Source organism: Arthrobacter sp. P4_F11 (assembly GCF_056401395.1).
Window position 1 is genome coordinate 1 of sequence record NZ_JBFUJK010000021.1, and the last position, 57074, is coordinate 57074.

Annotated in this window: 52 protein-coding genes, 1 tRNA gene and 2 riboswitches (1 of these 55 running past the window's edge); of the genes, 16 read left to right on the plus strand and 37 right to left on the minus strand. The window is 66.9% G+C overall.

The annotated features are described in order from the left end of the window. The 3 genes from AC1DRO_RS19095 to AC1DRO_RS19105 all read right to left on the minus strand — a co-directional run. Positions 1-874: ATP-binding cassette domain-containing protein (locus tag AC1DRO_RS19095; RefSeq protein ID WP_476952028.1), on the minus strand; the 874-nt coding region annotated here is incomplete at its 3' end. Positions 875-892: 18 nt separating this feature from the next. Further along, positions 893-1942 carry an ABC transporter permease gene (locus AC1DRO_RS19100; protein ID WP_028275613.1) on the minus strand — a complete coding sequence of 350 codons (1050 nt, stop codon included), beginning with the start codon at positions 1940-1942 and terminating at the stop codon, positions 893-895. A 52-nt stretch (positions 1943-1994) separates the two neighbouring features. Continuing rightward, the gene (locus AC1DRO_RS19105; RefSeq protein WP_028275612.1) at positions 1995-2990 is read right to left on the minus strand and encodes a substrate-binding domain-containing protein; all 996 of its coding nucleotides are present in this window, start codon (positions 2988-2990) and stop codon (positions 1995-1997) included. Between the two features lie 348 nt (positions 2991-3338). On the opposite strand from AC1DRO_RS19105, the gene AC1DRO_RS19110 reads away from it, so the two are divergent. Together AC1DRO_RS19110 and iolB are read left to right on the plus strand one after the other, a co-directional pair. Continuing rightward, entirely contained in the window at positions 3339-4079 is a 741-nt protein-coding gene (locus AC1DRO_RS19110) for a GntR family transcriptional regulator (RefSeq protein WP_243181584.1), read from the plus strand. Positions 4080-4216: 137 nt separating this feature from the next. After that, on the plus strand, positions 4217-5113 hold the full coding sequence (iolB, locus tag AC1DRO_RS19115) for a 5-deoxy-glucuronate isomerase (RefSeq protein WP_476952029.1): 897 nt from the start codon (positions 4217-4219) through the stop codon (positions 5111-5113). 57 nt (positions 5114-5170) lie between these two features. Here iolB and AC1DRO_RS19120 read toward each other — a convergent pair whose 3' ends face one another. Both AC1DRO_RS19120 and AC1DRO_RS19125 read right to left on the minus strand, forming a co-directional pair. Then, positions 5171-5998 carry an aldo/keto reductase gene (locus AC1DRO_RS19120; protein ID WP_476952030.1) on the minus strand — a complete coding sequence of 276 codons (828 nt, stop codon included), beginning with the start codon at positions 5996-5998 and terminating at the stop codon, positions 5171-5173. A gap of 34 nt (positions 5999-6032) precedes the next feature. Beyond that, positions 6033-7301 carry an MFS transporter gene (locus AC1DRO_RS19125; protein WP_476952031.1) on the minus strand — a complete coding sequence of 423 codons (1269 nt, stop codon included), beginning with the start codon at positions 7299-7301 and terminating at the stop codon, positions 6033-6035. Between the two features lie 164 nt (positions 7302-7465). Between AC1DRO_RS19125 and AC1DRO_RS19130 the strand changes: the two genes are divergently transcribed. Continuing rightward, entirely contained in the window at positions 7466-7915 is a 450-nt protein-coding gene (locus AC1DRO_RS19130; protein WP_223915289.1) for a MarR family winged helix-turn-helix transcriptional regulator, read from the plus strand. A 102-nt stretch (positions 7916-8017) separates the two neighbouring features. Here AC1DRO_RS19130 and AC1DRO_RS19135 read toward each other — a convergent pair whose 3' ends face one another. The 9 genes from AC1DRO_RS19135 to AC1DRO_RS19175 form a co-directional block, all read right to left on the minus strand. Then, positions 8018-9433, minus strand: coding sequence for a sugar porter family MFS transporter (locus AC1DRO_RS19135; protein WP_476952032.1), 1416 nt, complete (start codon positions 9431-9433; stop codon positions 8018-8020). Further along, positions 9430-10305 (minus strand): sugar phosphate isomerase/epimerase family protein, encoded by an 876-nt coding sequence (locus AC1DRO_RS19140; protein ID WP_476952033.1) that lies wholly within the window; start codon positions 10303-10305, stop codon positions 9430-9432. Before AC1DRO_RS19140 ends, AC1DRO_RS19135 begins: the two co-directional genes overlap by 4 nt. 82 nt (positions 10306-10387) lie before the next feature. Next, a complete protein-coding gene (locus AC1DRO_RS19145) occupies positions 10388-11401 on the minus strand; it encodes a Gfo/Idh/MocA family protein (RefSeq protein ID WP_476952034.1) in 1014 nt (337 codons plus the stop codon). 16 nt (positions 11402-11417) lie between these two features. Then, entirely contained in the window at positions 11418-12329 is a 912-nt protein-coding gene (locus AC1DRO_RS19150) for a sugar phosphate isomerase/epimerase family protein (RefSeq protein WP_476952035.1), read from the minus strand. A gap of 91 nt (positions 12330-12420) precedes the next feature. Then, entirely contained in the window at positions 12421-13929 is a 1509-nt protein-coding gene (locus AC1DRO_RS19155; RefSeq protein WP_476952036.1) for a CoA-acylating methylmalonate-semialdehyde dehydrogenase, read from the minus strand. Positions 13930-13977: 48 nt separating this feature from the next. Beyond that, on the minus strand, positions 13978-15906 hold the full coding sequence (iolD, locus tag AC1DRO_RS19160; protein WP_476952037.1) for a 3D-(3,5/4)-trihydroxycyclohexane-1,2-dione acylhydrolase (decyclizing): 1929 nt from the start codon (positions 15904-15906) through the stop codon (positions 13978-13980). Between the two features lie 39 nt (positions 15907-15945). Further along, positions 15946-16896, minus strand: a complete 951-nt coding sequence (locus AC1DRO_RS19165) for a Cgl0159 family (beta/alpha)8-fold protein (protein WP_028275600.1) — start codon at positions 16894-16896, stop codon at positions 15946-15948. Further along, a complete protein-coding gene (gene iolC / locus AC1DRO_RS19170; protein WP_476952038.1) occupies positions 16893-17894 on the minus strand; it encodes a 5-dehydro-2-deoxygluconokinase in 1002 nt (333 codons plus the stop codon). The genes AC1DRO_RS19165 and iolC overlap by 4 nt, the downstream gene beginning before the upstream one ends. A 244-nt stretch (positions 17895-18138) precedes the next feature. After that, a complete protein-coding gene (locus AC1DRO_RS19175; RefSeq protein ID WP_476952039.1) occupies positions 18139-18543 on the minus strand; it encodes a tautomerase family protein in 405 nt (134 codons plus the stop codon). A 252-nt stretch (positions 18544-18795) separates the two neighbouring features. On the opposite strand from AC1DRO_RS19175, the gene AC1DRO_RS19180 reads away from it, so the two are divergent. Together AC1DRO_RS19180 and AC1DRO_RS19185 are read left to right on the plus strand one after the other, a co-directional pair. Further along, positions 18796-19158, plus strand: coding sequence for an ArsR/SmtB family transcription factor (locus tag AC1DRO_RS19180; RefSeq protein WP_476952040.1), 363 nt, complete (start codon positions 18796-18798; stop codon positions 19156-19158). Further along, the gene (locus AC1DRO_RS19185) at positions 19155-19637 is read left to right on the plus strand and encodes an SRPBCC family protein (RefSeq protein WP_476952041.1); all 483 of its coding nucleotides are present in this window, start codon (positions 19155-19157) and stop codon (positions 19635-19637) included. Before AC1DRO_RS19180 ends, AC1DRO_RS19185 begins: the two co-directional genes overlap by 4 nt. 173 nt (positions 19638-19810) lie before the next feature. Here the strand turns inward: AC1DRO_RS19185 and sucD are convergent, their stop codons facing one another. From sucD to AC1DRO_RS19205, 4 genes are all read right to left on the minus strand, one after another. Continuing rightward, a complete protein-coding gene (gene sucD, locus AC1DRO_RS19190; protein ID WP_028275595.1) occupies positions 19811-20713 on the minus strand; it encodes a succinate--CoA ligase subunit alpha in 903 nt (300 codons plus the stop codon). A gap of 12 nt (positions 20714-20725) precedes the next feature. Then, positions 20726-21895: an ADP-forming succinate--CoA ligase subunit beta gene (gene sucC, locus AC1DRO_RS19195; protein ID WP_018776032.1), complete on the minus strand. Its 1170-nt coding sequence runs from the start codon at positions 21893-21895 to the stop codon at positions 20726-20728. Positions 21896-22288: 393 nt separating this feature from the next. Beyond that, entirely contained in the window at positions 22289-24892 is a 2604-nt protein-coding gene (gene pcrA, locus AC1DRO_RS19200; RefSeq protein ID WP_476952042.1) for a DNA helicase PcrA, read from the minus strand. Between the two features lie 458 nt (positions 24893-25350). Next, positions 25351-26208 (minus strand): inositol monophosphatase family protein, encoded by an 858-nt coding sequence (locus AC1DRO_RS19205; protein WP_476952043.1) that lies wholly within the window; start codon positions 26206-26208, stop codon positions 25351-25353. A 101-nt stretch (positions 26209-26309) separates the two neighbouring features. Between AC1DRO_RS19205 and AC1DRO_RS19210 the strand changes: the two genes are divergently transcribed. Beyond that, complete coding sequence (locus AC1DRO_RS19210; protein WP_476952044.1) at positions 26310-26960, plus strand: hypothetical protein; 651 nt, start codon at positions 26310-26312, stop codon at positions 26958-26960. Between the two features lie 258 nt (positions 26961-27218). Here the strand turns inward: AC1DRO_RS19210 and AC1DRO_RS19215 are convergent, their stop codons facing one another. Beyond that, complete coding sequence (locus tag AC1DRO_RS19215) at positions 27219-28241, minus strand: hypothetical protein (protein ID WP_476952045.1); 1023 nt, start codon at positions 28239-28241, stop codon at positions 27219-27221. A 217-nt stretch (positions 28242-28458) separates the two neighbouring features. On the opposite strand from AC1DRO_RS19215, the gene AC1DRO_RS19220 reads away from it, so the two are divergent. Next, a complete protein-coding gene (locus AC1DRO_RS19220) occupies positions 28459-28608 on the plus strand; it encodes a hypothetical protein (protein ID WP_476887448.1) in 150 nt (49 codons plus the stop codon). 146 nt (positions 28609-28754) lie between these two features. On the opposite strand, the gene AC1DRO_RS19225 is transcribed toward AC1DRO_RS19220, so the two are convergent. The 4 genes from AC1DRO_RS19225 to AC1DRO_RS19240 form a co-directional block, all read right to left on the minus strand. Further along, positions 28755-30287, minus strand: a complete 1533-nt coding sequence (locus AC1DRO_RS19225) for a putative bifunctional diguanylate cyclase/phosphodiesterase (protein WP_476952046.1) — start codon at positions 30285-30287, stop codon at positions 28755-28757. Further along, positions 30277-30768, minus strand: a complete 492-nt coding sequence (locus AC1DRO_RS19230) for a DUF7793 family protein (protein WP_476952047.1) — start codon at positions 30766-30768, stop codon at positions 30277-30279. Before AC1DRO_RS19230 ends, AC1DRO_RS19225 begins: the two co-directional genes overlap by 11 nt. Next, positions 30765-31301, minus strand: coding sequence for a hypothetical protein (locus AC1DRO_RS19235; RefSeq protein ID WP_476952048.1), 537 nt, complete (start codon positions 31299-31301; stop codon positions 30765-30767). Before AC1DRO_RS19235 ends, AC1DRO_RS19230 begins: the two co-directional genes overlap by 4 nt. A 184-nt stretch (positions 31302-31485) precedes the next feature. Beyond that, a complete protein-coding gene (locus AC1DRO_RS19240) occupies positions 31486-32283 on the minus strand; it encodes a DUF998 domain-containing protein (protein ID WP_476952049.1) in 798 nt (265 codons plus the stop codon). A gap of 81 nt (positions 32284-32364) precedes the next feature. On the opposite strand from AC1DRO_RS19240, the gene AC1DRO_RS19245 reads away from it, so the two are divergent. The 3 genes from AC1DRO_RS19245 (at position 32365) to AC1DRO_RS19255 (ending at position 33448) form a co-directional block, all read left to right on the plus strand. Further along, positions 32365-32437: transfer RNA gene (locus AC1DRO_RS19245), tRNA-Arg, on the plus strand. Between the two features lie 64 nt (positions 32438-32501). Further along, positions 32502-33044 (plus strand): DUF6314 family protein, encoded by a 543-nt coding sequence (locus AC1DRO_RS19250; protein WP_476952076.1) that lies wholly within the window; start codon positions 32502-32504, stop codon positions 33042-33044. Then, entirely contained in the window at positions 33041-33448 is a 408-nt protein-coding gene (locus AC1DRO_RS19255; protein WP_476952050.1) for an NUDIX hydrolase, read from the plus strand. The genes AC1DRO_RS19250 and AC1DRO_RS19255 overlap by 4 nt, the downstream gene beginning before the upstream one ends. Before the next feature lie 59 nt (positions 33449-33507). Here the strand turns inward: AC1DRO_RS19255 and AC1DRO_RS19260 are convergent, their stop codons facing one another. Both AC1DRO_RS19260 and AC1DRO_RS19265 read right to left on the minus strand, forming a co-directional pair. Next, positions 33508-35421 (minus strand): ABC transporter ATP-binding protein, encoded by a 1914-nt coding sequence (locus AC1DRO_RS19260; protein ID WP_476952051.1) that lies wholly within the window; start codon positions 35419-35421, stop codon positions 33508-33510. Further along, positions 35418-37085 (minus strand): ABC-F family ATP-binding cassette domain-containing protein, encoded by a 1668-nt coding sequence (locus AC1DRO_RS19265; RefSeq protein ID WP_476952052.1) that lies wholly within the window; start codon positions 37083-37085, stop codon positions 35418-35420. The genes AC1DRO_RS19260 and AC1DRO_RS19265 overlap by 4 nt, the downstream gene beginning before the upstream one ends. 279 nt (positions 37086-37364) lie before the next feature. On the opposite strand from AC1DRO_RS19265, the gene AC1DRO_RS19270 reads away from it, so the two are divergent. The 3 genes from AC1DRO_RS19270 to AC1DRO_RS19280 are packed head-to-tail and all read left to right on the plus strand — an operon-like array spanning position 37365 to position 39626. Further along, on the plus strand, positions 37365-38111 hold the full coding sequence (locus tag AC1DRO_RS19270; protein WP_476952053.1) for a hypothetical protein: 747 nt from the start codon (positions 37365-37367) through the stop codon (positions 38109-38111). Continuing rightward, positions 38108-38839 carry a hypothetical protein gene (locus AC1DRO_RS19275; protein ID WP_476952054.1) on the plus strand — a complete coding sequence of 244 codons (732 nt, stop codon included), beginning with the start codon at positions 38108-38110 and terminating at the stop codon, positions 38837-38839. The genes AC1DRO_RS19270 and AC1DRO_RS19275 overlap by 4 nt, the downstream gene beginning before the upstream one ends. Positions 38840-38882: 43 nt before the next feature. Further along, entirely contained in the window at positions 38883-39626 is a 744-nt protein-coding gene (locus AC1DRO_RS19280) for a hypothetical protein (RefSeq protein WP_476952055.1), read from the plus strand. Between the two features lie 239 nt (positions 39627-39865). Here the strand turns inward: AC1DRO_RS19280 and AC1DRO_RS19285 are convergent, their stop codons facing one another. The 9 genes from AC1DRO_RS19285 to AC1DRO_RS19325 form a co-directional block, all read right to left on the minus strand. After that, positions 39866-42901: an alpha-mannosidase gene (locus AC1DRO_RS19285; RefSeq protein WP_476952056.1), complete on the minus strand. Its 3036-nt coding sequence runs from the start codon at positions 42899-42901 to the stop codon at positions 39866-39868. Positions 42902-42992: 91 nt separating this feature from the next. Continuing rightward, the gene (fdhD, locus tag AC1DRO_RS19290) at positions 42993-43865 is read right to left on the minus strand and encodes a formate dehydrogenase accessory sulfurtransferase FdhD (protein WP_476952057.1); all 873 of its coding nucleotides are present in this window, start codon (positions 43863-43865) and stop codon (positions 42993-42995) included. 134 nt (positions 43866-43999) lie between these two features. Continuing rightward, on the minus strand, positions 44000-45502 hold the full coding sequence (locus tag AC1DRO_RS19295) for a molybdopterin molybdotransferase MoeA (protein ID WP_476952058.1): 1503 nt from the start codon (positions 45500-45502) through the stop codon (positions 44000-44002). Continuing rightward, positions 45499-45786, minus strand: a complete 288-nt coding sequence (locus tag AC1DRO_RS19300; protein WP_079555354.1) for a DUF6457 domain-containing protein — start codon at positions 45784-45786, stop codon at positions 45499-45501. The genes AC1DRO_RS19295 and AC1DRO_RS19300 overlap by 4 nt, the downstream gene beginning before the upstream one ends. A gap of 21 nt (positions 45787-45807) precedes the next feature. Further along, on the minus strand, positions 45808-46479 hold the full coding sequence (mobA, locus tag AC1DRO_RS19305) for a molybdenum cofactor guanylyltransferase (protein ID WP_476952059.1): 672 nt from the start codon (positions 46477-46479) through the stop codon (positions 45808-45810). Positions 46480-46573: 94 nt separating this feature from the next. Continuing rightward, complete coding sequence (locus AC1DRO_RS19310) at positions 46574-47074, minus strand: HNH endonuclease (RefSeq protein ID WP_026266867.1); 501 nt, start codon at positions 47072-47074, stop codon at positions 46574-46576. A 219-nt stretch (positions 47075-47293) separates the two neighbouring features. Then, positions 47294-48058: an NlpC/P60 family protein gene (locus tag AC1DRO_RS19315; protein WP_079555356.1), complete on the minus strand. Its 765-nt coding sequence runs from the start codon at positions 48056-48058 to the stop codon at positions 47294-47296. Positions 48059-48353: 295 nt separating this feature from the next. Beyond that, positions 48354-48523: riboswitch (cyclic di-AMP (ydaO/yuaA leader) on the minus strand. A gap of 136 nt (positions 48524-48659) precedes the next feature. Next, entirely contained in the window at positions 48660-49481 is an 822-nt protein-coding gene (locus tag AC1DRO_RS19320; RefSeq protein ID WP_476952060.1) for a M23 family metallopeptidase, read from the minus strand. A gap of 4 nt (positions 49482-49485) precedes the next feature. Next, positions 49486-49700: riboswitch (cyclic di-AMP (ydaO/yuaA leader) on the minus strand. A 150-nt stretch (positions 49701-49850) separates the two neighbouring features. Continuing rightward, on the minus strand, positions 49851-50546 hold the full coding sequence (locus tag AC1DRO_RS19325) for an iron-dependent transcriptional repressor DtxR (protein ID WP_476952061.1): 696 nt from the start codon (positions 50544-50546) through the stop codon (positions 49851-49853). A 345-nt stretch (positions 50547-50891) separates the two neighbouring features. Between AC1DRO_RS19325 and serC the strand changes: the two genes are divergently transcribed. Continuing rightward, complete coding sequence (gene serC, locus AC1DRO_RS19330; RefSeq protein ID WP_476872048.1) at positions 50892-52022, plus strand: phosphoserine transaminase; 1131 nt, start codon at positions 50892-50894, stop codon at positions 52020-52022. A gap of 85 nt (positions 52023-52107) precedes the next feature. Here the strand turns inward: serC and AC1DRO_RS19335 are convergent, their stop codons facing one another. Genes AC1DRO_RS19335 through AC1DRO_RS19345 form a run of 3 tightly spaced genes read right to left on the minus strand, consistent with a single transcriptional unit; the run spans position 52108 to position 54457 of the window. Further along, on the minus strand, positions 52108-53403 hold the full coding sequence (locus AC1DRO_RS19335; RefSeq protein ID WP_476952062.1) for an MFS transporter: 1296 nt from the start codon (positions 53401-53403) through the stop codon (positions 52108-52110). 44 nt (positions 53404-53447) lie between these two features. Continuing rightward, a complete protein-coding gene (locus AC1DRO_RS19340; RefSeq protein WP_476952063.1) occupies positions 53448-54065 on the minus strand; it encodes a DUF3027 domain-containing protein in 618 nt (205 codons plus the stop codon). Between the two features lie 8 nt (positions 54066-54073). Continuing rightward, complete coding sequence (locus AC1DRO_RS19345; RefSeq protein ID WP_018776003.1) at positions 54074-54457, minus strand: cold-shock protein; 384 nt, start codon at positions 54455-54457, stop codon at positions 54074-54076. A 177-nt stretch (positions 54458-54634) separates the two neighbouring features. Here AC1DRO_RS19345 and AC1DRO_RS19350 point away from each other — a divergent pair, with 177 nt between their 5' ends. Both AC1DRO_RS19350 and AC1DRO_RS19355 read left to right on the plus strand, forming a co-directional pair. Next, positions 54635-54868 (plus strand): hypothetical protein, encoded by a 234-nt coding sequence (locus AC1DRO_RS19350; RefSeq protein ID WP_476952064.1) that lies wholly within the window; start codon positions 54635-54637, stop codon positions 54866-54868. 10 nt (positions 54869-54878) lie between these two features. Beyond that, positions 54879-57074: the 5' portion of a helicase-associated domain-containing protein gene (locus tag AC1DRO_RS19355; RefSeq protein ID WP_476952065.1), read on the plus strand. The gene runs 309 nt beyond the window's last position; 2196 of the gene's 2505 nt are visible here — the first part of the coding sequence; its start codon is at positions 54879-54881; its stop codon lies off the right edge, out of view.

Sequence of the window (57074 nt, forward strand, 5' to 3'; positions counted from 1 at the left end):
CCTCCTGGACTTCTTTGACGACGTCGCTGTGGCCGCCGAGTTGTTCGAGTTCGTGGGCGAGTTCGGCGAGTTCTGCGCCGCCGGCCATTTGGGCGGTGAGCTCGTCGAGGGTGATGTCTTTTTTGTCGTAGTAGCCGATCGATTTGCCGCGTTTGAGCAGCAGGAACCGGTCCCCGACGGGGAAGGCGTGGTGCGGGTTGTGGGTGATGAAGATGACGCCGAGGCCGCGGTCGCGGGCCTGCAGGATGTAGCGGAGCACCACGCCGGACTGCTTCACGCCCAGGGCCGCGGTGGGCTCGTCCAGGATCAGGACCTTCGCGCCGAAGTACACGGCCCGGGCGATCGCGACGCACTGGCGTTCACCGCCGGAGAGCTGGCCGATGGGCTGTTCGACGTCGCGCAGGTCGATGCCCATCGCGGCGAGTTCCTTGAGCGTGATGTCCTTCATTTTCTCGACGTCCATGCTCTTGAACGGGCCGAAGCCGGACGTGAGCTCCGAGCCGAGGAAAAAGTTCCGCCAGATCGGCATCAGCGGCACCACGGCGAGGTCCTGGTAGACCGTGGCGATGCCAACGTCGAGGGCGTCCCGGGGGGAGCTGAACTTCCGCTCCTGGCCCATGATCTTCAGCACCCCGGCGTCGTGCTGGTGCAGGCCGGCGATGATCTTGATCAGCGTGGATTTGCCCGCGCCGTTATCGCCCAGCACGCAGGTGACGCGGCCGTTGTCCACCGCCATGGTGACCTCGGAGAGGGCGATGATGTTCCCGTAGTGCTTCCCGACCCCGTCGAGGGAGAGCAGGTGCACCGGGGTGTGGGTGAGCGGGTCTTTTTCGTTCTGCAGCAGGGTCTGCTGGTCGATCTCTTTGGCATTCATGGTTCTCTTCGGGCCCTTCTACTTCAGTTCCGCGCGGCGCTTGACGATGAGGTTGACGATGGTGGCCAGCAGCAGCATCAGGCCCAGGAAGAACTTGAACCAGTCCGGGTTCCACTGCGCGTAAACGATGCCCTTGTTGGCCATGCCGAAGATGAACGCGCCGATCGCGCCGCCGATCGCCGAGCCGTACCCGCCGGTGAGCAGGCAGCCGCCGATCACCGCGGCGATGATGTAGAGGAACTCGTTGCCCACGCCCTCACCGGACTGCACGGTGTCGAASGCGAAGAGGTTGTGCATGCCCAGGATCCAGGCGCAGAAGCCCACGGCCATGAACAAMCCGATCTTGGTGGCCTTGACCGGCACGCCCACGGCGCGGGCCGCGTTCGCGTCCCCGCCCACGGCGAAGATCCAGTTCCCCACCCGGGTCCGCATCAGCACCCAGGTCGCGACCGCGACGAGCGCGAACCAGTAGAACACGGTGATCTTGATGTCGACGCCGCCGACGCTCACCGAGGAGGCGAACACCGCCCGGGCCGAGGCGAAACCGTCCATGGTCGAGATCGAGGGCGAGGACACCGAGCCGCCGATCAGCCGGGTCAGGCCCAGGTTCAGGCCGGTCAGCATCAGGAACGTGGCCAGGGTGACGATGAAGGACGGCAGCTTGGTCTTGATCAGGATCCAGCCGTTGATGAACCCGACGGACAGGGAGACCACCAGGGCCAGGCCGACGCCGACCCAGACGTTCGTGGTGAAGTACCAGCTGAACAGSGACGCGGTCAGCGCCGAGGTGATCACGGCGACGCCGGTGGAGAGGTCGAACTCGCCGCCGATCATCAGCAAGGACACCCCCACCGCCATGATCCCGATCGTGGAGGACCCGTACAGGATGGTCGCCAGGGCACCGGGCTGGGTAAAGGTCGGGGACACCAACGCGAAGAAGATGAAGAGGACGATCGCGCCCACCAGGGCACCGACCTCGGGACGTCCGAGCAACTTCTGGAACGGACTGCGCTTGGCGACGCGCTCATCGGGCGCCGGCGACTTTGTCTTGGTCTGGGTGATGGTCATGATAAGTCTCCTAGCCGCCGGGCCGGCGCGAACCGGCCCGGCCAGCGGGCTGTTAGCGGACGCCCTGCTGGGCGAAGGTCAGGACATCGGCCGCATTGGATTTGTCGATGACCGCCGGGCCTGTCAGCACAGGCTGGCCGCCGCCGATCTTGAAGCCGCCGCGCTTGTTCTGCCAGATGGCGTCAACGGCTCCGTAGCCCTGCAGCCACGGCTGCTGGTCCACGGTGAACAGAACTGCACCATCCACGATCTTCTGGGCGAGCTCCGCGTTGAGGTCGAAACTAGCGACCTTGGCAGAGCTGCCGGCGTCAGTGACCGACTTGAGGAGGGTCAGGGTGATGGGGGCTCCGAGGCCGATGATGACGTCGGCGTCCTTGGAAGCCTGAAGCTTGGCAGTCGCGGTGGACTGAACGGAGGTCATATCCTTGCCGTCGACGTAAAGGATCTCCGTTCCGGGAACCTTCGCCTTGACGCCCGCGCACCGTGCTTCAAGTCCCACGTGGCCCTGTTCCTGAATCACACAGACCGGGTGTTTGTAGCCGTCCGCGGCCAGCTTGGTGCCCACGGCCTGACCGGCGAGCTGCTCGTTGGAACCGAAGTGGGTGAATGCTCCGAGCTGGGAGGAGACCGATTCACCGGCGTTGAGGCTCACAATCGGGATGCCGGCGTCGGAGGCCTTCTTCAGGACGTCCTTGAGGGCTTCGGGCTTGGCGAGCGTGACCGCGATGCCGTCGACCTTCTGGTCGATGGCCTGCTGAATGAGCTGGGCCTGGCGCCCGGCTTCGGGATCGGACGTATAGAGGAGCTCAACGTTGTCCTTTGCCGATGCCTCCTCGGCGCCCTTGCGAACAATATCCCAGAAGGTGTCACCGGCTGCGGCGTGCGTGATAAGGGCGACCTTGATGCGGGAGGTGCTGGCTGCCTGGCCTCCGCCAGCCGCATTACCTGAGTCTGCGGGCTTGCCGCCGGTGCTGGAACACGCGCTCAGGGCCAGCATGGGTACAACGGCCGCCACGAGGGTCGCCTTCCGCCACGAGAACTTGGTCACGATCAATCTCCTTTGATTCCGGGCCACGCCGGCCGCTTCATCGCGTCGGTCCATGAGCCATCTACAACCGATCATGGTGACTCCAATCACAGTTGTCAATAGTTTGTCCTGACATTAGGATGTTTGGACGTAACGAAGGGGGGTCGGAATGTCGCATTCGCGGAGCTTGCCGGGCCAGCACCGACAGCCCGACCCCCGCAAACAAGGCCCGTCACAGCAGCCCTTGGCACCTCTTGGCAGCCCTGCTACTATCAGAAAAAGGCAGTATGTCCTATCAAGCGAACATAGCCTGACATACGCGGACAGGCCGGCACAACGGCCGCCGCGAAGCACAAGGGAGCATGCCCAGTGGCGAATCAACTGAATCTGCGGATCGACCGCTCTTCCCCGGTGCCGCTGTACCACCAAGTGGTGCAGGGCATCGAGGCAGCGATCCACACGGGGCTGCTGGAACCCGGCAGCAGGCTGGAAAACGAGATCGACCTGGCCGCCCAGCTGAACCTGTCCCGGCCCACGATGAGAAAAGCCATGGACGAGCTGGTCCGCTCGGGCCTCCTGGTCCGCAAGCGCGGCGTCGGCACCCAGGTGGTGTCCAGCCAGGTCCGCCGCCCGCTGGAACTCTCCAGCCTCTACGACGACCTGAGCAACAACGGCAGCAAACCCACCACCGACGTGCTCAGCTTCTCGCATGAGGAGGCGGACGGCGCGATCCGGACGGCACTGCAGCTTCCGGCCGGCGCCAAGGTCTACCACTTCACCAGGCTCCGGAAGGTGGGCGGCAAGCCGCTGGCCCTGATGGAGAACTGGGTGCGGGATGACATCACCGCCCTCGACGAGGCTTCCCTGGGCGCGCAGGGCCTCTACGCCATCCTGCGCAACGGCGGCGTGAACTTCCGCCTGGCCTCACAGCGGATCGGCGCCATGATCGCCAACGACTACCAGGCGCCGCTGCTCGAGACCACCCCCGGCTCCGCCCTGGTGACCATGGAGCGGACCGCGGTGGACGACACCGGGCGCATGGTGGAAACCGGCCACCACGTCTACCGGGCGGATTCCTACAGCTTTGAAATGACACTGGTCCAGAGGTAAGCGTCCAGAGTCAACAGTTCAGGGCTGGACGCGCAACGACAGGGCGCCGGGCAGCCGTGTCAGCGACGGGCGCAACCGGCTCCAACCCCGCACACACCCGCGCCTGCCTCCGGCGCGACAACGAAAGGGCAGCTTCCATGGCCAACTGGGTCTATCCGCTCGGCACCGCCGCCGAAGACACGTGGGACGTCTCCATCGGGACGTCCGACTCCAAACTGGAGGTGGACGGCTGGGCGCATACCGGGCTGAAGGTTGCCACGCTGGCAGCCGGCGCCGCCGTCGAACTCGATGCCGCGGCGGAGGAACGCATCGTGATCCCGCTCAACGGCTCTTTCGTGGCGACCGTCGACGGGCAGGACTATCCCCTGGCCGGCCGGGCCAGCGTCTTCAGCGGCCCCAGCGACGTGCTCTACACGGGAGCCGGCAAGGCGGTGGCCATCACCTCGGCCGACGGCGGACGCGTGGCAGTCGCCACTGCCCCGGCCAAGGCCGCCTACCCGACCCGCCTCATGACGGCCGCCGAGACGCCGGTGGAACTGCGCGGGGCGGGTAACTGCTCCCGTCAGGTCCACAATTTCGGGACTCCCGCCGCGCTGGAGGCGGACCGCTTCATCGTCTGCGAGGTCCTCACGCCGGCTGGCAACTGGTCTTCCTATCCCCCGCACAAGCACGATGAGGAAAAAGACGGCGAGACCAACCTCGAGGAGATCTACTACTTCGAAACCCGCGTGACGCCCGGGGCCCCGCAACGCCCGGGCGCCGACGACGCCATCGGCTACCAGCGCGTCTACGCCTCCGACGAGCGGCCCATCGACGTTGCGGCCGAGGTCCGGACCGGCGACGTCGTCCTGGTGCCCTACGGCTGGCACGGGCCCGCCATGGCCGCCCCCGGCTACGACATGTATTACCTCAACGTCATGGCCGGCCCTGGCCCGGTTCGCGAGTGGCTCATCAGCGATGACCCGCACCACGGCTGGATCCGCCAGACCTGGGAGGGCCAGGACCTGGACGCGCGGCTGCCGTTCGGCCGCTAGGCCGTCAGGCCGTTACGGCCGTGGTCCTGGCTCAGGCTCTGGCTCTGGCGCTGACAGCTAGCCATTGAACGCGGCCGGGTGCGGTCCGGTGCGCCCGTTCCGCTCAAGGGCATTCACTGCCGCCAGTTCGCCCGCGGAAAGCTCAAAGCCGAACACCTCCAGGTTTTCCCGGATCCGGGCCGGCGTCACTGACTTCGGGATGACGATCCTCCCCTGCTGCAGGTGCCAGCGCAGAATGACCTGCGCCGGGGTTCTGCCGTGCCGCGCGGCGATCTCCGTGATGGCCGGATCCGCCAGCAGGGCACCCTGGGCCAACGGGCTCCAGGCCTCCGTCGCAATGCCGTGCGCCGCGTTGAACACTGTCACGTCGTGCTGCTGGAGGGCCGGGTGCAGCTCCACCTGGTTGACCGCCGGCACCGTTCCGCCCAGGTCGATGAGCCGCTGCAGGTGCCCCGGCTCGAAATTGGACACGCCGATGGCCCTGACCCGGCCGTCGGCATGGAGTTTTTCAAGGGCCAGCCAGGAGTCGGCGTACCGGTCCGACGCCGGCGCGGGCCAGTGAATCAGGTAAAGATCCAGGTAGTCGAGACCCAGCTTGTCCAGGCTCGCGTCGAAAGCCGCCAGGGCTGGTTCGTAGCCGAGGTCGTCGATCCACAGCTTGGAGGTGATGAACAGGTCTTCCCGCGCGATCCCGGACTCGGCGAGCGCGCGGCCGGTTCCGGTTTCGTTTCCATAGATGGCGGCCGTGTCGATGCTCCGGTAGCCGGCGTCGAGCGCCGCCGCTACCGCCTCGGTGGTCTCGGCGTCGGGAATTTGAAAGACGCCGAATCCCAGCTGGGGCATCCGCACCCCGTTGTTGAGGACGATATCCGGGATTGCGTTCATGGTGTCTCCTGTTGTTGTTGTTGTGGTCGGGCGGTCAGCGGGCAACGGCTGCGGCCTCGGTGACGGGAAGGTCTGCGCTGGTTTCCGGCGCGGCAACGGCGGCAACAGCGGGAACGGTTGACCCGCCGGTTCCCGGCAGGTAGACGTCGTGCTTCTTGGCAGCGGCTGCCGCGAATACCATCACTGCCAGGCCCAGCAGGGTGATCCCGGCGCCGGCCCAGATCGGCGAGGTGTAGCCGAGGCCGGCGGTGATGGTGACGCCGCCCATCCAGGCGCCCAGGGCATTGCCGACGTTGAAAGCTCCGATGTTGGCGCCGGAGGCCAGGGTGGGAGCGCTGCTGGCGTACTTCATGACGCGCATCTGCAGCCCGGGAACGGTGGCGAAGCCGAAGCCGCCCAGCAACACCATGGAGGCGATGGTCACCGACTGGTTGCCGGCGGTCAGGGCGAAGACCACGAGCACTACCACCAGGATGGCGAGCACTACGAGCAGCGTGCGGTCCACATTTTTGTCGGCCGCCTTGCCGCCCACGGTGTTGCCGATGAAGAGCCCGACGCCGAAGAGGATCAGCAGCCACGGGACCGTGGTGGCGGAGAAGCCGGTGACCTCGGTGAGGGTGAAGGCAATGTAGGTGAAGGCACCGAACATGCCGCCGTATCCGAGGATGGTGACCAGGATGGAGAGCCAGACCTGCCCGGACCGGAAGGCCCGGAGCTCGCCTCGCAGGCCGCCCGAATTTTCGGCCGCCTCGCCGGAGCCGGCTTTCGGCACGAGTGCGAGGATGCCGGCCAGGGCGAGGACACCGATCACGGTGATCGCCCAGAACGTGGAGCGCCAGCCCGCGGCCTGGCCCAGCATGGTGCCGAACGGGACACCGAGCACATTCGCAGCCGTCAGGCCGGTGAACATGATCGCGATCGCACCCGCCTTCTTAGTGGGCGCCACCATGCTCGCGGCCACCACTGCGCCGATGCCGAAGAACGCGCCGTGCGAGAGCGCGGCAATGATGCGGCCGATCATCATTACCGAGTAATCCGGCGCGAGCGCCGAGACGAGGTTGCCGGCAATGAACAGCACCATCAGCACGGCCAGCACGGGCTTGCGTTCGAAACGCGTCACGGCGGCGGTGAGACCCAATGCCCCGACCACGACGGCGAGCGCGTAGCCGGAGATGAGCCAGCCCGCGGTGGCCTCGGAGACGTGGAAGTCTGCGGCCACTTGCGGCAGCAGGCCCATGATGACGAACTCGGTGAGTCCGATGCCGAACCCGCCGAGGGCGAGGGCTATCAGGCCAACAGGCATGGAGGTGCTCCTTACAAAGCTGTACGGGATGGGGTATGGCGCGTAAGCTAGTAGTTGCAGACGCGTTATTTATTCTTGCACAAGCAGATACAGCGCGCAAGCAACTATTATTTGATGTGCCCGTCACCACCCCGCCGGGCACGCGAGTTGAAGGGAAACACCTGATGGGCATCAAGGACGACGCCGTCGAGGTCCGGGCGCAAGGCTGGCGGACCCTGGCGGCCCTGCACGGGCTGATCGAGGCCGAGCTGGAGCGGTCCTTGCAGGCCGAGGCGCAGCTCTCCGTCGTGGAGTACACCGTGCTGGACGCGCTGAGCCGGCAGGACGGCTGGCACATGCGGATGCAGCAGCTGGCCCGCGCCACGGCGTTGAGCGCGAGCGCCACCACGCGCCTGGTCAACCGGCTCGAGGACCGCGGGCTGCTGACCCGGATCCTGTGCGCGGATGACCGCCGCGGAATCTACACCGAGCTCACCCCCAGCGGCATCGCCCTGCTCGAGCAAAGCAGGCCGGTCCACGACGCCACGCTGGAGCGGGCGCTGGCCGAGGCCCAGGAAGTCCCCGAACTGGCGCCGCTGGTCGACGCCCTCCCCCGGCTGCACGCCGCGGCATAGCGCGGCAACCCCCTCGCGCGAGTACGCAGAAAAGACGCAGAAAGCCCCGCCGGGGACGAATCCCGGGCGGGGCTTGTGCGTGCAGGGCCTTCTTGACTGGAGCTAGACGGTGACCGGTTCCCTGGCGGCCGCTTGTTTGAAGAAGTGTTCCAGGTCCTCCAGGCTCTTGTCCTTGGTCTCCGGAATGTACTTCGCGGCAAAGGCGATGGCCCCGACGCCGAGCACAGCGAAGACGAAGAAGGTGCTGGACAGTCCGATCGCGGCGAGGAGCTGCGGGAAGCCGAAGCCAACCAGGAAGTTCACGATCCACAGCACGAAAGCCGAGGCGCCCATGCCCAGGCCACGGATCTTCAGCGGGAAGATCTCTGAGAGCATCAGCCAGGTGACCGGTGAGATTGCACCTTGCTGGAAGGCCAGGAATGTCACGGTCAGGGCCAGGATCACGAAGCCCCGGGCGGGGCCCTCGGGGAGGATGAGAGAGAAGACGCCGATCAGGAACAGCGCCGTCGTGGTGCCGAGCTGGCCGGTGATGAGCATCCTCCGCCGTCCCACTTTGCCCAGCAGCCAGATGCCCAGAAACGTGGCGAGAACGGAGATGACCCCGTTGGCGATGTTGGCCGTGAGGGCCGCTTCGCGGCCGAATCCGGACTCGGCGAGGATCTGCGTGCCGTAGTACATGATCGAGTTGACGCCCGTGATCTGCTGGATGACCGCGAGCCCGATCCCCACCACGAAGATTTGCCGGAGCCACGGAACACTGAGGTCCTTCCAGGAGCCCATCTTGGCCTTGTAGTCCTCCACGGCCATGGCCTTGACTTCTTCAAATTCAGCCCTGGCCTCGGACTGGGAGCGGATCCGCTGCAACACACTGAGGGTTTCGCCGAAGCTGCCCATCGATGCCAGCCAGCGCGGGCTTTCGGGCATGAAGTTCATGCCGATCCAGAGCGCGATCGCCGGCAGGGTTGCGATGACCAGCATCCAGCGCCAGATCCCGCCGGCCTCGCCGAAGCTGTTGCCGAGGTAGGCGTTGAACATGAAGGCCAGCAGCTGGCCCGTGACGATCATCAGCTCGTTTTGGGTGACAACCCGTCCGCGCCGGGCACTCGGTGAGACCTCAGCCAGGTACACCGGCACCGTCACCGAGGCCCCGCCCACGGCCAGGCCGAGGATCAAGCGTGCCAGGATCATCGCCTCCGTGTTCGGCGCGAAGGTACACGCAAGGGTGCCGGCGAGGAACACCACGGCCAGCACCATGATCATTTTGCGCCGGCCGTGGCGGTCCGCCAGGCGCCCGCCGAAGAGGGCGCCAAAGGCCGCCCCGAACAGCAGCGAGGAGGTCACGAGCCCTTCGGTCAGTGGCGTGAGGCCCAGGTCCACCTGCATGTACGGCAAAGCGCCATTGATCACGCCGGTGTCGTAGCCGAAGAGCAGTCCGCCAAAAGTGGAGACGATCGTCGCGGTCCGGAGGGCCCGTTTGTGGTTGACGGGCCGTGTCACTTCGGCGACGGGCGCCGTCATAGGCTCGCCTTCGCGATCCTCTGTTTCATGGTCTCCAGCTGGTACCGGGAGACGTCCGCGGCGTTGTCGTCCTCGGCGAAGACACTGGAGACCATCACCGTGTCTTCACGGTCCAGGAAGCCGATCCCCTGCAGGCCGCCGAAGAACTCGTCCCAGTTGACGTCGCCGTCGCCGATTTTCAGGTGCTGGTGCACGCGGACGGGGTTGCCGGGCGGGTTGGTGATGTAGCGCAGGCCGTGTGAGGCATGGTGGTCCATCGTGTCGGCCACGTGGACCAGGCGCAGCTTGTCGCCCGCGGCCCGCATGATCTCCAGCGGTGCGTTCTTCATGTGGAAGCTGTGCGAGGCCACGTAGACCAGGCCAACATTCTTCGAGTTCAGCCCGCGGATCACCCGGATCGCGGCCAGGCCCTCCTCGACGAAGTCGTCCGGGTGCGGATCGATCAGCAGGTCGATCCCCTCCCGCTCGATGATGGGGAGCAGTTCCTCCATGGAGCGGTAGAAGGCCCGCTCGGATTCTTCGGCCTTCTCCGGCCGGCCGCTGAACTCGGTGTTCATGGTGCCAACGCCCAGGTCCACGGTGATCTGGATGGCGCGTTTCCAGTAGCGGACGGCCGCCTCGCGCGCGTCCTCGTCCGGGCCGGACCAGCGCAGCACGGGCAGAACCGACGCGATTTCGATTCCCGCGTCCTTGCAGGCCGCCTTCAGCTTGCCCACGAGCTCGTCGTCGGCCTTCGGGTGGTTGAAAAAGGGGATGAAATCGGCGTGCGGGGTCATCTGCATGTACTTGTAGCCGAGGTCGGCCACCACGCGCGGGAACTCGAGGAGTCCGTGGCTGTGGTGGAACGGCGTGGGATCTAGGGCGATTTTCACGGTGAACACTCCATGGTGGATCTGGCGGGCGTGCGGCCGGCCGGCGCGTTCTTTGCAGTAGAAGGCGCCGGCCGGCGGGGTTTTAGCGGTACAGGGCGGGCTTGGCGTTGAGCTTCACGGCGACCTTTTCGCCGTTCTTCTGCGCCTCGACGCCGGCCTCGCAGCAGGCGGCCGTGGCGTAGCCGTCCCAGGCGGTGGGGCCGCCGATCTCATCGCGGAGGGCCGCGTCCACCCAGGACTGGATTTCGACGTCGTATGCCGCCCCAAAGCGTTCCTCGAAGCCGGGGGTGACGTTGCCGCCCCAATGGCCGTTGCTGCGGGTGTACGGGCCTTTGTCGCCGCCGATGCTGACGATGCCGTCCTCGAAGGAGGCCTGGGTGGCCACCTCGTAGCCGAACTTGGCATTGACGTAGATCTCGACGTCGGCCAGGACACCGGACTCGGTCTCGATCAGCACGTGCTGCGGGTCGTGCTGACCAGCCGGGGCGTTCCGTGTGGCCTTGCCGAGACGGACCTGGACCGAGGTGATTTCCTCGCCGGTGAAGTAGCGGATGGCGTCGAATTCGTGGACCACGGAGTCGTTGATCAGCATCTCGTTGGTGAAGCCCGCCGGGGTGGTGGGGTTCCGGTGCTGGTGGTGCAGCATGAGCAGCTCACCGAGTTCGGAGTCGCGGATGATTTTGCCGAGGGCGGCGTATTCAGCGTCGAAGCGGCGCATGAAGCCGACCTGGATGCGCTGGTGGCCCAGCTCCTGCTCAGCTACGACAATCTTCCAGGAGGATTCGGCATCCGGGGTGAGCGGCTTCTCGCAGAGGATCGGGATGTCCTTGGCGATCGCCTTGAGCAGGATGTCCTCGTGCAGGAAACCGGGGGTGGCGATCAGTACTGCGTTGACGTCGCCGTTGTTGAGGGCCTCCTCGGCGTCGGCGAGGGCGACGGCACCGGGGATGCCTTCGATGGCGGCCTGGGCACGGGCGAGGTCGACGTCGACGACGGCGGCGACTTCGGCGCCGTGGATGCGGGTGTTGAGCCGCTGGATGTGGTCTGCGCCCATACGGCCGGCGCCGATGACAGCTACGCGGAGGGTCTTAGTCATGATCTTGTCCTCAGTTCTAGTTGACGGCGGTGCGGGAGCCGCAGGAAAGCAGGTAGTTCCGGGTGCGCTTGGCGATCGGCATCGGGACGTCGAAGGCCACGGGATACATGTCCTGTTCCACAATGCCAAAGATCGGCCGGTTGAGCGCCTCCACGGCTTCGATGACGGCGCGCAGGTCCGGCAGCCCGTTCGGCGGCTCGGTCATCACGCCGGCCAGGTTGGCGGCGGCCCACGTCATGTTTTCCTCGTTGACCTTTTTGAGGATGTCCGGGTTGATCTGCTTGAGGTGCAGGTAGCCGATCCGGTCCGGATAGTTCTTGATCAGGTCGAGGCTGGAGGCCCCGCAGTATTCGGCGTGGCCGGTATCCAGGCAGAGGTTGAGGTACTTCGAGTCCGTGGCCGCGAGCAGGGTTTCGATGTCCGCCTGCGCGCCGACGTGGGAGTCGGCGTGCGAGTGGAACTGCTGCTTCAGGCCGAAATCCTCCAAGAGGGTCTTGCCCATGCGGTTGTGGCCGGAGAACAGGTCGCTCCACGCCTTCTCGGTCAGCGTGCCGCTCTCGACGGCCTCGCCGGTGACGTCGTCGCGCCACATCGCGGGAATGACCACGATGTGTTCGCCTCCCATGGCTGCCGTGAGTTCGGCGACCTTGCGGGCCGGCTCCCAGGCTTCGTCGTACTGGTGGGCCCCGCGGTGGAATGCGGTGAACACGGTGCCGGCCGAGATCTTCAGGTCGCGCTGCTTGAGCTCTTCGGCGAGACGGGCCGGATCGGTGGGGAGGTAGCCGTAGGGGCCGAGTTCGATCCACTTGTAGCCGGATTCGGCGACCTCGTCGAGGAAGCGTTCCCACGGGGTCTGCTGGGGGTCATCCGGGAACCAGACACCCCAGGAGTCCGGGGCGGTCCCGATGATCAGCTTGTTCTCAGTCATTTCGATTCTTTCTCATCGGTTGCTCCGCAGGTGCCGTTTTGGACGCTCAAAACGGCGGGTACGGAGCAGTCGACCGTGGTTGGGCGACGCGTCAGTTGGACGGGAAGTTGTAGGAGGCTCCGGAGGCGTGCGTGGGTTCGGGCCACCGGGAGGTGACCACTTTGCCGCGGGTGTAGAAGGAGACGCCTTCGGGGCCGTAGATGTGCTTGTCGCCGAACAGCGAGGCCTTCCAGCCGCCGAAGGAGTGGTAGGCCACAGGGACGGGCAGCGGCACGTTGATGCCGATCATGCCCACGGTGACGGAGCGCTGGAACTTCCGGGCCGCGGCGCCGGAAGAGGTGAAGATGGCGGTGCCGTTGCCGTAGGGGTTGGAGTTGATCAGGGCGATGCCGGCGTCGAGGTCCTCGACGCGGACCACGACCAGGACGGGGCCGAAGATTTCCTCGGTGTAGGCGGTCATCCCGGCCGTGACGTGGTCGATCACGGTGGGGCCGACCCAGAACCCGTCTTCGTGGCCGGGGACCACGAGGTCGCGGCCGTCCACCACCATCGCGGCGCCGGCTGTTTCGGCTTCGGTGACGATCTTCACGATGCGTTCCTTGGACGCCGGCGTGATGACCGGGCCCATTTCGGCGTCGGGCACGGTGCCGTTGTTGACCTTGACGGCCAGGGCGCGCTCTTCGACCTTCTTGACCAGCAGGTCGGCGGCGTCGCCGACGGCGACGGCGACTGAGATGGCCATGCAGCGTTCCCCGGCGGAGCCGAACGCGGCGGCGGCCAGGTGGTCGGCGGCGTTGTCGAGGTCGGCGTCGGGCAGGATGATCGCGTGGTTCTTCGCGCCTCCCAGTGCCTGGACGCGTTTGCCGTGGGCGGTGGCGGTCTCGTGGACGTACCGGGCGATCGGGGTGGAACCGACGAAGGAGATGCCGTCCACGTCCGGGTGGGTCAGGAGGCCGTCGACCGTTTCCTTGTCGCCGTGCAGGACCTGGAAGACGCCGTCGGGCAGCCCGGCCTGCTTCCACAGCTTGGCGAGCAGCATGGAGGCGGAGGGGTCGCGCTCGGAGGGCTTGAGGATGAAGGCGTTGCCCGTGGCAATCGCCATCGGGGCCATCCACAGCGGGACCATGACCGGGAAGTTGAACGGGGTGATGCCGGCGACGACGCCGAGCGGCTCGCGGAAGGAGAAGACGTCGATGCCGGTGGAGACCTGGTCCGAGTAGTCGCCCTTGAGCAGTTGCGGGATGCCGCAGGCGAACTCGATGACCTCGAGTCCGCGGCCGATCTCGCCCTTGGCGTCGGAGAGGACCTTGCCGTGTTCGGCGGTGATCAGTTCGGCGAGCTCGTCCACGTGGGAAGCGACGAGTTCGCGGAACTTGAACAGCACCGCGGTGCGCTTGGCCAGGGAGATGTCGCCCCAGGAATCGGCGGCCGCACGGGCGGCGGCGACAGTGGCGTCCAGGTCTTCCCGGTTGGCCAGCCGCAGCTCTGCGGAGACGGCGCCGGTGGCCGGGTTGTAGACGGGCTGGGTGCGGGTACCTTCACCGGCGGTTTCGGCGCCGTTGATGAAGTGGCTGATGGTGGTGACGGTCGTCGTTGACATAGTGGTGGACTTCCTTGGTCTGTGGCTGTTCGTGGTGGTGAAGGGGGGTCAGCCGAGCAGCTTGCGCTGGCGGGCCTTGTGGTCGGTGTAGGTCTGGAAAGCCTGTTTCGTGGAGTCGAGCTCGGAGACCTGGGAGACCGGAACGTCCCACCACGACTCGGAGCTGGGGGCATCCAGCAGCGGGTCGGATTCAACGTGGATGACGATCGGGCCGCCGCGTTCGGGGGCGGCCTTGGCGTCGCGGATGGCCTGTTCGAGCTCGGTGATGACCTTCTCCCCCGGTTCGATCCGGATCACCTTCACGCCGAGGCTTTCGGCGTTCAGGGCCAGGTCGACCGGGAGCCGGTCGCCGTCGTCGAAGCTGTGGTGCTCCTCATCCAGCGCCCGGTACTGGGTGCCGAAGCGCTGGGATCCGAGGGACTCGGAAAGCGAACCGATCGAGGCGTAGCCGTGGTTCTGGATCAGGACCACGATCAGCTTGATCCGCTCGGCGACGGCGGTGACGAGTTCGGTGTGCATCATCAGATAGGAGCCGTCCCCCACCATGACGACGACGTCGCGCTGCGTGCCGCCCTTGGCGGCTTCGGCCAGGGCGGCGCGCTTGACCCCGAGGCCGCCGGGGATCTCGTAGCCCATGCAGGAGTAGGCGTATTCGACGTGGTAGCCGAACGGGTCCCGGACGCGCCACATCTTGTGCAGGTCACCGGGGAGTGAGCCGGCGGCGCAGATGACGACGTCCTGGTCGTCCATGGCGCGGTTCGTGGCGCCGATAATCTCGTTCTGCGCCGGCAGCGGCGTGAACCGCGTGTCGAATGCCTCGTCCACGGTGGCGTCCCAGCGTTCCTTCTCGGCCGCGATCCGCTGCTCGAGGTCCGCGCCGATGCGGTAGCCGCCGAGGGCCTGGTTCAGTTTGACCAGGGCCTTGCGGGCATCGGCCACGATCGGCAGTGAGGTGCCGTGCTTGTAGGCGTCGAGGGCGGCGACGTTGATGTTGAGGAATTTCACGTCCGGGTTCTGGAACGCGGTCCGGGAGGCGGTGGTGAAGTCCTCGTAACGGGTACCGATCCCGATGATGAGGTCGGCCTCGGCGGCGATGGCGTTGGCCGCCGTCGTGCCGGTGGAGCCGATGGCCCCGAGGGAGAACTTGTGGTTCCAGGGCAGCACGCCGACGCCGGCCTGGGTGTTGCCGACCGGGATGCCGGTCAGCTCGGCGAACTTCGCGAGTTCCTCGTTGGCGTAGGCGTAGAGCACGCCGCCGCCGGCGATGATCAGCGGGCACTTGGCGGCGCGGATCGCCTCGGCGGCGCGGCGGATGTCCTCGTCGTCGGCGTCCGGGCGGCGGATCCGCCATTCGCGTTCGGCGAGGAATTCCTCGGGCACGTCGAAGGCCTCGGCCTGGACGTCCTGGGGCAGCGAGAGGGTGACGGCACCGGTCTCGGCCGGGTCGGTGAGGACACGGAGTCCGTGGTGGAACGCGGAAAACAGCTGCTCGGGCCGGGAGACGCGGTCAAAGAACTTCGACAGCGGCCGGAACGCATCATTGACGGTGATGTCGTAGGCGTAGGGCTGTTCGAGCTGCTGCAGCACGGGGTCGGCGGCGCGGGTCGCGAACGTGTCACTCGGCAGCAGCAGGACCGGCAGCCGGTTGGTGGTGGCCAGCGCCGCGCCGGTGAGCAGGTTCGAGGAGCCCGGACCGATCGAGGTGCTGATCGCGAAGGTCTGACGGCGGCGGGTGTGGCGGGCGAAGCCGACCGCCTGGTGGGACTGGGCCTGTTCGTTGCGGCCCTGGTAGTACGGCATGATCGTCGGATCGAGCTGCTGGTACTGCTTGAGGGCCTGGCCGACGCCGGCGACGTTGCCGTGGCCGAAGATGCCGAACGTGCCCGGAATCAGGCGTTCCCGGAAGTCCTGGCCCCCGACCGAATCAACGGTGTACTGCTTGGACAGGTATTCAATGACGGCCTGCGCGACCGTCATTCTGCGTGTTCCTGATGCCGTGCTCATTCCCATGGGAAGCTACTCCGATACTTCTTTGGTGCGGGTGGATTCGGTGTGGTGCAGCAGCGAGGCCGCGGTTGCCACGGCGCCGGCGACGTCGCCGTCCTGCGGGTAGAGCAGGGTCCGGCCGACGGTGAGGCCCTGAACGCCGGGCAGGGCGAGGGCAGTCTGCCAGCTGGCGAACACCTCGTCCTGGCCAGCGTCCGGGTCTCCGCCGAGGAGCACGGTGGGCATCGTCGTGGACGCCATGACGCGTTCCATCTCGGCCACCACGGGGAGCTTCATCCAGGTGTAGGCGCTGCTCGCGCCGAGGCCTTCGGCGATAGCGACTGACTTAATGACGGCATTGGTGGAGAGGTCGTTGCGGACCTTCCCGTTTTCGCGGACGGAGAGGAAAGGTTCCACCATGGCGATCAGCCTGCGTTCGGCGAGGGAATCGATGGCCCTCGCGGTCGCTTCGAGGGTGGCGACGGTGTCCGGGTCGCCGAGGCAGATGCGGGTCAGCATCTTGCCGCCGTCGGCGCCCAGGGCCTCGAGCGCGGCCGCGGTGTGGCCGGTAAAGCGGTCATCGAATTCGTTCACCAGGCCGGAGAGTCCGCCACGGTTCATCGAGCCGAAGAGCAGCTTGCCCTCGAGCGCGCCGAGCAGGAGCAGATCGTCCATGATGTCCGGCGAGGCGAGGACACCGTCCACGTCCGGGTTGGCCAGGGCGATCTGCAGGCGGTCCAGGAGCTGGCGGCGGTCGGCCATGGCCACCGGATCGTTTCCGACGGCGAGCGCGCCGCGGGCCGGGTGGTCGGCGGCGACAATGAAGTTCTGCCGGTGGGCCCTGACACCGGGGTGGCGGCGCCGGGCCTTGGCGGCGCGGGCAATCGCTTCCGGGTCTTCGAGCCGGATAATGCTCAGGTGCTCGTAGCGGCGGGGATCATCGTTCACCGCACGGGTGGCGACGGCTGGGTTTGCACTCACAGTGCTGCTCCTTCGGTGGCGTAGGTACCCGGCAGCAAGCGGCCGCGGTCGGCGAGCAGGCCGGTGACTTCGTCCGGCGTCGGCATCGCGTCGGCGCAGGACAGGCGGGAGGCGACGAGGGCGCCGGCGGCGTTGGCGAAATCAAGGACCTGCGCCAGGGGCCAGCCGGAGAGCAGGCCGTGGCAGAAGGCCCCGCCAAAGGAGTCGCCGGCACCGAGGCCGTTGACAGTTTCCACGGGCACCGGGGCGGAGACCACACGCTCGGTGCGGGTCTTGGCCATGACCCCTTCAGGGCCCAGCTTCACGACGGCGATTTCGACGCCGGCCGCGAGCAGCCGGTCCGCCTGTTCGTCCGGGGTGCCCTCCCCGACGGCGACGGCGCATTCCTTGTCGTTGCCGATCGCGACGGTGACGTGCGGCAGGATCCTGGCGACCTGTTCCCGGGCTTCCTCCTCGGAAGCCCAGAACATCGGCCGGTAGTCGAGGTCCAGGATGGTGAACTGGCCTTCCTTGAGCCCGGCGCGGGGCCGTGCCTCGTGGGCCGTGAGCTGTGCGGTGCGGCTGGGCTCCTGGCAGAGTCCGGTGACGGTGGACCAGAAGATCCCGGCGTCTCTGATGGCGTCCAGGTCCAGTTCCTCGGCCTTGATCTGCAGGTCCGGTGCCGTGGGGAAGCGTCCATAGAAGTAGAGCGGGAAGTCCTCCGGCGGCTTGATGGCGCAGAACGTGACGGCGGTGGGCCATTCCTTGACCGCCGTGACGAAGGAGTCGTCCACGTTGAATTTGCGAAGTTCGCGGTGCAGGTACTTGCCGAAGGCGTCCTCGCCGGTGCGGGTGATGACGGCGGTGCGGCGGCCATGGCGGGCGGCGGCGACAGCTACGTTGGATGGGGATCCGCCAAGGTACTTTCCGAAGGACGTGACATCCTCCAGATCCACCCCGATGTCGTTCGGGTAGATATCAACACTGATGCGCCCGATCGTGAGCAGTTCGTGGGTCACGGTGATCGTGGACCTTTCTGGTGTGGACTCGATACCTTTGCGCAGCCTGAGCTTCGGCGTTTCTGCGGTGCTTATTCGGTGCTTTGGAGCCTGGCGTGAGCCGGGCCACAACCACTACTTTGCCTTAGAATCCATGTACTGTCAAAGGTTTGTACTGACATATTTACAACATGACACGGGAACTTCAAATGACGCCCCGCGCGGCGCCGCAGCGGCGGAGCGGGCGCCGGAAACACCCCGGTGGTTACCTGGCGGGCACGCCAAGTTCGCCGGTGACATACTGGGCCTGCCCGAAACCGAACGACCAGTCCCCGGCGGTGTTCTCGACATATCCGATGAAAACGTCCTCGCCGGCGACCCCCGCGGCGGCCAGCCTGTCCGCAATGGCGGCAAACAGGGACTGCTTGGCGGACTGACTGCGCCCGGCCTGGGTGAAGATCTGGATCATCACCACGTCCGGCGTCCGCTCGAAGCCGAGCCCGGCATCCTGGGCAACAATTTGCCCCACGGGATGCTCGGTCAGCACGTGGAAGTAGTCCCGCTCCGGAATGCCAAATTCGGCCACGATCGCGTTGTGGATGCCCTGGCTGAGTCCGCGGAGTTGCTCCGCGCCGCGGCCCTGGTTGACGTCAATTCGTACGAGAGGCACTCGCATCTCCTCCATTAGTTTGTCCTGACATACTAACAAAGTAATTCGGAGGTACGCAAGGATTCCTGACAGCACACAGCAACGCGGGGTCGCTTAGCGCCCATCCCAGCCCCGCAGGACGGGCCCTCAGTGACCCCGCGTTGGGTATTGCGCGGACATTGCCTCCGGCGTAGCGTTAACAACCTAGAGATTGATCAATGAAAAAGTTGATTACTGATCAGTTGACCACGGGACGAGGAGGTGGGACACCGAGTGGAAGCGAGTGACGACGCCGAGCTCGACGCGGCCTTCCTGGCCCTCGCCGATCCGGTCCGCCGCCGCATCATTGCCCGGCTCAGCCGGGGCCCGGCCACCGTCAATGAACTGGCGGAGCCCTTCGCGATCACCAAGCAGGCGGTCTCGAAACACATCCAGGTCCTCGAGCAGGCGCAACTTGTCACGCGGACCCGTGACGCCCAGCGCCGGCCCGTGCACCTGGACCCTGCACGGCTGGAAGCACTCACTGCCTGGATCGACCAGTACCGGCTGGTCCGCGAGGGGCAGTTCCGCAGCCTTGACGCCGTGCTTGAAATCCGCGCCGCCCAGAGCGGCACACAGGCAAAGGATGCATCATGAGCAACGCACTGAAATTGACCGTCCCCGAGGGTCTGCCGTTCATCGATTTCGAGCGTGAATTCGACTTTCCGGTGTCCGAGGTGTTCCGGGCGCACAAGGATCCCGAGCTCGTCGCCCAGTGGCTTGGCCCGCGGCGGCTGACTATGGCTGTCGACCACTACGACTTTAGGACCGGCGGCAGCTACCGCTACACCCACACCGCGCCGGACGGCAGCGCCTATGGCTTCACCGGTGTCTTCCACACTGTCCGCGAGAATGATTTCGCCATCCAGACCTTCGAATTCGATGGCTACCCGGACGTGGTGAGTATTGAGTCCCTGACCTTCGAGGACCTGGGTGGCGGCCGTTCGCGGCTCAGCGGCCACGCGGTCTACCCCAGCATGGAGGCCCGCGACGGCATGGCGCAGTCCGGAATGGAGGGCGGCATGACCGAAGCCTACGAACAGCTCGAGGAAGTCCTCAGCGGGGCCAGGGTCTAGGACCTCAGGGTCATAAAGAGTACGACGGCGGCAGGTCACCTCCCGGGGAAGGTGGCCTGCCGCCGTCGTACTTAAAGAAACAACGCGGGGTCACTCCGCGCCCATCCCACCGAGTGGAATGGGCCGTGAGTGACCCCGCGTTGCTGTAGTGCTGGTGCTTCGGCGCTTCGGACCTAGAGGGTCGCGAAGACCTCGCGCAGGAGCTTGGCGGTCTCGGACGGCGTCTTGCCGACCTTGACGCCGGCAGCCTCGAGGGCTTCCTTCTTGGCCTGGGCGGTGCCCGCGGAACCCGAGACGATGGCGCCTGCGTGGCCCATGGTCTTGCCTTCCGGAGCGGTGAAGCCGGCCACGTAGCCAACAACCGGCTTCGTGACGTGGGCCTTGATGTAGTCGGCGGCACGCTCTTCGGCGTCGCCACCGATTTCGCCGATCATGACGATCGCCTTGGTCTCCGGGTCAGCCTCGAAGGCTTCGAGGGCATCGATGTGGGTGGTGCCGATGACCGGGTCGCCGCCGATGCCGATGGCGGTGGAGAAGCCGAGGTCGCGCAGCTCGTACATCATCTGGTAAGTCAGGGTGCCCGACTTGGAGACAAGGCCGATGGGGCCCTTGCCCGTGATGTTGGCCGGGGTGATGCCGACGAGGGCCTCGCCCGGGGTGATGATGCCGGGGCAGTTCGGTCCGATGATGCGGGTGACCTGCTTGCCGTTGGCGTCCACCTTGGACTGGGCCAGTGCCCAGAACTCGGCGGAGTCCTGGACCGGCACGCCTTCGGTGATGACGACGACGAGGCCGATGCCGGCCTCGATGGCTTCAACGACGGCGTCCTTGGTGAAGGCCGGCGGCACGAAGACGATGGAAACGTCAGCACCGGTCTCTGCCATGGCTTCCTTGACGGTGCCGAAGACGGTGATCTCGGCGTCGCCGTGCAGGACCGTGGTGCCGGCCTTGCGGGCGTTGACGCCGCCCACAACGTTGGTGCCGGCTTTGAGCATCAGAGCGGTGTGCTTGGTGCCTTCGCCGCCGGTGATGCCCTGGACGATGACCTTGGAGTCCTTGTTCAGATAAATAGACATAGTCGAGTCCCTCTACTTCGCTGCGTTGGCGAGCTCGGCAGCCTTGTCGGCGCCCTCGTCCATGGTGGCGGCCAGGGTAACCAGCGGGTGGTTGGCCTCGGCCAGGATGCGGCGGCCTTCCTCAACGTTGTTGCCGTCAAGGCGGACTACCAGCGGCTTGTTCGCGGAGTGGCCCAGCTCGGCCAGTGCACCGACGATGCCCTTGGCGACGGCGTCACAGGCGGTGATGCCGCCGAAGACGTTGACGAAGACGGACTTGACCTGCGGGTCGCCCAGGATGACGTCGAGGCCTGCTGCCATGACCTCGGCGGAAGCTCCACCGCCGATGTCCAGGAAGTTCGCGGGCTTGACGTTGCCGTGGTTCTCGCCGGCGTAAGCAACGACGTCGAGGGTGGACATGACCAGGCCGGCACCGTTACCGATGATGCCGACTTCGCCGTCCAGCTTGACGTAGTTGAGGTCCTGCGCCTTGGCCTTGGCCTCGAGCGGGTCAGCAGCGTCCTTGTCTTCAAGGTGGGCGTGCTTGGGGTGGCGGAAGTCGGCGTTCTCGTCGAGGGAGACCTTGCCGTCGAGGGCAACGATGTCGCCGGCGCCGGTCAGGACCAGCGGGTTGACCTCCACAAGAGTGGCGTCTTCCTTCTTGAAAACGTCCCAGAGCTTCAGGATTACGCTGGCGACCTTGCCACGCAGTTCCTCGGCGAAGCCTGCCGCGGCGACGATTTCGTCGGCCTTGGCCTGGTCGATGCCCACGGCCGGGTCGATCGAGATCTTGGCCAGGGCCTCGGGGCGCTCAACGGCGAGCTGCTCGATTTCCATGCCGCCTTCTACCGAGCACATGGCCAGGTAGTTGCGGTTGGCCCGGTCCAGAAGGACGGAGAAGTAGTATTCCTCGGCGATGTCTGCACCCTGGGCGATCATCACCCGGTGCACGGTGTGGCCCTTGATGTCCATCCCGAGGATGTTGGTGGAGTGTTCAAACGCTTCGTCAGCGGTCTTCGCGACCTTGACGCCGCCGGCCTTGCCGCGGCCTCCGGCCTTGACCTGCGCCTTTACGACAGTTACGCCGCCGATTTTCTCGGCAGCTGCCTTTGCTTCTTCAGGGGTGTGCGCCACGATGCCAGCAAGCACGGGTACACCGTGCGCCTCGAACATATCGCGCGCCTGATATTCAAACAGGTCCACGGTTTAGTGTCCTTCTACGTCGAAGTAGTTTCTGTACAGCCGGACCCCACGTACTCGCGGTTACCGGGCTGCGGAATAAACGCACCCTGCGACAAGCTTGGAAACGAGCCACACGGCGCAATGCTCCTTTGGGAACTCTAGTCCTTCGATCGGACCAGCCCGTTCCAGAGTACCGGTTATGTGAGTAAGGACACTATTCTATGGAGCGTAGAAAAACCGCTAGATTACGGGGTTTTTGGGGTGTCTGACGGCGCTCCGAAGCCCGACGCGGCCGTGCCGGACCCGCGTTCGTAATGTACGGCGAACGCCCGTGCCGGCGGCTGCACGGGGTGCCGGCGGACGGTCTCCGGACTCCCGCCGGGTCTTCAGCCAAACGTCCAGCTACGCGGTCAGTCAGGCGTCCAGCTTGGTCAGCGGCGCGTAGCGCAGCAGCAGCCGCTTCTCGCCGACGTCGAACTTGACCTTGGCGACCGTCTTGTCCCCGGCGCCCTCGACCGCCAGGACGGTGCCGTTGCCGAAGCTGGTGTGGTTGACCTTGTCCCCCACGCTGACGGCGACGACTTCCTTCTGCGGCTGGACCCTGTTCTTGGCCACCGCGGCGGGAACATCGGCGTTGAAGCCGGCGGACGGGCTGGCCGCGGCGCCGCGGGCGGTCCCGGCACCCCAGAACGATCCGCCGTAGCGGCTGGACCCGATCCCGGCACCGCTCCCCCAGCCTCCGCCCTGGCGGCTGGCGCCTTCGCGCTTCCACTCGACGAGCTCGGCCGGGATCTCCTCGATGAACTGGCTCGCGGGGTTGTACTGGCTCTGGCCCCACATGCTGCGGACCTCGGACCTGGTCAGGTAGAGACGCTTGCGGGCACGGGTCAGCCCCACGTAGGCCAGCCGGCGTTCCTCGGCCAGTTCCTTGGGATCGGTGGCGGAGCGCTGGTGAGGGAACAGCCCGTGCTCCATGCCGGTAAGGAACACGACCGGGAATTCCAGGCCCTTCGCGGTGTGCAGTGTCATCAGGGTCACGACGCCGAGCCGCTTGGCTTCGGCGACGGCGGCCGCCAGGTTTTCGGCGTCACCGCCGGGGGCGTCCGGAATCTGGTCGGCGTCAGCCACGAGGGAGACCTGCTCCAGGAAGGCTCCGAGCGAGCCTTCGGGGTTGTCCCGTTCGTATTCCCGGACGACGGCGACCAGTTCGGCGAGGTTCTCCACCCTGGACTCGTCCTGTGGGTCGGTGCTGGAACGCAGCCCGGCAAGGTAGCCGGTTTGTTCGAGCACGGCTTCGAGAGCCGCGGCGGCGCCGGAGCCGGAGGCGACCTCGGCGAGGTCGTCGAGGAGTTTCACGAAGCCCAGCACGGCGTTGACCGAACGCGTCGCCATGCCCGGGGCTTCATCGGCGCGCCGCGCGGCGGCCATGAAGGAGGTGCGCTCACGCTCTGCCAGGGCGGCGACGACACCCTCGGCCCGGTCCCCGATCCCGCGCTTGGGTTCGTTGAGGATGCGGCGGAGGTTGACGTCGTCGTCCGGGTTGACCAGGACGCGCAGGTAGGCGAGGGCGTCCTTGATCTCCTTGCGCTCGTAGAAGCGGGTGCCGCCGACCACCTTGTAGGGCAGGCCGACGCGGACCAGGACGTCCTCGATCGAGCGGGACTGGGCGTTGGTGCGGTAGAAAATGGCGACGTCGCCGGGGCGCAGGTTGCCCTCGTCCTGGAGCCGGTCGATTTCCTTGGCGATGAACTGGGCCTCGTCGTGTTCGTTCTCGCCGACGTAGCCGACGATCTTCTCGCCGTCGCCCTCGGCCGTCCAGAGCCGTTTCTCCGGCCGGTTGGGATTGCGGGAGATCACCGAGTTGGCGGCGCTGAGGATGGTCTGGGTGGAGCGGTAGTTCTGCTCGAGCTTGATGGTGCGGGCGTCCGGGTAGTCCTTCTCGAACTCCACGATGTTGCGGATGTCCGCGCCGCGGAAGGCGTAGATGGACTGGTCTGAATCGCCGACGACGGTGAGCTCGGCGGCGTCGGGGCCTTCGCCGACGATCTCGCGCACCAGGGCGTACTGGGCGTGGTTGGTGTCCTGGTATTCGTCCACGAGGACGTGTCGGAAGCGGCGCCGGTAGGAATCGGCGAGCGCCGGGAAGGCCCGGAACATGTAGACGGTCTCGGCGATCAGGTCATCGAAGTCCATGGCGTTGGCCTGGCGCAGGCGCTGGGTGTAGCCCTTGAAGACCTCGGCGACGGCCTGCTCGAACGGATCGTTGTAGTTGGCGCTCGAGGAATAGCTGTCGGCGTCGATCAGCTCGTTCTTGAGCGCGGAAATCTTGTGCTGGATGGCCTTGGGCGCGAAGCGCTTGGGGTCAAGGTCCAGGTTCTTGGCCACCAGGGTGATCAGGCGCAGCGAGTCGGCGGAGTCGTAGATCGAGAAGTTGGAGTTGAGCCCGACGTTCTTGGCCTCGCGGCGCAGGATCCGGACGCAGGAGGAGTGGAAGGTGGAGATCCACATGGTCTTGGCCCGGCCGCCGACCAGCGCCTCGATCCGTTCCCGCATTTCGGCCGCGGCCTTGTTGGTGAAGGTGATGGCCAGGATCTCGCCGTGGTGCGCCCGCCTCGTGGCGATCAGGTAGGCGATCCGGTTGCTGAGCACGCGGGTCTTGCCCGACCCGGCGCCGGCGACAATCAGCAGGGCGCTGCCGGCGTGCTTGACCGCTTCTTCCTGCTGGGGGTTCAGCCCCTCGAGGAGTTCGCCCGCGTTCGGAAGCTGCGGGCGGTCCCAGCCGCTGTCAGGGCCGTCGCCGTGCGCGCTGCCGCCGAGCGGGCTTCCGCCGTGCGGGCTGCCGCCGTGCGGGGCGCCGCCGTGCGGGGCGCCGCCGTGCGGGGCGGCGCCGTGCGGTGCGGAATCCGGTCCGGAATCCAGGCCCGCCAGGCCGGACCCGGAGCGCGATTTAGTGCCTGCCGCCGCCTTGGAGGCAGCTTGGAAGGGTCCGTCGGCGTAAGGGTCAAACAACATATCCATGGTGTATCTAAGTCTAGGCGGTGGCGCTGACAGCCGTGTCCGCCCGTCGGGACATGCCCTCCCCTGCCCGCGCCCAGTGGACATAATCCCCTTGTGCCCACCCCTGGCCGCGAAGAATGAGCATGCCCCGCGGACACGGCCCAGCTGAACGAGCATGTCCTCCCCTTCCCGCGCCCAGTGGACATAATCCCCTTGTGCCCAGTCCTGGCCGTGAAGAATGAGCATGCCCCGCGGAAGCTGTCATGGAGAAGAGCCGGGTTGTTCTGAAGACCGCCGAGGTTGTTAACAATGAGCATGACCCACCGACCCGGTACGGCCGAACTGACATGTCCTCCACCACCCGTGACCACTGGACATACTCCCTTTATGCCCACTCCTGACAGCGAAAAATGAGCATGTCCCCCGGACCCCGCCGCGAACAATGAGCATGTCCCACGGGAGGTCCGGCAGGCGGGAAGCTAGCCGACGCCCCCGGAGCTGAGCGCGGCGCGCAGCTGCTGGACCGCCGTCGTGCCTCCCGCCATGAACCAGTCGAGTCCGTTGACGCGCACGACGTCGGTCGCGCCGCCGGCCGCCTCCACGATCGCCTTCCCGGGCAGCCAGTCCCATTCGGGGCAGCTGTGCTGGAACCAGCAGCCAAGCTCTCCGTCTGCGACCCGGCCGAGGTCGCAGGAGCCGGACCCGAACATGCGCAGCGCGGCCGCCGACGTCGCTGCCGCATGCCAGGGCATGGCACACATCGGATCGGCAAGCCACGTCGGGTGGATGTAGGTTGCCGCGCCGAGATCAGCCAGCGGCGTGTCGGCGCGTCCGGTGCCACCGGACGCGCCGGGCAGGAAGGTGACCAGTTTTTCGCCGTTGAGCGTCGCCGCCCGGGACGTCCCGCCCAGCCAGAGTTTGTCCTCCTCCGGCTGGAAGATGGCACCGAGCCCTGCACCGGAGGAATCCTTCAGGGCAATGGCCGAGCACCAGTACGTGGATCCGTGCAGGAAGTTGAAGGTCCCGTCGACGGGGTCAATGACCCAGGTCCGGCCGCTGCTGCCCGCCACGGAGGCGCCCTCCTCGCCCAGGACGGCGTCATTGGGCCGGCAGCGCCGAAGCTGTTCCAGCACGTAGGATTCGGCAGCGTGGTCGGCGGCCGTGACCACGTCCGAGACCGACGTCTTCTGCCTGCCCTCAAGCCCGGCCTGCCGCATCAACAGCGCCAGCGTGCCGGCCTCGCGGACCAGGGCCTCGGCCAGTTGGTAGTCATCCAGTGAGGGGTCGAGATCTGCGGTGCTGTGCCGGCCGAGCCGGTGTTTTCCTAGTTCGGTCACGCATCCCAGACTATCGGCGCCCGTTGGCAGTGAACAGCCGGCGCGGACGGCCGGACAGACGGCGGCGCGGAGGGGTGTGCAGGACGGGCGATAATGGAGCCATGGCCAAGACACCCGCGCAGCGGATCAAAAAGCACGGCGCCAACGCGGCGGTCCCCCAGCACCACCTCCCTCCGGTGATCAATCCGACCACCAGCCGGACACCGCAGAAGGCACAGAGCAACAGCAATCTGATTGTCATCGCCGGGGTCGTGGCCAGCCTGTTCCTGTTCTGGTATCTGCACCTGCTCACCCTCAACCAGCTCACCCAGTTGTCGGGCGGCCAGGCAATGCCCGACTCGTTGGTGGGCGGCTTTGACCTGGGGTTCGTGGAGCAATTGCGCGCGGCCATGGACGCCGATGCCCGGGGCCAGCTGAACTATGTCCACAAGACGGCCGGGATGCTCTTCCCGCTGATCTTTGGCTTCACCTGGCTGCTGCTGATCGGAACCAACGTGGCACGGAATTCCCTGCGCTGGGCGCTGTGGTCGCTGCCGCTGCTTTTTGCTGCGGTCCGGCTGTGGGGCAACACGGTGATCGATGAAATGATGTCCGCCGACACTCTCGACGGCGGTCAGGTCGCCCTGGCCTCCGGGCTCACCGTGGCCGGCTGGGTCCTTCTGGCGCTGAGCGTCGTGGCCGGCGTCGCCGCCGTGTTCCTCGGACGCAAGGCTGCCGCGGCTTCCCCCACCCCGGGACATGTCCAGTCCTGACCTGCGCGGCAGGGCTAGCTCTCTATTCCAGGCTTAGGACACGGGACATGTCCATTCTTGGTCACGGCGGCAGGGCTGTTGCCCGATCCGCGGCATAGGACACGGGACATGTCCATTCTTGGTCACGGCGGCTGGAGTCGCCCCACGCACCCGGCCCCGAGCGCGGGACATGTCCAGCGTTCGGCCCGGCCGGTGGACAACTTGCCATTATGTCCATCCCTCAAGTCCAGGGGAGAGCATGTCCAGTTCAGTGCGAAGTCAGGGTACTTCGGTCAGGAATTCAAGAGCCTGTTCCGCACGTTGGGAGGCTCCTGCTTTCTCAAAGTAGTCGGCGGCCTCCATCAGGTACTTCCGGGCTTCGGCCCCGTTTCCCAAAGCGGCGTGCGACCGGCCCAGAAGAAGATACACCTCGCCCAATATTTGCGGTGACGTCTTCTCGGGGACCGGGAAAATGTCAACTAGGGTATCGACTGCCGATTTCTGATCCCCCGCCAGGAAATTCCAGTGGCCGCGGTTCAGCTTGAGCAATATGTGATCTTCCTCGGTGCCGCCAATGACATCCGTGGCTAGTTCCGCGCGTTCAATACAACGCAGCGTGTCCGCGTCCGCAACATCCGCGGCGAGCCGCATGGCAGCGGAAGCCTTGTTGAATTTGGCCCAAACAGTGAGGTTCCGTGCCGGTGAAAAGGTGCCAGCGGCGAGTTCGTGATAGTGCAGCCCCTCGGCGACTTTGCTGCAAAGAAACGCGACGTTCCCAATGACCCAATACGCCTTGCCCACCAACTGGTCATCGACTTCGCCCGAAATGATGTCGGCCATGATGAGGCTTTCCGCCCACGCTTCGTCAAGCCTTCCACTATCGGCGAGCGCCGCAATGAGGGCCTGTCTGGCCTTGACTGCAATTTCGACATCGTCCTCGTCAACCATGAGGTCCGCTGCAATTCTGGCCTCGTCGGCGGCCTCTTCGAGCAGGCCCATGCCCCGGCGAGTCAGGGCCAGGAGGATGTGCACCTGCGCCTGAAGCTGCCGGTTCCCATCCCGGGGTTCAGCAATCAGTGTGCCGGCAAGTTCCGCGCAAGCTTCAATTTCCCCGGCGGCAATGAGGCTCTCGGCCCGGAACAGCGTCATGTGCCACCATGACGACGCATCACCTTCAGCATCGGCAATATCCGCCGCCATCTGCGCGGCGTTCGCAGCCTCGCGGAAGTCGTGGCTGGACCGGAACTCGCGCGCCTGCAGCTCTGCAGCAGCGTACGAGGGTGAAACGGAACTTTGTTGCATGTCTCAATTATCCGTTGCCGAGGGAGCGGAAACGAACAAACCGCGCAAGCAAGACCTGCGCAATATTGACTCAGGTCTTCCGAAGCTTCGCGCGAATAACACGACTTCGCACATCGCAGAGCGAATCGTTATACAGCGGCGTGTCGTTTGGCCCTATACTAAATCTGCACCACAAGTCACATGAGTCACATCAGCCTCTTACGTATCAGGAGTCCTAATGAAGAAGACCCTTGCAACACTCCTCGTCGCCGGTGCGCTGGCAACCGCGGGCATGTCCGCCTCCGCAGCGATTTCTGCTGCAGCTGACACCTCCGGACACAGCTCGGTGGCCGCTATCGGTTGGTGGCCGGACTCCATCAAGAAGTAACGGAGACTGCATTGACAGGCGGCGGGTGTCGGAAGTGATTCCGGCACCCGCCGCTTTTCATTTAAGGGACCCCATTTAGACCGCATCACGGCGACGTGAAGACGAAGGCACAGCACAAACACGCCCCGCCCAACATCCACCCGGAGCTACAGGAGCTTTCCACCCCCGGCAAACAACGCCACAATCTCGCCCGCCGGCGCAGGCCGGCCAAAGTAGTAGCCCTGCCCGCTGCCGCAGCCCATCTCGCGCAGTACTTCCGCCTGTTCCGCCGTCTCGATCCCCTCGGCCAGCGCCTTCAGGCCGCAGGCGTGGATGAGGTGCAGCACCGCGGCTACGAAGTCCCGCTGTTGCTCGTCGTCGCCGAGGCCACTGATCAGACTCCGGTCGATCTTGACCACGTTCACCGGCAGCTTGCGCAGGTAGCTGATGGAGGAATAGCCGGTCCCGAAGTCATCGATCTCGAGCTGCACGCCGAGCCGGCGAAGGCCGTTGAGCGAATACTGGTCGACGTCGCCGCCGTTGACCGCCATGGACTCCGTCAGCTCCACGATCAGGTTTGATGCATCCACGCCGGTCTCCCTGAGGATGTCCCGCACATGTTCGATCAGCTCGAGGTTTTGCAGTTCGGTGGTGGAAATGTTGACCCGGACGTTAAAGCTGCTGTCCACCTGCAAGTCCTGCTGCCATTTGCGCAATTGACGCACGGCATTGCGCAGCACCCAGTGGCCCAGGTCCACGATCATGCCGGTTTCCTCGGCCAGGGGAATGAACTGGTCCGGCATGAGCAGACCGCGCTCCGGGTGGTTCCACCGGACCAGCGCCTCCACGCCTTCGATCCTGCCGGTCGCGAGGTCCACCACCGGCTGGTAGTGCAGGGTCAGCTGGTCCTGCCGGATAGCTTCGCGCATTTCCGTAACCATGACGCTCTGCAGCCGGCGCGCGTACAGCAGGGCCGGCTCGAAGACTTTGATGCTGCTGTGCTGCTGCGCCTTGGCCGCGTACATGGCCGTGTCGGCCTCCATGACCAGGTCATCGACGGACTGGCCGGGTTCCGCGATCCGCAGGCCGATGCTCGTTCCGCAGGTGACTTTCAGGTCCCCGACGTCGAGGCTCTCACTGAGTGCCTTGAGGATCCTGTTCGCCACCCTGCGTGCCCGGACCAGATTGGACTTCGGCAGCATGACGGCGAATTCGTCGCCGCCAAGGCGCGCCACTGTGTCAGTCTCGCGGACGGCGTCCTGGAGCCGGCGTGCGATGGCCCGCAGGACGTCGTCGCCGGCGCTGTGCCCCAGGGTGTCGTTAATGCCCTTGAAGGAATCAAGATCCAGAATCAGGAGGGCCGGCGGCATTTCGCCGCGTGAGGACTCCGCCAGGGCATGGCTCAGGACCGAGTTCAGTGCGGTGCGGTTGGCGAGTTGGGTCAGGGGGTCGGTCAGCGCCATGCGTTCGAGCTCCACCTGCGCCTCGCGCAGCATGGCCGTACGGCTTTCGACCCGCTCTTCCAGCTCCTGATAGATGGTCTGAAGGTCATCGGCCATCAGGTTGATGCCGGCGATGACGGCGGCGACGTCGTCGCGGGCTCCCGAATGCGGGATCCGGGTGCTCAGATCGCCTCCGGCGATCCGCACGATGCCTTCCACGAGGGCGTGCAGCCTGGGGTCCGGAGCTTCATTCTTCACGGGTGTACTGCCTTAGCCACTCAACGGCCGCGGATTCGGAGGTGAAGAACTGGGCCGGGATCGTCTCGCTTCGGGACCGCAGGAGGTAGTGGGCAATGACCCGGTCCACCGGGCTCTCGCCCACCAGGGCGAACGCTGTCGCCGCTATGGAACCGCTGTAGACCCGGCGGGCCTCCATGCTGACACCGACGACGCCGGTGATCACCAGGAGCACCGGCATCCGCCGTCCCGCGGCGAATGTGCGGACGATGTCGCCGGCGATGCGCGCCTCCGGACCCTCGATCTCCTGGTTGGCGGGCAGCAGGACCTCGATGATTCCGCCGTCGATCATCCGCACCCCGATGCGACGGGCGGCACCGTCGGTCGCCCGGGCCGCGGTCACCGCCGCCGCCCCCAGAACGACGCCGGCCGCGGCCGCTGCCGTGTCCGGCAGGCCCTCCGGCAGCCGCCCCTCGGGCCCGGCCAGGGCCTCGAGCATCATCGGACCGCAATTCGACGGCGGCGGTCCGCGGAGCCCCGGAGGTCACAGTTCAGCCGTCGGTCGCCGTGATAGAGAATCGTTTCCCAGTCGACTTCCTCGGCTGTCTTGGCAATCACGGGACTCTCCTTCACTTTCTTGGGCCTGGGACTGACATACAGCCAGTTAACCACCCCGAGGAAGATATCCACCGCGGAGTTGAAGGCGCTGTTGGGGCTGAAATGGTCGCGGAGACCGCGAAAGGCTCCTTGGCGGACCACATGCATTAGGGTCGAAAGCGTCAGAAATATTACGACGATTGGATAGGAAATCGCTCCAACCCGACGCCCGCGAACTGCGGTCGGGTGGTCGGCGTGCGCTTTCAGGGCGGTGGAAATAACGTAGCTGATCGGAGCGGTCAGCGAGGTGAGAATTCCTAGCCGAACAGTGACCATTTTGCACATAAACAGTCTCAGACGACCAAGAGACAGCGCCCCGGGATGAACTTCGGGGCCCCACTGACGGGGCCGGAACGCAACCTTTTGTTCGGTCGTCACGCTGTCCGCACCGAAGAGCGGCAAGACTCGCTGATTTAACATTCGTCCCCGTGTGACTGCAAAGTCTGCATACTGGCGCGTTGATGGAAAAACCCACACGCCCGCACCGGGATGTTCCGGTGGGTGCCCTCATGATAATGCAAGGTCAGGCCCCTGCCGGTCATCTGACACCCTGAAGCTTGCCTCAGCCGGCCTGGGCCCGGGCGAGCTTGCGTGCCGTGCGTTCGTGCTGGACCCGCTGGGCGATGACAAGGCCTGCCGCGGCGACGCCGACGGTGATGGGATAGCCCATGAGCCGTTCGAGGGTACCGGGTTCCGGTACGTGCATGCCCGTCAGTCCGCCCGCAATGAGCGCCGCCAGGGACACGGCCCCGCAGCCCAGGATGAACCACCCGAGCGGAGTCTGCCGGAGCCAAAGCCAACCAAGGATCAGGAGCGCCAGGGCCCCGGCGGCGAAGTACATCAGGGCGCCGGCCACGTGCCAGGCCGATCCCGTGTCCTCGGGCACCAGCCCCACGATGACCGTTCCTGCCCCGGCGGCGCCGGTCAGCAGCCGGGCGGCGGCCGCTGCCACCACCCCTGCGCCCCAGCGCGCGCGGCCGTGCGCCCGCCCCGGCACCCGGCCGCGCCGGAGGGGCACTCCGGTCCGCGCGGCACAGCACAGGAGCGCCGAGCCGAGCAGCAGCGCGCCGACCACCATGCCAAGGCCTTGGACCACAAATGACGCGTTCATCAGCAGGTGCGCCGGCGAGCAGACGTCCCGGCCGGAGAACTCTCCGCACGCCACGGCGCCGAGGTCGCTGATGTAGCCCGCGCGGCGGCTGTATGGCTCCGCTCCCGCCCAGGCACCGATCACAGCCGACTCGGCCACGAAATACTGCAGCACGCTCAGCTTCGCCAGGGCCCCGACGTAAAACCTGGTCGCGGCCACATCGGGGTAGTAGAGGGCTCCGGCGGAAAGCTCGGTGGTTCCTGCAGTCATGCCAAGAGCGTAGTACGCGCGCTCACCTTGTATGCTTATATCCGTGTCCGACCGGACCGGCCCGGCCGCCCGCGGACATCCGCCCTCGTAGCTCAGTGGATAGAGCACGGCTCTCCTAAAGCCGGTGTCGTTGGTTCGATTCCAATCGAGGGCACTTGAACATTCCTGCCCCGGACGAAACCCCGGACACGGGTCCGGACTTTGACCTCCGCGCCTACCTGCGCGGCTCTTGGTCCGTCGACCGCACCCTGCTGGACCGCAGCACCGGGACCAGCGGAACCTTCACCGGCGTCGTACGCTTCACTGCCGACGACGACGGCGGCCTGTGGTGGCGTGAAGAAGGCACCGTGCGCTGGGCGCCCCTGGGCGGCGCGCCGTTCTCCGGCCCGGCGAGCCGGGAATATCTGCTGCGGCCGGCGGACGCCCCCGATGTCCTGGACGTGTACTTCCCGGACGGCCGGCCCTTCCACCGCATGGGCTTTGCCGGGCGGGCCAATCAGGACGAGCACTGGTGCGACCCGGACACCTACCGCGTGACGTACACCTTCCGCGGTCCGGACCAATGCGGCTACCGCTGGGACGTCACCGGGCCCGCCAAGGACCAGCTGCTGGAGTCCGTCCTGCACCGGCTGAAAGCAAAACCAGAAGCAGGACCAGGCCCGGATCCCGAGACAAGGCCAGGCGTGACGCCGGGAGTAACCCCGGATATGACCCCCGATGCGACGCCGGATGCCACGCCGGATTCAGGGCGCGCCGGGTGAACCCGCGCATCGTCGTCTCCGCCGTCTGCGTCTTCGATCGCTCCGGACGCCTCCTGACCGTCCGCAAACGCGGCACGGACAAGTTCATGCACCCCGGCGGCAAACCCGAGGCAGGCGAAACAGCGGCCCAGGCTGCGGCGCGCGAGCTCCAGGAGGAAGTGGGGATCGTGCTGGCCCCGGACCGCCTGGACCTGCTGGGTTGCTGGCTGGCGGATGCCGCCAACGAGGCGGCCACCCAGATCGAGGCAACGGTCTTCACGGCGCCCGGGGTATGGAGCGCCCGGCCGTCGGCGGAAATCGCCGAGATCCGCTGGCTGGACCTGTCCGGCGAGCTGCCCGGCGACCTCGCCCCGCTGCTGACGGACCATGTGCTGCCGGCCCTGTCCGCCAAGCCGTCCGGCTAGGACCCGTAACGGCCAGGGCCTCCAACGCGGGCCTCCAACGCCGGCTTCCAAACGCCGGCTCAGTAGCCGGGCACGGATTCCTGGGCCACCGCGCTGGCCTCGGAGAACTGCGTCCGGTACAGCTCCGCATAGCGGCCCTCGGCGGCGAGAAGCTCCCGGTGGGTACCGCGCTCCACGATCGAGCCGTCCTCCACCACCAGGATCGCGTCCGCCGCACGGATCGTCGAGAGACGGTGGGCGATCACGACGGCGGTACGGCCTTCCAGCGCGGCGCCCAGCGCCTCCTGGACGGCGGCCTCATTGGTCGAATCCAGCGCGGCGGTGGCTTCGTCGAGGATGACCACCCGCGGCTGGGCGATCAGCAGGCGGGCTATCGTCAGGCGTTGCCGCTCGCCGCCGGAGAGCCGGTAGCCGCGCTCCCCCACCACGGTGTCCAGCCCATCGGGCAGGGACCGGATCATGTCTTCGAGCCGGGCACGGCGCAGCGCATCCCACATCTGCTCTTCGGTGGCCTCCGGCCGGGCCAGACGCAGGTTGGAGGCGATGCTCTCGTGGAACAGGTGACCGTCCTGCGTCACCATCCCGAGGGTCGCGCGTATCGAGTCGAACGTGAGGTCACGGACGTCCACGCCTGCGCCGGGCGTCGTGCCGCCGAAGCGGATGGCGCCGGAGTCGACGTCGTACAGGCGCGACAGGAGCTGCGCAATGGTGGACTTGCCCGCCCCGGAGGAGCCGACGAGGGCCACCGTCTGACCCGGCTCCACCCGGAAGCTGATGCCGTGCAGCACTTCCTCGCCGCCGCGGGTGTCCAGGGTCCGCACGTCCTCCAGGGAGGCCAGCGAGACCTTCTCCGCCGAGGGGTAGGCGAAGCGGACATTGTCGAACTCCACCGAGAGCGGACCTGGCGGGGAGGCCACCGCATCCGGCTTCTGCTGGATGAGCGGCTTGAGGTCCAGGATCTCAAAGACGCGTTCGAAGCTGACCAGGGCGCTCATGATCTCCACCCGTGCGTTCGAAAGTGCCGTAAGCGGCGCGTACAGGCGGGTGAGCAGCAGCGCGAGCACGACGACGTCGCCCGCGTTCAACTGCCCGGCGAGTGCGAGCCAGCCGCCCAGGCCGTAGACCAGTGCCAGGGCCAAGGCCGAGACCAGTGTCAGCGCCGTGACGAAGGTGAATTGCAGCATGGCGGTGCGGACGCCGATGTCCCGGACGCGGCCGGCCCGGAGGGCGAACTCGCGGGATTCCTCGTCGGGGCGGCCGAAGAGCTTGACCAGGGTGGCGCCGGGCGCGGAGAAGCGCTCCGTCATCTGGGTGCCCATGGTGGCGTTGTGCTCGGCGGCTTCGCGCCGCAGATCGGCCAGCTTGGAGCCCATCCGGCGGGCCGGGATCAGGAAGATCGGCAGCAGGATCATGGCGAGCGCTGTCACAAGCCAGGATTTGTTCAGCATCACCGCAAGGGTCAGCGCCAGGGCCACGACGTTGCTGACCACGCCGGAGAGCGTGCCGGCGAAGGCCGACTGCGCGCCAATGACATCGTTGTTCAGCCGGCTGACCAGGGCCCCGGTCCGGGTCCTGGTGAAGAACGCGATCGGCATCTTCTGGACGTGGTCGAAGACCTTCGTGCGCAGGTCCACGATCACGCCTTCGCCGATGGTGGAGGACATCCAGCGCGTCACTAGGCCGATTCCAGCCTCGGCGACCGCCACGATCGCGATCAGGACGGCCAGCCAGATCACCGTTGAGGCCTCCGCGTGGGCGATGATCTCGTCAACCACCTGTCCGGCGAGGACCGGGGTGGCGACCGCCAGGAAGGCCATCACGATGGACAGCAGCACGAAGGCGATCAGTTTGCCACGGTGGGGGCGGGCAAAACTGAAGACGCGCTTCAGGGTCTTCTTCGAGAACGGCTTGGACCCGCTGGAGGCGCGGGTGATGTTGTAGAGGGAGCTCCAGGCGACCCGGTCCATGCTCATTTGGTGTTGCCTCTCGGTGCATCGGCGTGCAGTTCGGTGACGACGCCGTTCTCGACGTTCCAGCGCACGTCCAGGCGGACGTTTTCCAGCAGCCTGCGGTCGTGGGTGACTAGCAGCAGCGCGCCGTCGTAGCTGTCGAGGGCTTCCTCGAGCTGTTCGATGGCGGGCAGGTCAAGGTGGTTGGTGGGTTCGTCCAGCACGAGCAGGTTCACGCCGCGGGCCTGCAGCAGCGCCAGGGCGGCCCGGGTCCGTTCCCCCGGGGAGAGGGAGTCCACGGCCCGGTTGGTGTGATCGGCTTTGAGGCCGAACTTGGCCAGCAGGGTGCGCACCTCGGCTGGGGTCTGGTCCGTCAGGACGGCCTCGACGGCGTCTGCGAGCAACTGCTCGCCGGACAAGAGCCCGCGCGCCTGGTCGATCTCGCCGATGGCCACGGACGCGCCCATGGAGGCATCACCGGAGTCGGGGTGCTGGACGCCGAGCAGGAGCCGGAGCAGGGTGGATTTTCCGGCGCCGTTGGGCCCCGTGATCCCGATCCGTTCCCCCGCATTCAGCTGCAGGTTCACCGGGCCGAGGGTGAAGTCGCCCTGCACCGCGACGGCGTCGCGCAGGGTGGCCACGACGGCGCTGGAGCGGGGTGCCGCCCCGATGCTGAACTGCAGCTGCCATTCCTTGCGCGGCTCTTCCACTTCTTCGAGCCGGGCAATGCGGGACTCCATCTGCCGGACCTTCTGGCCCTGCTTCTCGGAGGACTCGGTGCTGGCCGCCCGGCGGATCTTGTCGTTGTCCGGGTTCTTCTTCATGGCGTTGCGGACGCCCTGGGAGCTCCATTCGCGCTGGGTGCGGGCCCGTGAGACGAGGTCCGCCTTGGTGTTCGCGTACTCCTCGAAACGTTCCCGGGCGTGCCGGCGGGCGACGGCGCGTTCCTCCAGGTAGGCCTCGTAGCCGCCGTCGTATACCGCCACCGAGTTTTGGGCCAGATCCAGTTCCACGATCGTGGTGACGCAGCGCGCCAGGAACTCGCGGTCATGCGAGACCAGGACGGCGCCGCCGCGCAGGCCCTGCACGAAGGCCTCGAGCTTGGCCAGGCCGTTGAGGTCCAGGTCGTTGGTGGGTTCGTCCAGGAGCACGATGTCGAACCGGCTCAGCAGCAGGGCGGCGAGCGCCACGCGGGCCGCCTGGCCACCCGACAGGCCAGTCATTCCGGCGTCGGGGCCCACATCGAGGCCAAGGTCCGCCAGGACGGACGGGATGCGGTCCTCCAGGTCGGCGGCGCCGGAGGCCATCCAGCGGTCGAAGGCCAGGGAGTAGGCGTCGTCGGAGCCCGGAGCGCCGGAGCCCAGCGCCTCCGCGGTGGATTCCACCTCCAGGGTCGCCTGGGTACAGCCGGTGCGCCGGGCGATGTAGGCCGCGACCGTTTCGCCGGCAATGCGTTCGTGTTCCTGCGGCAGCCAGCCGACAAAGGCGTCGGCGGGGGCCAGGCTCACGGTGCCTTCCTGCGGACCGTCGACGCCGGCCAGCAGCCGCAGCAGGGTTGATTTGCCGGCACCATTGGCGCCGACGACGCCGACGACGTCGCCGGGGGCTACGGTCAGGGACAGCTTCGAGAAGAGTGTGCGGTGATCGTGTCCACCGGAAAGATCCTTGGCAACAAGGGTTGCAGTCATTACTTCATCCTCTCACTGCGGCCCAAAACGGGCCGTCCCGACCGGGAGAAACTGCGGGGCCGGACGGGACAGAAAAGCGGCCGGGCATAGAAGAACCCGCCGGTCCGGACTTGGGGGGTGTACGGACCAGCGGGTTCGACCATTTAGCATAGTTGAATTAGCACCTCACGTAAAATCCCAGCCCACTCCGTGACGCCCCCGTCACCGGCCGCCCCAATCGCCGCTGCCCCACCGCATGCCAGTAGCCATGCTGCCCGTCGACTCCGCAGGAAGCCCTAGATGCCACTACCCGCAAAGGCGTTCCAATTCTGGCTTCACCGCGTTGCCCCGTCCGCGAGCACGGCCGATCTGTGCAGGATCTCGGGGATCAAGCGCACCACCTTCGCGCAGCAGCTGGTCCGCGGAAAGGTGGCCGAAACCACTCTGGTCAGCATCAGCCGGGCCCTGGGCTTGAGTCCGCTGGCGGAACTCGGTTCCTTCGACCAGTACGCGGAACTCGCCGCCCCGCCGCAGCCGCCGACCCCGGCAGAACTCGTCAGCCAGGTCGCCACCATGGACCTTTTGCGCGCCGTCATTTCCCGCTCGTCCCCGGCCTACGGCGGCTATGGCGACCAGGGCAGCTCAATGACTCCGGCGTTGGGCCCCGCCCCGCACGCAACCTCGGTCCGGAACTGGGTGGACGCGATCGACGACGGTGAGTTGCGTCACCGGGTGTCGGCGGCCACCGGCGTGGCACCGCAGAATTACTCGGCCCAGCTCACAGCCAACAGGCTGTCCCCCGAACTGGCGGTCGAGACTGCCCGCGCGGCGGGCGTAGGATTCACGGGCGGGCTCGTCGCCACGGGCCTGATCACCGAGGCCGAGGCTGGCTGGACGCCTGGAGCGAAGCAGGCCGCATTGGACGCCCTCTCCGACGGTGAACTGAGCGCACTGGCCGGGGACCGGTTGCAGGCGCTCGGGAAATCGCTGCGGCGCCACGAACAGGAGCAGGCACAAACAGAGAAGATTTGGGAGAACCTCGGATGATCGCGACACTGCAGTGGACCACGCTGGCGGTGTGCGGCATCGTCACGCTCGCCCGCGTGCCCAGCGCCCTCCGGGGTGAGAACCGTTCCCTGTTCGCCATCTTTGCCCTCATGACCCTCGCGATCCTGCTCAGCATCGACGCCCCGTATCTGGCCGTGGACCAGGCCCTGGGAGGCATGAACATCGCCAATCTGGTGCTGCGCTTCGTCATTTTCGCAGCCATCTTCTTTCTTGGAGTCCGGGTGGCCCGGGGCTTCAGTGCGGATGACGCCCTAAAGCTCATCACCGGCCCTGTTGGAATTGTGGTAGCCGCAGCCGCTTCGGCTGTGGTGGTGGTGGTCTTCCTCATGATGGACACCGCCGGCTCCTCGGCGGGGCTGGTCGCCGTGTCCGCCAAGGATGACCGCAATGCTGCCTTGGTGGAGTTTTACGGGGCCGCCGGGCGCCTTTATCCGGGGTTCATCACCGTGGCCCTGTTTCCGGCGATGCTGCGGACCCTGCGCAGCGGCCTCCCGGTCTTGGTGCGGTCAAGCGCGGCGTTGCTCGCGCTGGGCACCGTGGCTATCTCCCTGAGCCTGCTCTCCCCCGTCATTCCTCCGTCTCTCGGATTCATGCGGTTCTTCTTCAACTATTCGGCCGTTCTGTGCCTGGTCCTGGGACTGTCCCTGATCTGGTTGGCCAAGACGCTTGCGAAGCGGGCGCCGAAGAAGCAAGCTGGCATAACCTGACCATCTTGGGGCTGAGCAGGCATGTGATGTTGGAGAATCCGGAATGATTGCAACCCTCCAGTGGGGCACGCTGGTCATCTGCTCCGTGGTGCTCCTCCTCCGCGTTCCGGATGCGCTCCGGGGGCGGAACAGGACCGTCTTCTGCATCCTGTTTCTCGCGACGCTGTGCAGCCTGCTTTCGGTGACCGGCCCCTACGAGGCGATCGACGCGGTGCTGGGCGGATGGAACCTCACCCACCTGATCTTGCGCTTCCTTGTATTCGCGGTGGTCCTGCTGGTCGGCCTCCGTGTGGCGACGGGACTGGCGGACCCCCGCGGCTACCGCCTCATCGCGGGCCCGCCCGGGCGCTGGGCCCTGGCCGTCAGCGCAGTCGTCGTGGCGGGGACCTTCTTCTTCATGGACACCCGCGGGTCCTCGGCCGGCATGCTGGACATCGCGGACGACGGTGGACGCAATGCCGCCCTGGCGCCGTTCTACGCTGCGGCCGGCCGCACCTATCCTGCTTTTGTCTCCCTCGCCCTGCTGCCGGCATTGCTGGCCACCGCCAGGAGCCAGCTGCCGCGGCTGGTCCGTGCCGCAGCCCTCCTGACCTGCCTCGGTGCCCTGGCCACCGCGTTCACCATCCCCGCCTCCTTCGCCACGAACGATTGGCTCCTCGCGCAGCAGACCGTCAACTATCTGGCCGTGGTGGGTTACGTCCTGGGCCTTGGACTGTTCTGGGCGTCCGGGCTCGTCGCGAAGAAAACTAATAACACTCGCGCAACATTGCGCAAGAATGAGACATAGGGCATTCACAAAATCATTAGACCGTGAGAGAATCATGAATGTGTGAAAGCGGCAACCGCTTCGTGTACGGAAGTCAGCCGTGCGGAGCAGAGGCAGCCGTCCAAGCGCCATTGGGGGGATGAGTGGTAGCGGTCCGGAAGGACCGCTCCCACTCAGCCTGTTTAAGGGCATTTCCGTCGTTCCGGACAGTGCTAGCCGGATTCCCCTGCAGGGAAGGCGGCGTCAGGCGGCCCCGTCTTTCAGCGCACAAACCTCAGCGTGACCAGCTGGAAGGGCCGCAACGTCAGCTCGGCGGAATTGCCGCCTGCCGTCACTCCCGGGGCGTCGACGGGCCGTTCCAGCAGGTCCACGGCGTGCAGCCCGCGGACCGGGAAATTGGCCTTCACCACGCCGGTGGACCGCTCCCCCAGTGCTTCATAGAGCCGGACAATCACATCCCCGGAACCGTCCTCAGCGAGTTTGACCGCTTCAATGACAAGGGCCTGGTTGAACACGCTGACCAGCGGCTCCACCCCTTGCGCCCCGTGCACCACCCGCGGCGTCAGGTTGGTGCGGTAGCCCTCCTCGACGGCGTCGGCGATCGTGGCGCCCGGACGGACCGTGACGTGCAGCTCGTGCCTGCCCTGGTCCGCGCCGGGATCCGGAAACTTCGGTGCCCGCAGGAGCGAGAGCCGCACTGTGGTGGTGGTGCCGCCGTCGTCCTCCCGGACATTGCGGGAGACGTCGTGGCCGTAGCTGGAAGCGTTGGAGATCGCCACCCCATAGCCCGGCTCGGCGACGTGGATCCAGCGGTGGGCGCAGATTTCGAATTTCGCGGCCTCCCAGGACGTGTTGACATGGGTCGGGCGGAACACGTGCCCGAACTGCGTCTCCGCCGCCGACCGGTCCGCCCTGACATCCAATGCAAAGCCCAGCTTGAGCAGCTTTTCGCTCTCCTGCCAGTCCACGGCCGTGGTGATCGCGAGCGAGTCTGCACCCGGCGCGAGCGTAATCCGTTGGGTCACGGCGGAGGCCCCAGCCATCCGCTCCACCACCACGACGGCGTCCGGGCTTCCGCCCCGGGGGTCGCGCTCCAGTGCCACCGAAAGCGTCTGTTCCAAACGGACGACGTTCCTGCGGTAGAAGGCGTCGATGTCCCACGCGTCCCATTCATTGGGCGTGTCCCGGTGCAGCTCCAGGAGGTTTCCCACCTCGCCGGGAGCAATCGCCTCGCGTCCGGTGGCCCGGTCCGTGAGGGAGACCAGTAGTCCGCGGGCATCCACCACGGCACGGATGATGCCATTGTCCAGGATGTAGCCGCCGCCGTCCTCAGTGACCTCTACCGGCTGCCCGGGCCGGACCGGTTCGGCAGCCGCCAGGGCAGGCACGCCCAAGCGCTCGTGCGGGGCAGCGTTGAGCAGGAATTCGCGGCTGCCGGTGCCGAGGGCCGCCGCCGCGGCGTTCGTGATGATCGCTTCCAGTCCCCGTTCGACGGCGGCGTAGTTCCGTTCGGCGTCCTGGTGGACCCAGGCGATGGAACTTCCCGGCAGGATGTCGTGAAACTGCTGCAGCAGGACCAGCCGCCAGAGGCGCTTGAGCTCCGCAGCCGGGTAGCGGTGCCCGGTCCGCACAGCCGCGGTGGCACTCCAGAGCTCGGCTTCCCGGAGGAGGTGCTCGCTGCGCCTGTTCCCCAGCTTGGTCCTGGCCTGGCTGGTGTAGGTGCCGCGGTGCAGTTCCAGGTACATCTCCCCCACCCAAACCGGCAGGGGCTCATACTCGCCCTGGGCCTGGCTGAAGAAGCTGGCCGCCGAGCCGATCCGCACCTTCGGGGATCCTTCCAGATCCGCCGTGCGCTGCGCTGCGGCCAGCATCTCGCGGGTTGGGCCCCCGCCGCCGTCGCCGTACCCGAACGGAACCAGCGACGTGCCTCCCCGTCCGTGGTCCCGGTAGTTCCGTTCTGCGTGCGCCAGGTCCCGGGCGCTGAGGTCGGAGTTGTAGCTGTCCACAGGTGGGAAATGGGTGAATACCCGGGTGCCGTCGATTCCCTCCCAGTTGAAGGTGTGGTGAGGCATCCTGTTGACCTGGTTCCAGGAGATCTTCTGGGTCAGGAACCAGCGGCTGCCTGCGGCCTTGATGATCTGCGGCAGGGCCGCGGAATACCCGAACGTGTCCGGCAGCCACGCCTCCTGGCAATCGACCCCGAATTCGGCCAGGAAGAAGCTTTTACCCTCGAGGAACTGCCGTGCCATAGCCTCGCCGCCGGGCATGTTGGAGTCGGATTCGACCCACATCCCGCCGACGCAAACGAACCTGCCGGCGCGGACCTTGTCCCGGATGCGCCCGAAGAGCTCCGGATAGTACTCCTTCATCCACGCGAGCTGCTGGGCGGAGGAGCACGAAAAGATGAAATCGGGATTCTCGTCCATCAGTGCGACGACGTTGGAGAACGTCCGGGCGCACTTGCGGATGGTTTCCCGGACAGGCCACAACCAGGCCGAATCTATGTGGGCGTGGCCCGTGGCCACCAGCTGGTGCGCCGAGGCATAGGCCGGCCGGGACAGGGCATCGGCCAAGGCGGCCCGTCCGGCCTCCGCGGTCCCGGCAACGTCGTCGGGGTCCATGATGTCCAGCATGCGTTCGAGCGACCGCAGGATGTCGTGGCGGCGGGGCTGGTCCATGGGCAGCTCGTGCATGAGCCCGCTGAGCGTGAGGATGTCCTGCTGCAGTTCCCAGACAGTCTGGTTGCATTCGGCGATGGCGATCCTGCCGAGGCGATACTTCGGCTCGCTGCCCGACGTCGCCTTGTCGCCGTAGGGGGTGGCGGCGAAAGTCCAGTTCTGGGACAAGTCGGGGTTGGCTGCGGCTTCGACGTAGAAGTCAACGGCCATGCCACTGCCCAGGAGCTTGAGCGGGATGTACTGGTTCCGTGGCGAGATCGCCTTGATGATGGTCCCGTCGGACCGCCAGGCAATGCCTTCGCACTGGAAACCCGGGAGGTCGCCGCTGAAGCCGAGGTCCACGAGGACTTCCACGGAGGTTCCGGCCGCGGTTCCCCAGGCGTCCGGAACCTCACCCCGGAGCCGGAGCCACTTGGTGCTCCAGGGCCGGCCCCAGGCCGCGCCGTGTTCCTGGGGCGTGAACTCCTGCCGCAGGGCCTCGAGCACCGGCACGGGTTCGTCCGGCGCGTCCCAGCTGCTCAGCGTCAGCGGCACGCTGCGCGGGTAGACGGCCGGGCCGATCCGGTCACGCAGAAAGCGGTCCAGCCGGACTTCCGTAAGACGGCGGTCGTCGTGCAATGTGATCCTCTTCAGCGCTGGGGGGGTCCGATCGACTCCAATCGATGGATAAAACTTACGCCGCGGAGAACACATTGGCCAACTGTTGCCCCTAGCCGGCCGCAGGCGCCGGAACCGCGACGCGTTGCTGGCCCGCGTACACGTTCAGGCTGGTCCCGCGGCTGAACCCGGCCAGGGTCATCCCGCTGGCCTCGGCGAGCTCGACGGCCAGGCTCGAGGGGGCACTGACAGCGGCGAGGACCGGGATACCGGCGAGGGCCGCCTTTTGGACGAGCTCGAACGATGCCCGGCCGGACACCTGTAACACGGTGCCCCGGAGCGGGAGCAGGCCTTCGCGGAGCGCCCAGCCCACCACCTTGTCCACCGCGTTGTGCCGGCCCACGTCTTCGCGCAGGCACAGCAACTCGGCCGAGCCGTCGTCGGAGATCCTGAAGAGGCCGGCAGCGTGCACGCCGCCGGTGACTTCGAAGACCTCCTGGGCGGACCGGAGGGCGTCCGGGAGGGCCGCGAGCGTTTCGACGGGGACAGTCAGCGGATCGTGTGCCGGGCTGTAGTGCGATGACTTCCGAACGGCATCGATCGAGTCAGTGCCGCAGATGCCGCAGGAACTGGAGGTGAAGACGTTGCGTCCGGTCTCGGGCCGGACGACGTCGGGCCTGAGCTGCGCCTCCACCACGTTGAAGGTCTGCATGCCGTCGGCGTCTTCGCCGGCGCAGAACCTGAGCGAGACCAGCTGTTCGGGAGACCAGATGATCCCCTCCGAGACGAGGAAGCCTGCGACGAGGTCGAAGTCATTGCCCGGCGTTCGCATGGTAACGGAGAATGACATGTTGCCGAGCCGGATTTCCAGCGGTTCCTCGACGGCAAGGACGTCCTCCCGATGCCGGACCGGAAATTCGAGGGCCTGCGGGGACCCGTCCAGGACGATCTTGTGCACCTTGCGGCGCTGTGTCACACGGCCCATCCGGTGCTCCTAAGCAACATTGTGTGCCGCTGTTTGAAGCTAGCGGCTGTTTGAATCTTTGGTTGGTTCCATCATTGTAAGTGCCTGATCCTGGCGGCGTGCCTTGTCCCGGTGCCGTCGCAGCAGGCCAGGGCTCAGCCCAAAAGGGCACTCCAGTCCACCGGACCGTCGCTGGCCGCGGTTTTCCTGGCGGTCCGCTTCGCCGCCGGCTTCTGTTCGGCGGCCGCCGCCGAAGCGTCAGGCAACGGCGCACTCCACGGGAGGGCGAAGGCGGGGACGAGTTCCCCCAGCTGCACGCCATGGGGCGGGACCACCAGCACACCGTCGGCGGCGGCCAGCCCCCGCATCATTCCAGGGCCGGTGTGCTGCGCCGGCGATGCCATGCCGTAGAGCAGCCGGAAGGGCATGAGCCGGGTCCGGCCCGGGTCGGCGTCAATCGTCGAGCCGCAGGGCACCTCGCTGAGCGGGGGGATCACGCCGTGCCCGAGTGCCGCCAGGAGTGGGGCACCGATCGTGGACAGCGCCATCATGGCCGCGAGCGGGTTTCCTGGCAGGCCAAGGATGTAACGGCCGTCCGGCAGCTCGGCCAGCACGGCGGGGTGGCCCGGGCGCATGGCGATTCCGTCGATCAGCAGGCGGCCGCCGAGCTCGGCGACCGAGCGCCTGAGGTGGTCTGTCCCGGAGCGCCCCGTGCCGCCGGTGGTGATCACGACGTCGGCAGGAAGGTTTTCACCGGCAGGATCGGTGTCCTCGAGGGCGGCGAGCCACTCGGCGTAGGTATCGCCGACTTTCACTTCTTCGGTACAGATCCCGCCGAGCATTCCCACCACGGCGGCCAGTTGGGGTCCGAAGGTGTCGCGGACCTGCCCGGGTGCCGGTATCCCGCTCGTCACGACCTCGGAGCCAGTGAAAACGAGGCGGACCACGGCCTTGCCGAGCACGGGGAGGGCGTCACTTCCGGCCAGCGCGGCGAGCGCCAGATGGGCCGGGTTCAGGACCGTGCCGCCCTTGATCAGGACGTCCCCGGCGGCGGCTTCCTCCCCGGCCTTCCTGATGTGGTCGCCGTTGCGCGGGTCTCCCGGCTTCGCGGTGCCGCCCAGCTTCAGGACGGGCAGGCCGTCGTCGTCGGCGTCGATGATGCCGCTTTCGCTGCGCAACACTGCCTTGGCCCCGGGCGGGATGAGGCCGCCGGTGGCAATCGGGCTGGCCTGATGTGGGGCCAGACGCTGGCCGGGTTCGGCCAGGATCCAGGGCCCGCTGCCGTTGACGGCCCAACCGTCCATGGCAGAGGAAGCGTAATGGGGCATGTCCTGCCGGGCAACGACGTCCGCCGCGAGCGTCCGGCCAAGCGTCTGCCGCAGCGGAACAGGGGCGGCCGGGATGGGAACGGCGCACTCGAACGCGAGTTGCCGGGCCTCCTGCCACGTGTGGGCCAGGTGTCTGTGCGGCTCCGCGGCAGTGTCCTCGTCCCCTGCGTCCTCGTCCGCGGTGTCCTGGTCCGCGATGTGAGGGCCTCCAGGGCCGTCTACGAGAGCCTCTCCACCGCCATCTCTGACGCCATTTCCGCCGCTATCGTTGACGCCATCTTCACCTGCGGCGGTGGCGGGGCCATTGCCGTCCGGGGCCGCAGCCGTCATGCCCCGGAAGTTTCGGCGGCTGCGTAGTCCTTGGCGAGCCGGCGGGCAACGGCCATCGCGGACTCCATGGACACGGAGTCCGTGGCCTGCCCGGAGCCGGAGGCCAGGCCGGCCGCAAAGCCGGCAATGAATGTGGTCAGCGGTGCCGCCGGGCGCACCACGGAATGGGCGGCCACGCCGGCCAGGGCGAGGACCTCATTCACGTCAATCTCAACGTCGTCCAGCTCCAGGGCCTGGAGCAGGGCACGGCACCAGTCTTCCAGTGTTTCGTCCTGGCTTTTCACCGTTTGCCTCCATGGTCGAGTTCAGCTGTGCATAGCCGGGCCGGAGCCCGGACCGCCGTCGGGAATCCTGCCGGATACCCCCAGTGCGGACGCGTCATCCCAGGTGTCGACGTCATCCGTGGAACCCGGGGGAACGCGAACTTCCCGCACGTCCAGCCTAGCAAGAAGGGCGAACACCGACGCGTTTTCCAGCCGGTCCCGGGACGCGGCGTCCGCGACAGAACGTTGTAGCCCAGCCGTGCCATAAAAGCCCGCAAGCGGCTGCTTCCGGCCGTCGGCCGAGACGGCCATGACGCCGTCGGCCCCACCCCTTTCCGGCGTGCCTGCAGCAGACGCGGCCAGCGCCTCGGCCAGGGCACGGACCGCGCCTTCCGACCGGGGCATGTCACACGCCAGGACGAGGGTATAGGGCGCGGCGGCTGCGTGCCGGCTCGCGTGATCGGCGGCCAGGGCGGCCAGCCCCGCCGCGATGGCTGCGGCCGGACCCGCGAAGGGCGGCTCTTCCCGGCAGGTCAGGACGCCGCCGGGCAGGCCCCCGGGGTCGGGGCCGACGACGACGGTGAGCCCCGCCGCGCCCGCGGCCCGCAGTGACCGCTCCAGGAGGGTGGCGCCGTCGTAGATCAGCCCGGATTTGGGCACGCCGCCGAGGCGTGAGGACCGCCCCCCGGCGAGAATGATGGCATCGAACTCCATCGGTTCAGCCTAGCCCGGCGCCAGCGGCCACTGAACAAGCCGTAACGTGCGCCGGCAGCGTCTCCACCGGCTGATCAGCCAGCAAGGAGGCAGATCAGGCAGCCGATTCAGGCAGCAGGAACGGATCCCAGGCCGGCGTCGGCTTCTCGAGTTCCTTGATCTGCCAGATGGCACCCTTTGGCGGGCCCGGAACAAAACCGATCTTCCAGCCCATCTCCGCCGGCGTATGGTCGCTCTTGGCGTTGTTGCACCGCAGGCACGCCGCCACCAGGTTCTCCCAGGAGTCGGCTCCGCCCCGCGATTTGGGCTGGATGTGGTCGATGGTGTGGGCAGCCTTGCCGCAGTACGCGCAGCGGTGGGCATCCCGGCGCAGCACGCCGCGGCGGCTCACCGCAGTCATCGTGTTATACCTGGGCCGGATGTAGCGGTTCAGCAGGATCACGGACGGGCGGCCCAAAATGTCCTGGGGGCCGACCACGGGGTCGTCCCCTTCGGCCACCACGCTGGCCTTTCCGGTCAGGACAAGGACGAGCGCCCGGCGGAAGGTGATGACCGCCAGCGGTTCATATCCAGCATTCAGAACGAGAGTGCGCATCCGCATACCTCTTCACGGCCGCACCCGCCAGCGGCACGAGGGCCGGCTGCCCTCTGCATGGTCGGGCTATGGATCGACAACACAAGAGTAAACACTCAAGTGCTGGATCACCGAATATTTTTTCACCGGCGCGGTCCTCAGCGCGGAAAGTTCACTGCGCGGCAACGCAAAAGACCCCCGCCTGGAGGCGGGGGTCTTTCGGAATGCTGGGGTTCGTGCTTAGGCGCCGACGCGGATGAAGACCGGGCCGGAGCCGACGTTGACGCTGTACAGCGCGGTGGTGCCGCCGTTCCAGCCGCCGTGCACTGCCATGCCGTTGCCGACGTAGACCGCGATGTGAGCCATGCCCACGCCGCCGTTCTGGTAGTAGGCGAGGTCGCCCGGGCGTGCCTCGGCGGCGCTCACGGTGCGGCCCAGGGACAGGTAACCTGCCGGCCAGCCGTGGTAGTGGATGCCGGCCGCGGCCAGGGCGTTGGTGGCCAGGGCGGTGCAGTCCTGCGCCACGCCGATCTGTGCGTAGGCAGCAGCGGCGATGGTCGCGCCTGCGCCGCTTCCGATGCCCGCGGGGGCCTGGGCAGCGACGCCGCCGCTGACGCCCAGCTCGGTGCCGCCGGCGCGGGTGGCCGTGGCCGTGGCGTCCTGGACCTTCACGACGGGCTTGGGAGCCTCGACGACGGGAGCCGGCGTGGTGGTCACGGCGGGCTTCTCGTAGGAGATCGCGATGGTGGAAGCGGCCGAGATGGTGGCCGGAGCTGCGGACTGGACTTCCAGGGCCGAAGCGGAGGTGGATTCGCGCTGAACATTGGTTTCAGCAGCGTTGGCTGCGATTCCGCTGGTCAGGACCAGACCGGAAGCTGCGGCGATGACCGCGGCCTGACGGCCCACGCCGCCGGCGTTGTCGCCGACAGCCTTAGCAATTACAGCCAGCGAGTTGGTCTTGGTGACCTCGGCGCGGTGCCGTGCAACGTTTGCACGAGTAGTCATTAAGTTCTCTCTTTCGTGATCCTTGGACCGCGCGCTTTCGGGCACGGACTGAGGACGCTCCGGCATCTTGGGGGTACGCCGGATCGCCCCGAAATGGGTTACTTAGCGAAGGGTGTACTGCGAAGACGCGCCAAAAGCGGAAACTGCATGCTGTCCGGGCTCGGTAGAGATTGAGCCTGCGGAACGTGATCCAATCCGGGCGCCGGCAAGGGCGGCACGTGATGTGGATTCCAGCGGGCTCGACAGAGCCTCGCCGGTGCGCATGCGCGCAGAATTGTGGCGTGAAGACACGAAAGTAGCCTCTCCCAATGCCTACGAGGTGAGCTGTCGGATTCGGATGGGAGTCACCCGGCCGCGCTGCTTCCTGGGAAGCTTTGCGACTTAACCCCAAGGCCTTCTTTCGAAGGCCAAAATTGGTTCCCCCGCCCCTGCCAGACGATGTAATGCGAACGGACCTTGAGCGGTGGCAGAGCTAGGCAATCCACTCAAGAGCGCCAACTTCGGAAAAGTTGGCGTGCTTCAAACCCTACAGCAGTCCGGATCCAATGTCACATTCAGATCACGGCGTGTCACAAGAAGTTGAGAGCTGCCCATCGTCTTTCTAGAGCCAGCCGAGCGGGTCAACGACTTCGCCGTTGACCATCACTTCAAAGTGGAGGTGGCAGCCGGTGGAGGCGCCGGTGGTCCCGCTCATGGCGACGACGTCACCGCGGGAAACCTTCTGGCCGACCTTGACCGAGGCCGAGGACAGGTGGTTGTACGTGGTCTCCAGTCCGTTGCCGTGATCGATGACCACGCGGTTCCCCCCGCCGAAGGGATGCCAGCCGTTGAAGGTCACGGTGCCGCTGGCGGCCGCGTGGACCGCCGTGCCGCACTGGGCGGCGAAATCCTGGCCGCGGTGGAACTCCCCCGCGCCCCCGGTAATGGGGCTGACGCGGTAGCCGAAGGGCGAGGCCGTGACCAGCTGGTCGAGCGGCGCACCCAGGGTGCCGGCCGATGCCGCGCGGGTGATGGTGCCCACAGACTGGGCGCTCAGCAGCTGCTTGAGTTTCCCGTCCGGATCACCCTTCGTGGTGACGGCCGTGCGGTTGAAGTCGACTTTGGCGGCAGCGGCAGCGGTGACATCCGGCTGCACGGCAGCCGAGAGCGCGCCGGATTCTCCCGGATTCGAAGCCATCACCGGGCTCGTGACGGGGACCGTCACAGTCAGAACCAGACCAGTTGCGGCCAGTGCGATCCCGGCCTTCTGCCCGACTCCGCTGGCCGCGGCAAAGTCCGTGACCTGGCGGAACGGACTGCGACGGCGACGGCGTTCATCGCGGTGCACGTCCCGCGGGCGTTCGGCCGTGTGTGCGACGACGGGACGCGGCTCCGGAGCGGGACCGGTCGCGCGGCGACGGCCCCTGGCGGTCTGGGTGGTCAAGAACGGTTCCTCTCTGGATGGCCTGCGAAGTTAGCTGTCGGATTCGGGTCAGAGAGATCAAAGACCCGGTCCGCCGTTGCAAGCAGCCAAGCACAGAGGCATCCCCAGGGGATCCTTCGGTGGAAGCTGCTTGCCGCTGACGGACTTCACCCCAAGGCTGCCGAAGTAGCAGCCGAAAGTGGTTCCCCCGCCCCTGCCAGGAGGTAGTTCTGCGACTGATCCGCTGGCAGGGCTCGGCTTCGGATCAGGTAACGCTTTGGTATCGGTACTGGGCACTAACTATAGGCGATTAAGCCGCCCGGTAATAAATCCGTAACCGCAATTGTGGACAACTCGTGGGTCGTCCCATGACCGGCGCGTAGTGGCTGGTCAGGCGACTGTTACAAAGACGTGCGCGGCAACCTCGGGCGGCAGCTCCAGGGCACCTTCGATATCGGGGACGCGGACCGAGATGTACTCCCCCACCCGCTCCAGCGAGACCAGCGCGCCAGGCCTGATTCCGCCCTCGTCGAGCTGGGCCAGAAGCTCCGGCTCCACCTGGATCGGCTCCGCGAGCCGGTTGACCGTAACCCGTGAAGTTGCCCCGTAGCCGGCCATGGCCTCCAGCAAGTTCACGGGCCTGTCCACGGGGGCGCCATTGGGCACGCCGCCAAGATCCGCAAGCCCCGGAATAGGGTTTCCGTAGGGCGAGACTGTCGGGTGGTTGAGCATCTCGAAGATTCTTCGCTCGACACGTTCGCTCATGACATGTTCCCAGCGGCACGCTTCCTCGTGGACGTAGGCCCAGTCGAGCCCGATCACGTCCGCGAGGAGGCGTTCGGCCAGACGATGCTTGCGCATGACACCGATTGCACGTTTCCGTCCGGTTTCCGTCAGTTCAAGGTGCCTGTCGCCGGAAACAACCACCAGCCCGTCGCGCTCCATCCGGCCGATGGTCTGGGACACAGTGGGGCCGGAGTGGCGGAGCCGTTCGGCGATGCGGGCGCGGAGGGCAACGATGTTTTCTTCTTCAAGTTCCAGAATGGTCCGAAGATACATCTCCGTAGTATCGATCAGATCCGTCATTCAGCTCAGCTCCTCGAGCGCAGTCCTAGCGTCATTCCCACCGTACCGCGTGCGGGCTGCATGCAGGATGCGCCCAGGCGGGAACCGCCGTACGTTCGCATGCCAGCCTAGCCTATTTTGAATTACTCCGGATAATCTTTCGATCGACCTGAAGTTATTGTCCCAGCCCCAGCCGGCCGGCCGTCCCCGGCGTCTCAATGACCGGACTATGACAGGCCTTTTTCTGTATCGCCGGGAGCTGTCAGGCAAAATAAGACAGGCAGAATGAAGAGGGGTGTCCGTGGTAGCCATCCCTGCCCGCCACCTCCCAGCCACGCTACGAACCAGCCGAAAATTGGAGCCACTGTGAGCGACACCAGCATCACGATCCCCGCTAACCTCCTGCCCAAGGACGGACGGTTCGGCGCCGGCCCGTCCAAAGTCCGGCCGGAACAGATGGACGCCCTGGCCGCGGCATCGTCGAAGCTGCTGGGGACCTCCCACCGCCAGGCGCCCGTGAAGAACCTGGTCGGCTCGGTGCGCAGCGGCCTCAGCGAATTCTTCCGGGCACCGGAAGGCTATGAAGTGGTGCTGGGCGTCGGCGGATCCACCGCGTTCTGGGACATTGCCAGCTTCGGGCTCGTGGAGAACAAGGCGCAGCACCTGTCCTTCGGCGAGTTCGGCTCGAAGTTCGCTTCCGCCACCAACAAGGCGCCGTTCCTTGCCGAGTCCTCCATCATCAAGGCCGAACCCGGCACCCGCCCCACCGCCCGGGCGGAGGCCGGCGTCGACGTCTATGCGTGGCCGCAGAACGAGACCTCAACCGGCGTTGCCGCCCCCGTCCAGCGGGTGGCCGGCGCCGACGAGGGGTCGTTGGTGCTCGTGGACGCGACCTCGGCCGCGGGCGGGCTGGACGTGGACGTGGCGGAGTCGGACGTGTACTACTTCGCGCCGCAGAAGAACTTCGCGTCCGACGGCGGCCTGTGGCTGGGCCTGTTCTCCCCGGCCGCGCTGGAACGGGCGGCACGGATCAAGGCCGGCAACCGCTGGATTCCCGACTTCCTTGACCTCCAGACGGCGATCGACAATTCCAGGCTGAACCAGACCTACAACACCCCCGCGCTGGCCACCCTGGTGACCCTGGACGCCCAGGTGCAGTGGCTCAACGCCAACGGCGGCCTGGACTTCGCCGCCGGCCGGACCGCGGATTCTGCCGGCCGCATCTACCGCTGGGCCGAAGCGTCCGAATACGCCACGCCGTTCGTGGCCAAGGCCGAGGACCGCTCGAACGTGATCGCCACGATCGATTTCGATGACTCGATCGACGCCGCGGCCATCGCCAAGGTGCTCCGCGCCAACGGCGTCGTCGACACCGAGCCGTACCGCAAGCTGGGCCGCAACCAGCTGCGCATCGCCACCTTCGTGGCGATCGAGCCCGACGATGTCTCGGCACTGCTCGAGTGCATTGATTTCGTCGTGGCGGAACTGAAGAAGTAGCCCCGCGTCCGGCGTCGTCACGGCCCCTGGGAACCTAAGCCGTGACGGCGCCGTCGTCGTTTCAGGTCCGTCCGCCCTGCTGTGCCTACGGCCGCGCGTCCCTGCCGGCACCGGCCGGGCCGGTCCGGCTTTCGACGCGGAAGTACCGCAGCCCGTGGGCGCGGCGGTTGAAGTGGAGCCGCAGGTGCTTCGCGCGGATGATCCACACCAGCCCGATCAGGGCTGCCAGCAGGCCGGCGCCTGCCGCGACCGCCATGGACCAGCGGGGGCCGGCGGTGTTTGCCACCCAGCCGACGAGCGGCGCACCAAGGGGAGTTCCGCCCATGAAGATCGCCATGTAGAGGGCCATCACCCGGCCCCGCATTACGGGCTCTGTCGTGGTCTGGACGTATCCGTTGGCGCTCGTCATCATGGTGATCGCGAACAGCCCCACGGGCACAAGTGCGACGCCGTACCAGAAGTAGTTCGGGGCCATGGCTGCGATGCCCGAGGTCACGCCGAAGGCGGCGGCCGCCCCGAAGATGACCCGCAGCCGTGGCTTGCCGCGCCCGGCGGACAGCAGGGCCCCGGCGACGGATCCGATGGCCATGATCGAATTCATCAGGCCGAAGGCCCCCACGTCCAGGCCGAATTCGGTCCCCACCATGGCCGCGATGAACAGGGCGAAATTCAGCCCCAGGGTTCCCACGATGAAGATCGCCACCAGCACCACGACCAAATCCGGACGGTACCTCACATAGCGCAGCCCCTCCCGGATCCTGCCCCTGCCCGCCGGTGCCCGCGGCAGCCGGCGCAGCGACGACGACGGGATTTTCGCCAGGCTCAGTAACAGGGGCACAAAGGTGAGCGTATTGATGAGGAAGACCCAGCCGGGCCCGACGACGGCCGTGAGCACGCCGGCGACGGCCGGACCGATCATCCGGGCAACATTGAAAGACGCGCTGTTCAGGGCCACGGCGTTGGGGAGGTAGTCGTCCTGGACCAGTTCCGAGACGAAGGTCTGCCGGACGGGGGCGTCCAGGGCCGAGACCACCCCGAGCATCAGGGCGAAGGCGTAGACGTGCCAGAGCTGCGCCGCGCCCGTGACCACCAGGATGCCCAGCCCCGCGCTCAGCAGCGCCATGGCGGACTGGGTCAGCACCAGGAGCCGCTTGCGGTTGAACCGGTCGGCGACCAGTCCGGCCACGGGTGCCAGGAAGAGTTGCGGGCCCAGCTGCAGGGCCATCGTGATTCCCACCGCCCCGGCATCGTGCGCCGTCAGGTGGGCGAACACCAGCCAGTCCTGGGCGGTGCGCTGCATCCAGGTGCCAACGTTGGAAATAAGGGCGCCGACGAACCAGATCCGGTAGTTCAGGATGTGCAGGGATTTGAACGTGGACATCAGCCCCAGCCCTCCCCAGACACGCTCCCGGACGCTCCCAACCGCTAGTCGGCCTCGCCCGTTGAGCGTTCCCGCTCGGCGTCGTCGGCGTCGTCGGGGTCGGTGTCGTCGGTGTCGTCGTCGTCGGTGTCGTCGTCGGGGTCGGCGTCGGCGTCGGGGTCATCCTGCTGGTCGGCGTCGGACGCCTGGGACGGCGCTTCGGAACCGGACGGCGCCTCGGCAGCCTCGTCAGCCTGCGCGTCTTCCGGGCGGACCCGTTCGGCCCACGGAACCCATGCCGGTGCCAGGATGGAGTCCTCGGAGGGCAGGAGGCCAAGTTCGTCCACCGTGACCACCTTGGAGCGCGAGTTGCGTGTCAGCACGGCGTACCACTGCCAGCCCAGGTATCCGGGGAGCCTGGATTCGAACAGGTGGGTCACCAGGCGGTCGCCCTCGCTCCGGGCACCGAGGTGCTCGCCGATCTGCTCGGCGGGGGCAATGCCCTCCACCGCGGTGCGGGCGGCGTCGACGGCGGCGGCCAGGAAGGCGTCAGGCTTGCCGGTGCGCCAGACGGGCACGCCGGCGCGCGGGCGGATTCCCTGCTTGGAGCCGGTTGCTTTGGCCCCGGCGGGCGCTGCGGTTCCGGCATCCGGCGCTGGCAACTGATCAGGTTCCTGAGTCATCAAAAGCCTTATACGTCCAGCTCGTCGGCGACCTTACGGAGGGCCGCTGCGATCGCCTTGCCCTTGTTGCCTTCCGGGTACTTGCCCGCGGACAGGGTCCCGGACAGGTTGTCCAGCACGCTGACGAGGTCCTGGACCAGCGGGGCAAGGTCCCTGGCGCTGGGCCGCTTTGCCTTGGCGATGGACGGCGTCTTGTCCAGCACGCGCAGGCCTAGGGCCTGGGCACCCTTGCGTCCGTCGGCTACACCAAATTCAACACGCGTGCCGGCCTTGAGTTCCGTGATGCCTTCGGGCAGCGCGGACTTGGGCAGGAAGACTTCCTGGCCGTCCTCGCCCGCGAGGAATCCGAAGCCTTTTTCCTTGTCATACCACTTGACCTTGCCGGTAGGCACGTAATCAACCTTCTTCGTTCTGCGGGGACACGGCCAGCGGTCACCGCATCCGCATGGATACGCGGGTTCAGGGTATGACTGCCCGGACCGTGTTGGTCTGTATCTCCAAGGTTATCCTGCCTGGTTCACTTTAACGGCTTGAGGCGCGGGCGATGCCGGACTGTTAGCGTTGCCCCCATGACACTGACGCGTTACCGGCGGCCTTTGATGATCGCAGCGGCCACCCTTGCTGTGCTGTCCCTCGTTGCCGTCGGCGCTGTCATGGCCATGGCCTTCAACAATGCCGTGGCGCCCGCCTGGATTACCTCGACGGCCCTCTACGGCCTCCCGGTGGCATTCCTGCTCATGCTGGCCCTCGTTGTCGACGCGGTGGCAGCCCGGCGCCGCCCGCGCGGGCCCGGCGAAAGGTAACGTTGGAGCGATGTCCCTCATCCGCGCGCTCAGCAAGGAACTTCAGGCACGAAGCGACGAATCGTTGCGGGCCCTGTTCTCCGCGCGGCCGGACCTGATTTCTCCCGGCGTCCCGGACTTCGCCGCCCTCGCCGCCCGCGCCAGCGGACGCGTCAGCGTGCAGCGGGCACTCGAACGGCTCAACCGCCCGCAGATGCAGGTCCTGGAAACCCTGCACCTGTGCACCAACGCCGATACCGGGCACAGCGCGTCGGCGGCGATGCTGAAGAAACTAATCAACGGCTCCTCGGTTGCCGCCGTCGACCGGCTCCTCCATTCCCTGCAGGAACTGGCCCTCGTCCACCGCGCTGATCCGCCGCACGGCGCGACCCCCGCCGCCGCCAAGCAGCGCCACTACCTTCCGGTCGGCAGCCTCAAGGACGTGATTGGCATCTACCCAGCGGGGCTGGGGCGCAGCTACACCGAACTTGTGCGGCTCCAGCCTGCTTTTGCACAGCGCGTGGTGCAGCTGGTGGGCGAACTTCACCGCGCCGGGGCGTCCATCTCCCCCGCCACGACGCCGATGGAAGCCGCCCTGTCCCTGCAGCACTGGACGGCAACACCCGAATCGCTCCAGCAAATCCTGGCCACCGCACCGGACCGGACCGCTGCCCTTCTGGCCCGGTTCGGGAACTGGGCCATGGGCGCCGTCCCGCAGGCGCAGCGCCGGGCGTCCGTGCTCCACGAAGGCGCCGACGTCGGCCCCGTGGACTGGCTGCTGGCGCGCGGGCTGCTGGTACCGCTGGACGCCGCGCACGTCGAACTGCCGCACAGCGTCGGAGTGTCGCTGCGCGGCGGGTTTGTCATCGAGAACTTTTCGCTCACGCCGCCCGTCCCCCGGCTGGGCAACACGAGCGCGGGGCTGCGTCGAAACGCCGCGTTGGGCGCCATCGCCGAGACGCTGCGGCTCGTCGGCGAAGTGCTCTACACCGTGCGGGAACAGCCGCTGGCGACGCTGCGCAGCGGGGGCGTCGGGGTCCGGGAGATGAAGCGGCTGGCGGATTCCCTGCGGATGGAAGTGCACGAGGCCGGCGTCCTCGCGGAGTTCTGCGGAATGGCCGGTCTGCTGCGCCTGGACGTCGACAGTTCTGCGTGGGTGCAGCCGCCGCAGCTGGAGTGGCTGTCGCTGCCGCGGCAGGAGCAGTGGCTGTGGCTGGTCAACGCCTGGCTGGCCAGCGAGCGCGCACCGTCCCTCGTGGGCCAGCCGGTGAATGCTGCCGCCCCGGGCCCGGCAGGGCACCGGGGGCCGGCCGGGACCACCATCAATGCGCTCTCCGCCGAGGCGCAGCGGCCGGACGCCCCGGTGGTCCGCAAACGGGTCCTGGAAATCCTGCACGAACTCACCCTCGAGGCCGTGGCGCCCGACGGGCAGGCCCCCGTCCTCGATGCCGCCGCCGTGCTGGAGCGTGCCGAGTGGACGCAGCCCCGGATGGCCAGGCGCTTCAGCTCGCTGATCCGCGGCATCCTCGCGGAGGCCGAGATGCTCGGCCTGATCGGCTCCGGGGCGCTGAGCCAGCTTGGCGCCGCGATCGCCGCCGAGCAGCCGGACGACGCCCTGGGGATCCTGGGCGAACACCTGCCGGCGGCCCTGCAGCATGTGTTGCTGCAGGCGGACCTGACGGCGGTGGCGCCGGGCTACCTCGACCCCGAACTGAGCGAACGGCTCCTGACCATGGCCACGGCCGAAGGGCAGGGACCGGCCACCATCTACCGGTTCTCCGTCACCTCCGTGCGCCGGGCCCTCGACGCCGGCCAGGACGCCGCGGCGATGCTGGACTTCCTGCGCCAGCATTCGGCCACCGCCATCCCGCAGCCCCTCCAGTACCTCATCGAAGACACTGCCGCGCGCCATTCCCGGCTCCGGGTGGGGGCCGCGGCCAGCTTTATCCAAAGCGAGGACGAGGCTGCCCTGCTGGAACTGCTCAACGCCCCGGCCGCGGCCGGCCTCGGGCTGGTGCGCGTCGCGCCCACCGTGGTCGTCTCCCACGCCGCGCCCCGGGAAACCGCCCAGGCCCTCCGGGGTCTGGGGCTCGCCCCGGTCCTGGAGGAAGCTGCCTCCGCGATCGTCCGGCTGCGCCGCAGCACCCCTGCGCCCGGCAGCGGCCGGCCGGTCTACACAGCCCCGCGGACCGCTCCGCCGGAGGCCGACATCGAGGCCCAACTGGCC

Coding starts and splice junctions, on each gene's coding strand:
- iolB (WP_476952029.1), top strand. CDS start 4,217: ATGGCCAACTGGGTCTATCCGCTCGGCACCGCCGCCGAAGACACGTGG.
- AC1DRO_RS19120 (WP_476952030.1), bottom strand. CDS start 5,998: ATGAACGCAATCCCGGATATCGTCCTCAACAACGGGGTGCGGATGCCC.
- AC1DRO_RS19125 (WP_476952031.1), bottom strand. CDS start 7,301: ATGCCTGTTGGCCTGATAGCCCTCGCCCTCGGCGGGTTCGGCATCGGA.
- AC1DRO_RS19130 (WP_223915289.1), top strand. CDS start 7,466: ATGGGCATCAAGGACGACGCCGTCGAGGTCCGGGCGCAAGGCTGGCGG.
- AC1DRO_RS19135 (WP_476952032.1), bottom strand. CDS start 9,433: ATGACGGCGCCCGTCGCCGAAGTGACACGGCCCGTCAACCACAAACGG.
- AC1DRO_RS19145 (WP_476952034.1), bottom strand. CDS start 11,401: ATGACTAAGACCCTCCGCGTAGCTGTCATCGGCGCCGGCCGTATGGGC.
- AC1DRO_RS19150 (WP_476952035.1), bottom strand. CDS start 12,329: ATGACTGAGAACAAGCTGATCATCGGGACCGCCCCGGACTCCTGGGGT.
- AC1DRO_RS19155 (WP_476952036.1), bottom strand. CDS start 13,929: ATGTCAACGACGACCGTCACCACCATCAGCCACTTCATCAACGGCGCC.
- iolD (WP_476952037.1), bottom strand. CDS start 15,906: ATGACGGTCGCGCAGGCCGTCATTGAATACCTGTCCAAGCAGTACACC.
- AC1DRO_RS19185 (WP_476952041.1), top strand. CDS start 19,155: ATGAGCAACGCACTGAAATTGACCGTCCCCGAGGGTCTGCCGTTCATC.
- sucD (WP_028275595.1), bottom strand. CDS start 20,713: ATGTCTATTTATCTGAACAAGGACTCCAAGGTCATCGTCCAGGGCATC.
- pcrA (WP_476952042.1), bottom strand. CDS start 24,892: ATGGATATGTTGTTTGACCCTTACGCCGACGGACCCTTCCAAGCTGCC.
- AC1DRO_RS19210 (WP_476952044.1), top strand. CDS start 26,310: ATGGCCAAGACACCCGCGCAGCGGATCAAAAAGCACGGCGCCAACGCG.
- AC1DRO_RS19215 (WP_476952045.1), bottom strand. CDS start 28,241: ATGCAACAAAGTTCCGTTTCACCCTCGTACGCTGCTGCAGAGCTGCAG.
- AC1DRO_RS19220 (WP_476887448.1), top strand. CDS start 28,459: ATGAAGAAGACCCTTGCAACACTCCTCGTCGCCGGTGCGCTGGCAACC.
- AC1DRO_RS19230 (WP_476952047.1), bottom strand. CDS start 30,768: ATGATGCTCGAGGCCCTGGCCGGGCCCGAGGGGCGGCTGCCGGAGGGC.
- AC1DRO_RS19240 (WP_476952049.1), bottom strand. CDS start 32,283: ATGACTGCAGGAACCACCGAGCTTTCCGCCGGAGCCCTCTACTACCCC.
- AC1DRO_RS19260 (WP_476952051.1), bottom strand. CDS start 35,421: ATGAGCATGGACCGGGTCGCCTGGAGCTCCCTCTACAACATCACCCGC.
- AC1DRO_RS19265 (WP_476952052.1), bottom strand. CDS start 37,085: ATGACTGCAACCCTTGTTGCCAAGGATCTTTCCGGTGGACACGATCAC.
- AC1DRO_RS19270 (WP_476952053.1), top strand. CDS start 37,365: ATGCCACTACCCGCAAAGGCGTTCCAATTCTGGCTTCACCGCGTTGCC.
- AC1DRO_RS19275 (WP_476952054.1), top strand. CDS start 38,108: ATGATCGCGACACTGCAGTGGACCACGCTGGCGGTGTGCGGCATCGTC.
- AC1DRO_RS19280 (WP_476952055.1), top strand. CDS start 38,883: ATGATTGCAACCCTCCAGTGGGGCACGCTGGTCATCTGCTCCGTGGTG.
- fdhD (WP_476952057.1), bottom strand. CDS start 43,865: ATGGGCCGTGTGACACAGCGCCGCAAGGTGCACAAGATCGTCCTGGAC.
- AC1DRO_RS19295 (WP_476952058.1), bottom strand. CDS start 45,502: ATGACGGCTGCGGCCCCGGACGGCAATGGCCCCGCCACCGCCGCAGGT.
- mobA (WP_476952059.1), bottom strand. CDS start 46,479: ATGGAGTTCGATGCCATCATTCTCGCCGGGGGGCGGTCCTCACGCCTC.
- AC1DRO_RS19310 (WP_026266867.1), bottom strand. CDS start 47,074: ATGCGCACTCTCGTTCTGAATGCTGGATATGAACCGCTGGCGGTCATC.
- AC1DRO_RS19315 (WP_079555356.1), bottom strand. CDS start 48,058: ATGACTACTCGTGCAAACGTTGCACGGCACCGCGCCGAGGTCACCAAG.
- AC1DRO_RS19325 (WP_476952061.1), bottom strand. CDS start 50,546: ATGACGGATCTGATCGATACTACGGAGATGTATCTTCGGACCATTCTG.
- AC1DRO_RS19335 (WP_476952062.1), bottom strand. CDS start 53,403: ATGTCCACGTTCAAATCCCTGCACATCCTGAACTACCGGATCTGGTTC.
- AC1DRO_RS19340 (WP_476952063.1), bottom strand. CDS start 54,065: ATGACTCAGGAACCTGATCAGTTGCCAGCGCCGGATGCCGGAACCGCA.
- AC1DRO_RS19350 (WP_476952064.1), top strand. CDS start 54,635: ATGACACTGACGCGTTACCGGCGGCCTTTGATGATCGCAGCGGCCACC.